We start from the raw sequence: 54045 nt of genomic DNA, 5'->3' as shown, positions 1-54045 counted from the left end.
TGAGGGTACCGCGCAGCGGCTATTCTGCCGCCAGAGCCTGGGGGTGCAGGGGGCGGCGGCGATTGGCCACCCCCTGCGTGCTCCTTGCGCCGCTCAGATTATATGGCAGGTGGTAAACAAGGAGCGCAATCAGCTGGGAAGCTGATCGTAATACCGCATATCTGGCCAATATCACGCCAGATATAGGCGGCTTTTTGCTTATTTCGCTAAGCAGCACTGCTTATATTTTTTTCCGCTGCCGCACGGGCACGGATCGTTCCGGCCGACTTTCGGTGCGTTAACAATCGGCTGCTGCACCGGTGCTTCTTTTGGGTTATCCATCCAGTAGTCATACAGCGCCAGCGCCGAAGGGCGGATTTGATCGATGCTGTCAACGTACTCTTCGGCGGTGAATTTACCCAGTTCGGTGGTTTTCTCTTCATCGCCATGCAGGGCAATATTATCCAGCGCCGCCTGCAGTTCTTCCGGCAGACCGGTCCAATCGCTCATACCCACGCCGCGCAGATAGCCGTAGCACCACTCTTCAACGATGGTCAGCTCCTGATCTTCTTCTTCGCGAGTGCCAAACAGCGGTTCGAACTGATCGGGATAATCATTCAGACGATCGGCAATATCGCTCATATGCTGCAGCGTCAGATTGACAAAGCGATCGCGCTCGCGGTCGGTCGCCCAGTGCGGCACGTGCTCGGCCCCACCCCATACGGCGAACATCCACTCGGCTGGTTCAATCTCCAGCGGTGACGAAAGCACTGCGGTCAGCATACCGTCGAGTTCTGAGACGTCGATAATTGACGCATCGGTGGCATACTTAGCAATCGTTTCGTCCAGCCATTCCAGTTCGCTTTCGGTTAATGGTCCCGTTTTCATACTTATCTCTATCGTTGTTGATGACGTGTATCTTAGATTCAGGCGGCAATGATGCAGGAGTTTACCGCTGAACTCCAGCATCATTACCCCATCTCGCTATACGCCGCCCAGATAGGCCTTACGTACATCCTCATTACCTAATAGTTCTTCGCCACTGCCGCTAAGACGAATTTGCCCATTGACCATCACGTAACCGCGATCCGAGAGTTTGAGCGCATGGTGGGCGTTTTGCTCAACCAGAAAGATGGTCATGCCGTTTCGCGCCAGCTCGCGTAATGTCTGGAAGATCTGTTTCACCACAATCGGCGCCAGACCCAGACTCGGTTCATCCAGCAACAGCAGCTTGGGACGGCTCATCAGCGCACGGGCAATCGCCAACATCTGCTGTTCGCCACCGGACATGGTCATCGCCCGCTGTTTACGCCGTTCCTTCAGACGCGGGAAGAGATCGAACATGCTTTGCAGATCTTCGGCAGCATATTTGTTGCCGATTGGAATGGTCCCCATCAGCAGGTTTTCTTCGACGGTCATATCAGGAAAGATGCGTCGCCCCTCGGGGGCCTGCGCAATGCCCGCCGAGGCGACGAAATAGGTCGATTTATGGCTGATGTCCTCACCGCCAAACAAGATCTGACCACTGCGCACCCGCGGCTGGCCGAATATTGACATCAGCAGCGTCGACTTTCCCGCACCGTTGGCGCCAATCAGCGACACGGTTTCGCCCTTATTGACCTGCAATGACACCTGTTTAAGCGCCTGAATCACGCCGTAGAACACATCCACTTCACGAAACTCCAGCATCGGCTCGCTCATAGATGAACCTCATCTTCGCTGGCGCCCAGATAGGCGGCAATCACCTTCTCGTCATGTTGAATCTGCTCCGCTTTGCCCTGCGCAATCACATCGCCATGATCGAGCACGATAATATCGTCCGAAATCTCCATCACCATTCCCATATCATGTTCGATCAGTAAGACGGTTATCGCGTGATGTTCCCGCAGAAAACGGATGATTTTGCTCAACGCCAGCGTCTCCACCGGGTTCAGCCCGGCGGCAGGTTCATCGAGGCAGAGAATCTCCGGCCCGGTACACATCGCTCGCGCAATCTCCAGCCGTCGCTGCTGGCCGTATGACATCTCTCCTGCCAGCCGGTTAGCGCAATCAACAAGATCCACCACCTCCAGCCAGTAAAAAGCGCGATCCAATGCGTCACTTTCCGCCCGGCGGTAGGCTGGCGTATTCAATACCCCGGCAAGCAGATTGCGGTTGACCTGCATATGCTGGGCGACCAGCAGGTTTTCCACCACCGACATCTCCCGGAATAAGCGGATATTCTGAAACGTGCGCGCCAGCCCCGCCCGATTCACCAGATGCGTGCCGCCAAACATTTTGTAGAAGACTCGCGATCCAAGCTGCGCCGGGTTCAGCCAATCGCCCGGTTGGAATTTCTGCCCAAGGATCTGAATAACGTTGGTGGTTTTGCCCCGCGCATTAAACAGAATATGGCCCCCGGAGGCTTTGTAGAAACCGGTCAAACAGTTAAATACCGTGGTTTTTCCCGCACCGTTTGGTCCGATAAGCGCGGTTATCGACCCGCGCTCCACTTCGAGGTTAACGTCGTTTAGCGCTTTAATACCGCCGAAATGCATCATCAGATGCTCCACGCGTAAAATCACATCGCGGTTCATGGTGCGACTCCTTTACGCACGGCATAGCCGCTGCGATTAATACGGATCAGGCCGCGCGGCCGCCAGATCATCATCACCACCATCAGCACGCCGAACAGCAGCACGCGGTATTCCGCAAAACTGCGCAGCAGTTCCGGGGTGACTGTGAGGACAAAGGCTGCCAGCACCACGCCGACGGTCGAGCCCATACCGCCCAGCACCACGATGGCGAGGATCAGCGCCGATTCAAAGAAGGTAAATGAAGTCGGGTTCACAAAGCCTTGATAGGTGGCGAAGAACACCCCGGCGATCCCCGCCGTTGACGCCCCAAGAGTAAAGGCCGAGAGCTTCACCAGCACATGGTTAAGGCCCATCGAACGGCAGGCAATTTCATCTTCACGCAGCGCTTCCCACGCGCGGCCAATCGGCATTCGCGTCAGGCGATGTTTGATGTACAGCACCAGCAACACCACCAGCACTAACACCGCGTAGATAAAAATAAACTTCATGTTGGGGTTGTAGCTCAAATGGAAAAACTCATGGAACGGCACGCCTCCCTCTTTAGCCCGGCGGCCAAACTCAAGCCCGAAGAAAGTTGGCGGCGGTGCGGAGATCCCGTTCGGGCCGCCGGTAAAGCTCAGCCAGTTATTGAGGATCAGACGGATAATCTCGCCGAAACCGAGAGTGACAATCGCCAGATAATCGCCGTGCATGCGTAATACCGGGAAGCCGAGCAGCGCCCCGGCGGCAGCGGCCATCAGCGCGGCAATAGGCAACATGGACCAGAAACCCAGCCCCAGATACTGATACCCCAGCGCCAGGCCGTACGCGCCGATGGCGTAGAAGGCCACGTAGCCCAGATCCAGCAGACCGGCCAAACCGACCACGATGTTGAGTCCGAGCCCCAGCAGGACATAAATCAAACCCAGGATCGCGACGGTCAGCACATATTTGGTAGCCACGAATGGGAAGCAGATAGCCAGTGCCAGCATCAACGGGATAACCCAGCGCATCCGGCTTTTGTAGCCCGCCGGACGGACGTACACCCCGGCGCTATCGCCTTCAAAGCGTGTGGCAAATCGGCGTCCGGTCTGGGTCATCAGAAACGCGCTAAGCAGAAATCGCCCCGCCATCACTGCCGCGATGATCCACACCAGCCGTTGCCCTTCGAAGTTAAAGCTATAGCCGTCCAGCACCACGCCGACGATGGGGCCAAAGAGAATTAATGCCACCAGCCCGGAAAAAATGGTGTCCAGAACGCAGCGTTTAAGCGAAAAACCATCGTGTGAAGCGGTTAAAGTTGTCATGTTCAGCTCCTACACTTTGGCCACAATCGGGCGACCGAGCAGGCCCTGCGGACGGAAGATGAGGATCACCACCAGCAGGCCGAAGGAAAACACGTCTTTGTAGTCCGAGTTCACCATGCCGGAGAACTGCGCTTCGGCAATCCCCAGCAGCAGCCCGCCAAGCATCGCCCCCGGCAGTGAGCCAATTCCGCCGAGTACCGCAGCGGTGAACGCTTTGATGCCGATAATAAATCCGGCGTAGAAATCAAAAGTGCCGTAGTTCATGGTAATCAGCACCCCGGCAAGGCCCGCCATCGCCGCACCAATCATAAATACCAGCGAAATAACCCGGTCGGTGTTGATCCCCAGAATGGAGGCCATTTTGCGATCCTGCTGCACCGCGCGGCACATCCGCCCTAAGCGGGTGTGGCCGATAATCCAGGTCAGCAGCAGCATCCCGGCAAACGAGGCTACCAGGATAAAGATTTTGGTATAGGTGATTTGCACAAATCCTTCGCCAAGATGCAGACGAAGCACGCCGTCAAGCATCGTTGGTACGCCCTGCTGGCGCGGCCCCTGGCTGATTTGCGCATAGTTTTGCAGAATTAACGACATGCCGATGGCGGAGATCAGCGGCGCCAGGCGCGTCGAGTTGCGCAGTGGTTTGTATGCAATGCGCTCAATCGTCCAGCCATAGACACCGGTCACCACGATGGTAAACACCAGCGTGCCGAGGATCAGAAGCGGGAATGAGTGCAAACCGAAGAAGGACAGCAGCGCCAGACCGATAGCGCAAAGGTAAGCCGAGATCATATACACTTCGCCGTGAGCGAAGTTAATCATGCCAATAATGCCGTACACCATGGTGTAACCAATGGCTATCAATCCGTAAACTGAACCGAGCGTCAAGCCATTGACTAACTGCTGCAGAAAGAATGTCTCCATCATCGTGCGCTCTTGTTATAGGCCTATTATTGAGCGCCGATATGTCACCATACCGGCGCTGAGCGTTACTCGACTTCTTTATATTTGCCTTTGTCATCCCACTGATAAACGACGTAGTCCGAAACCTTCAGGTCGCCTTTGCTGTCCCAGGCTTTTTTGCCCATCACGGTTTCCACCGGGTTAGCTTTCAACCAGGCGCTGGCTTTGGTTGAATCGGTGCCGCCGGTAGCTTTAAACGCCGCAGCGATGGCCTGAATAGAGGCATAGGAGTAAAGGGTGTAGCCTTCCGGCTCAAACTTGTTGGCACGGAATTTTTCGATAACTGCTTTGCCCTCAGGCAGCAGTCGCGGATCTTTGCCGAAGGTCATATAGATGCCCTTGGTATACTGTGGGCCACCCGCCGCAGTCACCATCTCTTCATTGACGATACAGTCGCCGGAGAAGAATGCCGCCTGTACCCCCTGCTCACGCATCTGGCGCACCAGCGGGCCCGCTTCTGGGTGACAGCCACCGAAGAACACGACGTCCGGTTTCTGGGCACCAATTTTGGTCACTAATGCGTTAAAGTCTTTTTCACCGCGCGACAGGCCTTCATACATCACGTCCTTCACGCCGCGTTTGGCCAGCGCCGCACGGGTGGCATCGGCCAGACCCTGTCCGTAAGTGTCTTTGTCGTGAATGATCACCACGCGTTTGGCTTTGAGCTTGTCGATGATGAAATCGCTGGCCACCCCGCCCTGCTGGTCATCACGACCACACATGCGGAACATGTCGTTCATCCCGCGTTCGGTAATCAACGGGTTGGTGGAGCCTGGGGTGATAGCGATAATTCCAGCGTCGCTGTAAACCTCTGACGCAGGCATAGTAGAAGAAGAGCAGAAATGACCGACAACGGCCTGGACTTTATCCTGATCGACCAAACGGTTAGCCACCGACACGGCCTGTTTTGGTTCGCAGGCATCATCACCCTGTACCAGTTTAATTTTTTCGCCGTTGATCCCCCCAGCGGCGTTAATGTCCTCTGCGGCCTGAGTCGCACCGTGCCAGTACTGATCGCCGTAAGTGGCGTTTGGCCCAGTAAATGGCCCAGCAACGCCAATCACAATATCAGCCTGGGCGGAAAACGCCGTCACCAGACAACCTGCCAACACAAGAGAAAGCGGACTTCTAATCAATTTCAGCGACATTATTATCTACCTTAGCAAAGAGGTTTATGCATAGCGGTGTGAAGCCGAACGACTGGCACGTTCACCAAACAAACGACATCCTGACAATATCCTGCTGATAACGGCGAGGTTTCCTTACGCTTTTCAGGCCAAATCATTAAGCAAAATGGTTGCCAACTTTGCGCACCACTGCCCGGAATTCGACAATTTTGAGTATAGAGCGCCGTTTTGGGGCTTCCGGTGCGATGAAGTGAAATTACGGTGGTGATCACATCTGGTTAACAATAAAGTACATAAATAATGCAATAGTCACGCTTTGCGCATTTTTGCTGCAAAATGCACGGGTTATGTTAGCTGATGGTGCAAACGCGGGATGTTTAGGGTGCAGATGGGGCTAAGGACAAAAACAAGACAACCACCCGGAGGTTCTGGGTAACAGTTCTGAAAAACAACGAAAACAACCTACCCGGCGGCCAAAATATAGCAAACAGTACGTTTGAAGCGCGCCAGGTGTGGTACATTTCCCGCGCACCGATGACAACCACACACAACAACAGGTATGCAGAACATTACTACCCGATTTCAATGGATGCTGTTTGTTATCCCGCTACTCAGCGGCTGCGGCACGCTCTCCCAAATGTCCTCCCCGGCAGGTACTCAGGAACTCCTCACTCATCAATCGCTGGATGGCGACGTTGATAGCCTGGTACGTCACTATATGACGCAAAAAAGCGTCTCAGGGATGACCGTCGCTGTGATCCACAATCACGGTGAGCCGCAGTTTTACAGCTGGGGGGTAACCGATGCAGTCCATCGCTACCCTGTCAAGCCAGATACCCTATTTGCCCTCGGCTCTCTCAGCAAGGGGGTAACGGCAGAAGTGGTGGCGTGCCTGGTGAATGAAGGACAACTCAGTTGGGATGACAAACTGGCGACCCTGTTACCGCCAGGCACGCCGCTCAGTATGGATGCACAAAATATTACTTTGCTGGAGCTGGTCACTCACACCTCCGGTCTGCCGCGTCAGAATATGGATATTCAGATGCTGGAAAAATTCATCGGCTATTTAGGGAGTGGTGAAAATTTTTATGGCGAACTGGATAGCAATAACGTGTTGCGTTATTTAGCCGACTGGCGAGCGCCAAAAAGTAAAACACCGGAATACTCCAATCTCGGCTATGCACTTATCGGTTACATTCTAAAATATAAAACTGGCGAAGATATACAGACTTTAGCGTCGCACTTTATTTTTCGACCACTAAAAATGGCTAACAGCAGCTTTATTCCCCAGGAATTGCAAGGTTTCCCGCAGCGAGCGCTTGGTCACGCAGGCGACCAGCCCAAATTCATCCCGCGCGGGCAGTTAACTCCCGATTGGCATTTCACCAATAACATGGTGGCGGCGGCGAGTTTGTACAGTAACGCCGAAGATTTAATCGCCTACGCCCGTTATCACGTGTCAAAAACCGACGACAGCGTACTGGATGTGGTGTTTTCCGAAGTCAGCAATATCTATTTTCAACGCCCCGAAGGTTCACAGGATCTTGCCTGGGTAACCGATTTTATCGGTCGGGAAAAAATCACTTATCAAGTAGGCTATATTGGCGGCTACTCCAGCTTTATCGGTTTTGATAAACAAAAAGGCAATGCGGTCGTGGTGCTGCAAAATGCTTTTAACTGGAGCAATTATATTGGCATGATGCTATTGATGGATATGGCAAAAAACGATCGCCATATCTCTGGCAACCGTTTCGCAAAAAATTAGACTTTTTTACCGCCTAACTCGTGCTGTGGTTGTCAGAAGATGGATGGCATGATCATTTCATGAACCGGAGCGGGGTTAGCCCAGCTAAACAAGAGTTAATTTATACTCTCGTTGATGGTCTTACAGAAAATGCTTGCGCTGAGTCTCTGCCCTGATGGCGAAAGCGAATGGTGGAGTAAAGGTACAAAAACAAAAAAACCACCCGTAGGTGGTTTCACGACACTGCTTATTGCTTTGATTATTCTTTACTTTCCCATGGTACCCGGAGTGGGACTTGAACCCACACAGCGCGAACGCCGAGGGATTTTAAATTCTACGCAGGATCAATGAGTTACATAGCAGTGCATTGCGAAACTTTGCTGTAATTGTTTACTCATTTTACTGTAATTGGCAGTAAATAAATAGACTTGGATAACGTTGAGCACAGAAGAAGCACAGGAGAAGAGTTTTCTGCCTGAGAATATTTTAAAGAATGATGATGTGAAGCGCCATGGGGCTACCGGCGTTGTAAGATGATGTGTAATCTAAGTCTTCAACTAAGAAAAAGTTCGGTTTATTCAACAAAGCCCCGCTACGAGCAACCCATAACACACACGCGGGGCTTCGATCATGAACTCAGTGGACAATTTAACTACTCATGTGGTCTTCCATTTTTCCATGTGCGGAGAAATAGATTTTGCTGCGCACATACTCCCAGCATTCAGGCTTCTTCGCCCACTCTGAAATCATCCTGCCATTCGCGGATTCGTTCAGAAGACTATTCACCCGATGGGCTAAGCTGACAAGGCGGTTGCCCATCGTTTCCTCAATGCCCTGTTGATTCCAGATCTCTGCCAGATCCGTTTGGTTGCCATAAAGATGTGAATAGGCGGCCACGGTATAGGCGGCAATATTCGCCTTAAATGCGGGGAAAAGTGAATTAATCAACTTATAGGCTTTCTTATAAATAATGGCCTGCGCGATGTAATTTTTAAAACTCTCAATGTTCAGCTCATCCCCATAACGCTCAGTATCCTTGTCGATCATCGACATTAATGCGGCAAAGTTCTTCTGTCCGCCGAGGCTGACTAAATCCGGACGCTGGAGCCAGGCACAATGATATTTTGCGAAATCTGTTTTCGTTATCCGGCGAGAGGCAGGAATCGCGTCTTTTAACCGTTTGATTCCAGCGGGTGTTTTACCTTCCCGTTCCAGCATAACCTTATAACTGCCGTTCGCTCGCTCGTAAAACCAACGGCTGTATCCGTCCGGGCAATACACCGTGTTTGCCATTTTTTCCAGCTGTACATGTACCGGTCGATTGGCTGACAGATCGGAAATATTGACTTTATTCTGGCTATTCGAGAAGCGCGAAATATCCGCAATTAGCATCTCTTCTTGTGCATTATTCGTCTGTTTCAGCACAATGACTTTTGCGGGTACACGCACGTTACGCAGATTGGTTGCCGGGAATTTCTTTTTGGTGAAAAACATAGAAGCCGTCGTCTGCCCACCGTTGACAATCTGCATCCCCTGCATCCACGCAATACCAGGACCACCTCCCGGCGCTTCGCCAAGCCTGACCTGATCGGCAACAATCACAATGCCGTTGTTATAAGCCATAAAACGCTCAGGCTGCTCGCGTAAAGTGTCACGAATCCCTTTGTTGACTTTCCCCGTCTGGCTCAGAAATGAGCGAACGTTCGCTTCCAGAATCCGGTTGCCATATTTTTCATAGATAAATCGCAGCGTCTCGCCCGGAACCACCGTCAGTGCATAATCATATTCACCCATTTCATCCGGGATCCAGACACAGGGGAGTGCGCCCCCCCCCACCTCATCAAAATTAACCTGCAGTTCGTCGCGTGGCTTACCTTCCTGCCAGTGATTAAACAGGCGGACAATGTCCATAACCTCTAATTTAATGGTTTTACCGGCCACATCGCGGGACTGATACCAGCGGGTTTTCACCTGACCATCGGTCAGAACATAAATTCTGATTTGCTCCAGTTCCGTGTATGACTGTTCGATGGTCGTCACCAGTTGCCAGGCATCATTGGACTGATCGAGCGTGGATGATAATTTACCGTCAACGCACTTCTGCAAAAATTGAATGCAGTGACCGGCAATCGCTTTTGTCTCAGCATCCGGGACGTGACAAAGCTCGTCGCTACCGTGATAAATGCTGACAAAAAGGTCAAGTTGATCGCCATCTTCTGAGAAGGCATAACCGCTGAGACGCACATTGTGTCCACTGACTTTCGCCATAAAGTGACACGTCTCGGCATCATCGAATGTCATGCCGATATCGGCCATATGACGCATAACAATATCGGTAAAAATCAGTTCCGGAAAAGGCGACTCAACCCCAGGCTGAGCCATTTGATCCTGATATTCCTTGCGAATCTCATTCTGCGTTTGACGTAAAAAATCAATAAGTTCCATGCGGTAATCCTGCAAAGTCTGATAAGCAATGGTTAAAATTTTGAGCCTGAGGAATAAGTGTCTGGAGTTCGAGTTGATAGCACGCACTCACCACCGGCAACGGGACATTGGCATGCGTCAAAGAGGGAAAATCCGCTTCAATCGGAAGTGCAAACGCCTCTGTCAGCAAGAAATGACGTGTATAGAATTCAGCATGTTCAGTGAAATATCCGACGTGACAAAGCGATCCCTCAAAAAGACAGGCCGCCAGAGCGTTTCCCTCAAACCGCTGACGAAAACGGAAAATGAGGTCATTCAGGGTCGCGCCGGTGGGATGCTCGCTGAAGCGCAAACCGCACAACATGAGCGAGCCAAGCCGCTGCCAGTCCAGTTGTTCAAGCGCGTGGATGGTTACGCAAAAGCCCTGCTCTGCTGTGGTGCTTTTTACCTCAATGGCGCGTTCATCGAGTTCAAAATCCTGTAGGCCATGCTGCGGTCCTACCCATGCTTCGACTGCCGTTGACGGCGCAAGACCGCTCTCGATTAACCGCTCCAGACACGTCAATTCCCCGATTAACCCCACTTCTTCTTCATGACTGAGTGGACGGGTATCGCGCTCCATAAACGCCTGCCATAAACGAATCCGACGGAGCAGGGTTTCAAACAGACGCGGTTCAGAAACGTTCAGGAGCGAATGGAGAATATCCAGAATCATCGTCGTAAAGACATCCGCATTCCCCGTTTGCTGACGACGGATCATCAAACCGTTCTGCCGCCCCTCCTCTGTTCCGGTCATCTCAACGCGAAATCCTTTACAGGACGGCAGCGCCGTCGACCCCGGCGAAAGAGGATGAGGAAACACGGCAATCAGCATTTCTTCATTATCAGGCTGACGACGCCCGGCATGAAAGCTACAACCCTGGTGCTTAAAAAGCCGAATCCCGCGCCAGCCCTGAGCGCCGGGCTGTTCGTCTATCTGAGATCGATCTAAGGCTTTCCAGGCCGCCAGCAGATCATCTTTACTCAGCCGCACCATACTCTTGCTCCCACAGTACGTTGTTCACTTTGTACTCCACCGTTACCCCACTGCGGCTTCCCGGAAAACTGATGCCAAAAGCCACCACCGGCAAGGCATCGTCCTGATATTCCGCTGCCGACAACGCCTGTTGCGGGTCCAGTAAGTAAATGAGCAGTAGCCCTTTTTGACGCTGTGCCGGGATGTCGTTTATGCCAAATCCTTTGATCCGACGCAGTACTACGCCACCAGGAATGACGGGCTCCTCTCGCCCTTCATTGCGTCCGGGATCGGCATGAAAAATACGCTGCGTTTCGGCCAACGCGGCAAGCCAGGTCGATTCATCGCAGTCAATCCCTTCATCGCGTGGGGAAAGTAAACGGCCAATAGAATAGCGGTCAGTGACCCCCTCAGACGCTTTACGCATCATAAGCGGGACGGGGAAGCCACAGACAGCATGATGACGCTCGACGCCCCCCCCTATCACCGCCACCGTCCATTGGGTGAGTTCATCAACACGATTCATCCGCGTAATGAAATCCGCCAGCAGTTTGCTGTTGGCTTTCCTGGCCTGAGCGTGGGTTTCATATTCCGTTAAGAAATCAATGATCGGCTCGGGAGAGACGTTTTGCCAAATGACCCCTTTCCATTTTTCAATCTTCTCTGCGCGCCGTCTCTCAGGGATCGGCGCGCCAGAACCGACACGCCCGGTCAGATGCTGGAAGGCCGAGTAGTTACGCTTGTGGTACTCCGGTTCTTTAAACAACGAAATCGTTTCGACCACCGTGCCACTGAAAGAGAGCCATAGTGAGCGCGCGCTACGCATTTTTAAGGGGGATGTCACCATTAACACGGGGTGTGATTTCACTTTTAGCCCGAAATCACGCGGGGTTCCGCCGCTGGCGACCATATTGTCAAACTCTTCCCGCAGCTCTTCTGAGGCATCCGCAATGTGCTCAAACCATTCAATCAGCTCATCGGTGGTATACAGCCGACATACATCCAGATATCCCTGTCGATAGCCAAACCAGCGCCCCATCTGCATTAACGTGTCATACATGCGGGAGGCGCGTAAGAAATAACTGGTGCATAATCCCTCAAGCGTTAGCCCTCGAGCCAGTTTGTCTCCGCCAATCGCAATGACTTTTAAGCCTGCCGCACTGTCCGAATAATCAAGCGCATCCTTCGCCGTTCCGTTTATCATTCGTACCGACACGTTTTCGATCACGGTATACAGCTTGTCGACGATCTCCCGCCACGCAAAGGCGTCGTCCGGAATCTGCTGCGGCATGACGTCGCGAATCGTCTCACCAGTCGGCAAAAAGTCGGCCTGCCAGAGTGATTCAAGCTGATGTAAAAAAGGCTCGTGTCCAATCCTTCGCATCAGTCGCTGTCTCACGTCCTGAATGTAGGCGTCAATATGCTCATAAACGACCGATTGCACTTTATTGAAGCGGGTCACATGGACCAGCATCGAACTGTGTTTATCTCCCTGACCGCGTAATTCTCTGACACAGCACGCCAGCAAAAAGCTATCGATGGCGTGTTTTAACGAGTCCGGGAAATGGGTTAGCGTATCGAGCGTGGGATAGTGCGAGCTCTTATGAGAAACCGGCATCCACCCTCTTTTTCCGTCATCGCTGCAATGATCGCTCACCCGCCTGATCAAAGGCAGTTCACCGTTCCGCCCTTCCGAGGCGGCCCGACCAAATACCCTCGCCGGGCCAATGTAATTAGAAGGTGCGCCGAGGTTAATGATAAAGGCGGAAGGGAATAAATCCGGGCCTTCATCACGCGTTTCATTGCTCTCGTGAATAAAAATATTGGCAAAGGGAGTGGCAGTATAGCCGACATACGCCTTACGGCTGAACTGCATCAAAAGCTTACGAATCAGGCTATTGATTGCCGTTGGCTGATGTTCAGCATCCGGTTTTCCATCGTCATCGTAGACGATTTCCCCCGTATCAACTGAGGCATTATCCGCTTCATCATCAATCATTAGCAGCGGTAATTCCGAAACAAAACGCTTTCCGGTGACGGGGTCAACACTGGTGGCAACATGGTTCTCAATCCAGGTATGCAGGCGTTTCAGAATAGATTTATTTTTCTTTACCACGAACAGCCAGGGCCGTTGCTCGGGGCTGATTCCCAGATTCTTAGCCACTCCGGCACTGAAGTCGCCCTTTTCAGATCGGTTGGTGACGTAATTGGGACGAATTACGGGATCGCTATCAATATCGCCCACCCCAATGATGGTCACTTTTTCTCTGAGTGGACTCGTCTCGTAGCCAAGAAATCCTTCATCCAGACGCATTTGGGTCTGCGAGCGGAGGTTATTATGCAAACCCGCAAGCACAATGATTATCTTATATCCCGCATCCGCGGCTTTACAGATTAGACCGGTATAGTGACTGGTTTTCCCCGACTGAACATGGCCGACCACCAGACCACGCCGGTCCCAGCGCCCTTCCCGCCCTGGCTGCTCAAGTAATCCCAGAACACGATCCGTTGAACGGTCAAGGGTATCCAGGACTCCCCAGGGCATCGTTTTACCAAGCCATTGGCGATATCGATGCCAGTAGCGCCACTCGCGTTTCGCATCTGCGGTCAGCCAAGGTTGATGTCCTTCATCATTACTCAGAGAAGTATCTTCGCCCATCCAGATGCTATAACGGCGGATCAACTCTTCGACCAGAATATCCCGGTTATCAAGGCGGCTCCACTCCGGTTTCATCTGACAAACCATGTCAATATGTTGGCGCAGAATGCCAGGGGTGATCGTGCTTTTATCCTGGCCTTGCAGGAGCGTTTGTACAATCTGCAATACACTCAGTTGCGTGTCATCCAAGGGATTCAGACTCATAGCGATTTCTCTTGTTGATCGTCGGGGAGTTGTGCAATTAATTCGGGATAATTATCGAAAGGTTCCAAATTTTGCAGATGCTGTTTCGCCAGCGCCGGTGACATCGCCTGCTGACCAACCAGGGTCTGGTACATGACCTGCAATACGGATAACACCTCTGCGGGCGGCGCGGTTTCAAAGCCTGTCCGCGGCGTCTCTTTTGTCTCAGCCGTATCAAGCCAGATTTGCTGAACCGGAACGGTTTCCTCAATCAGTCTTAGCATGGCCTGAATTTGTGGGGATAACTCACCAGCCTGCGAAAGGACATTGCTGATGACAGGATGTTGTAACGAAATCTGGTAACGAACACCTGATGACGTCTTCTGCGCCTGCCAGAGATGAACGAGTTTCTCGCCGGGCTTGCGCTTATTCATTTTACCGCGTTTGGCAAATGTCCTTACCGCACGATCGCGTGTTGATTGCGCCAGTTGAGTTAACCAGGGACGCAGCGAAACCGGAGGGCGCGCCATCGATTTACGAATATCAATCTTCCAGTCTATGTCGGCATCATTAGGGATATCCAGACGGATCCGCGCAAGGCGGTGGGTTTCATCTTTCGTCCAGGCCCGGGGATTTCCAAGTCCAAGCCAGTTGCCCGCCACCAGCAATCGCTCATTCCGGTATACATAAAATCCTTGCTGAGCCGTCCAGCCTGCCGGTCCTTGAGCCTGTTGATACTCCTGCGTCGTCAGGTGATCCTGATGCGGCAGAACATGACACTCCACCTTCACGGCAGGAGCGCCTGGCGCCATTGCCGAAGGCGAATGCCAGGGCTTGGAAGGATGCCCGCTGAGAAAGGGATCCCAGGCTTTAATTTTGCGACCATTGAGAGTGAGAGTGAGTCGGGTAGCGTTCCCCTCAAGGAATCGGTGAAATACCATCGCCAGATGTTGTTCAACGCCATCCATCAGATTGAGGAAATCTTTCTCACCGTAGCCGGGGGTGACAATTCGGTCTAAAACGTCCCACAGCACCACCGTACCGTGGGAGTCAGGTTCCGCATTTGCTAACGCCTCCTGACTCCCTGGGTCAGCACCTTCAAGCAAATACCAACCGTCGTCCGTACTGGCGGCGAGAATGTCCAGATCCCACCGCAGGATGGTCGTTATCCCCTCTTTTTTAGAGGAGACCGTCAGGCGACGACATTGCGAAAAGGAGGCGGTTTTGAGTCCAAGACCGAAGCGGCCCAGATCGTGTCCTGGACGCTTTGTCAGCGGGTTTTTGACCCCCAGCCGCATCGCAACATCCAGTTCAGCGGCCGACATGCCGCAACCATTATCCCGAACCACAATATAGCTATCCGACTCACGCCAGTGAAAAGCCAGATCGACCTTACGAGCACCAGCACTGATGCTGTTGTCGATGATATCAGCCAGTGCGGTGGCGGTGTTGTAGCCGAGCCCTCGCAGAGCTTCGATCATAATGGCTGCATTCGGTGGCGCATGGCGCATGGTCGTCATTCTTCTTCTTCCTGCATCTCGCTCAACGTGGTTTCCCACTGTTCGACGAAGCCGCCTAATTTCGACGCCCGGCTGTGATGACGGAGCTTACGGAGCGCTTTGGCTTCTATCTGACGTATCCTTTCTCGCGTGACATCAAACTGTTTACCCACCTCTTCCAGCGTGAAATCTTGCGTCATACCGATGCCAAAACGCATTTTTATGATCTGTGTTTCGCGTGGCAACAGCGTATTCAGGACCGATGAAATATGTTCTCTTAGCTCCAGAGACTGAACGGGAGCACTGGTGAAATCCCTTCTGGTCAGCAGCGCGTCTCCCGACAATGCTGCTTCGCGGTCCTGAGCGTCTTCATGAAAATCACCAATCAGCACCGTCTGTTCTTCATATTTAGCCATCTGAAGAAGTTGACGCTCTGGCAGGTCGGTCATTTCCTGCAACCGTCTGAGGGTGGGCGTTATCCCCTGGCGATGCAGCAACTGATCCAGACTGCTCCGCCAGCGCCTGAATTGCTCATAGAAGTGAACGGGTAAACGAATGAGCTGAACCTGATCGGCAATTGCGCGGCTGATCTTCTGGCGGATCCACCAGGAGGCATAGGTAGAGAATTTGAATCCACGCCGATAGTCGAATTTTTCAACGGCTTTGATCAAGCCCAGATTACCTTCCTGGATCAGATCCTCGATATCTAATCCTCGCCCGCAGTGTTTTTTCGCAATCGCGACCACAAGACGTAAATTGGCGTGGATTAACCCCTCCCATGCGTCTCTGTAACTACTGACATACAGACTGACATTATGGCATTCATCAGGGATGAGCGTTTGGGCGCGCTCGACTATCTGCTGCAGGTCACGGTACTCCGGGCGAGGGATATGATTATCCTGGTACTCTTCAGCTTTCCCACTTCTCAGCAGAATGAGCAGATCGTTAAAGGTGATGGCGTCATCGTCATCGTCATCGGCTGCGGAAGAGATTTCCTCATCCGCTTCTTCCGCGTCGTCATCCTCTTCAGTAATCTCAGGCGATGTCGCGGGAAGGCAATTCGGATGCAGCAACTGTAGATATTCTGCTTCGGGTAATCTCGCCAGGATCGTCATCAAGTTGATAAGCGCCGTATCCATGCGCTGCCCGAGTCGCTCTTCCTTTGTTTTATCGACGACATCCCATTGGCGAATGTCCACGAGATAACGTTCAAAGACGCCGGACTGCCGCAATGCACCGAAAGCGTCAAACCAGGGCTCGAGATCATCACTCGCCGCTAATTCCCCACAGGCATCACTTTCCGGGAAAGCATCATCACCATCCACAATCAAAGGTAGGTCCTTGATCAATGCCTCTACGCTGAGCCGGAATTCAGGCCACGGCATGCCGAAATCATCTTCCCCGGCAGACCGGATGTCACGAACAGAGACACGACCGGCATCCAGTGCGCTAGTGAGCAACGTTGAGAAATGGGGATAATTTTGCGGAGAGTGAGAAACTGGCGTCGGCGGGTCAGGAAGGGAGAGTTCGATATCGATCCACTCAGCAGCGTTATCTATCGGGCGATAGCGGGATAATAATTGCTGAGCCTCAGCGGAAGCGTGTCGTAATGTCAGATTATCTTCGGCGGGTTCCGATTCGATTTCAGCATCCCACTGCATAAAATCCATTGCGTCTTCGGTTTCGGGAGGTTCTGTTTCGACATCGGCTTCAATTACAAGCTCAACGTTTGCCTCATCATCTAGCTCCCCTGCTAGTTGCTGCCCGTCAGGCGGAGGAGATTGCCGATAACGAGCTAACAGATCACGCAGCGTTTGCTCCTGCGCGAGGTCACTGGCGCGAAACCCGAGGTTGTTTTGATGTTCAACATCGACACCCGCACACAACAACATTTCGCAAATAGCGAAATGCCCATTCTGGGCCGCAATCATCAATGTGCTATTTCCCAGAGAATCTCGTGAATCTTTCGGCAATCCCCTGCTGAGATGAAACTCCACCACGGAGGCGACCCCGCTTTTTAGCGCCCGAATAAGTAAAGGGGGGATGCGATAAAACTTAGAAACAGAGCGATGCATGCTGACAGCTTTTCCTTGTAAACCACACTCGCGGAAATGCGATCTATCTTATAGGGAGAAAATCGAATTTGGTACTGTATATATAAGCAACATATCATTTTTGGTGATCTTCATCGCCAATTGGGCTTTGATGAAAAAATCGAGCTTTTGCTGAGCTGAAGGACCTGTTAAAGCATTTGCTGACAACACATGCAGTCCAAACCTTAGGTTTGCTAACTGCATACCTAAGGTTTGTTCTTTTGTGGGAAATGAAGAATGAGAGTCACAACCAGGCCGAGACAAAATTTTATCGGGCTTTACGAGTCAGAGCTGATTACTCGCGTAGTCGCGATAAAAACCCAGGATGCTCAATGGAAGCTATTCGGTTTGCACCGAGACGGCGAGACGGCAATTTATGTGGAGAAGGTTCGCGGAGGGATCCGGGAATGGTCAGGGCTGAATTTTCTGGCTGATTTTTGCTATGCCGCAGGCATTTCACGATGGGAAGTACACAACCAAAAACAGGCTTAAACGCCGATCATGTTAGGAATGATGTTAGGAAAGGAGCCATAAAAACAAAAAAACCACCCGTAGGTGGTTTCACGACACTGCTTATTGCTTTGATTATTCTTGGCTTTCCCATGGTACCCGGAGTGGGACTTGAACCCACACAGCGCGAACGCCGAGGGATTTTAAATCCCTTGTGTCTACCGATTCCACCATCCGGGCTCGGGAAGAAAGTGGAGGCGCGTTCCGGAGTCGAACCGGACTAGACGGATTTGCAATCCGCTACATAACCGCTTTGCTAACGCGCCTTTGAAGCTTTAATAACATCCGCAACTGCCGATGCTTTTAATTTGGAGCGGGAAACGAGACTCGAACTCGCGACCCCGACCTTGGCAAGGTCGTGCTCTACCAACTGAGCTATTCCCGCATTATCAAGTTGATTTGCTAACCACTTGATTTTGCTATCGTCTGGCAATCAGTGCTGCCGTTCGATGCGTTGCATTCTACTTATCTGGCGCGGTGAGTCAACGGTATTTTTCGCAACTTGGTGTCGTTTGCTGAAAATAACGGCGAAACGATCACTCTTGAAGCAAATCGCCGCGTGCAGCGTTCAAATATTGCAGCATTGACCATAGTGTCAGTACCGCTGCGACCAGGAATAACGCAATTCCTGCCCACTCAACCCACATATTTGGCCGCCACAGCATCCAGACCAGTGCAGTCATCTGCGCGGTGGTTTTTACCTTACCCACCCACGATACGGCAACGCTGCTGCGTTTACCCAGCTCCGCCATCCACTCGCGCAGCGCAGAGATAATAATTTCGCGAGCAATCATGGTGGCAGCAGGCAATGTTACCCACCAGGTGTGGTAGTGCTCAGCCACCAGCACCATCGCGATGGCCACCATCACTTTATCCGCAACCGGATCGAGGAATGCGCCAAACCGGGTGCTTTGGTTCCAGCGACGGGCCAGATAACCATCAAACCAGTCGGTTATCGCGGCAATAAAGAAGATCAGCGCGCAGGCAAACGGTGACCAGACAACGGGAAGGTAGAACGCCAGCACGAAAAACGGTATCAGGATGACGCGGAACAACGTAAGCAATGTAGGGATATTATATTGCATGGCGTGGTAACTATCTGTTGTTAGTAAATATTAGCCCTATGTTGCTACAGAGCCCCTAATGTTTCAACGAGTAGAAGATCTTTTCTGCTAACCCAAGCGATATTCCGGGCACTTTCGCGATGTCATCGATGGTTGCCTGCTGCAAACCCTGCAAACCGCCCATATATTTGAGCAACATCTGACGCCGTTTCGGCCCCACCCCTTCAATCGTCTCCAGCGTACTGGTGCTCTTCACCTTCGCCCGTTTCTTACGATGGCCAGAAATGGCATGATCGTGCGATTCATCGCGAATGTGCTGAATCACATGCAGCGCGGGTGAGTCCGGTGGCAAACTAAACCCCTCACCTTCCGGCTCAAAGAATAGTGTCTCCAGCCCGGCTTTACGATCGCTGCCTTTAGCGACGCCAAGGAGCAGAGGATGGTGTTTATCCCACGGCACGTCCAGCTCGGCAAATACTGTCTTAGCCTGCCCCAGTTGCCCTTTCCCGCCGTCAATCAAAATGACATCGGGGATTTTGCTTTCATCAATGGCTTTACCGTAGCGGCGGCGCAAAACCTGATTCATCGCAGCATAGTCATCGCCTGGCGTAATGCCGGTAATATTATAGCGGCGATACTCCGCCCGCAGCGGACCATTGGCATCAAATACCACGCAGGAGGCGACGGTCTGCTCGCCCATCGTATGGCTGATATCGAAGCACTCCATGCGTTTAATGGCCGGCAGCTTCAGCTCTGCGGCCAGCGCCTGAAGACGCTGATGCACGGTGGACTGCTGTGACAGTTTAGTCGACAGCGCCGTGACCGCATTGGTGCGCGCTAGCTTCAGATAACGCGCACGGTCGCCGCGCGGTTTTGTCTGTACCTGAATGCGCCGCCCGGCCAGCTCGGATAAGGAGTCCGCGAGCAGCGTTTTATCTTTTAGCGCGAAGTCGAGCAAGATTTCACCCGGCAGCGTACGCATTTGGCTGCCCTGGAAATAGAACTGGCCGACAAACGTCTCCACCACTTCGCCCAATTCGGTATCGTTTGGAACTTTTGGGAAATAACTGCGGCTACCCAGCACTTTGCCCTGACGAATAAACAGCACATGTACGCAGGCCATGCCCGCTTCAAACGCAACGCCGATAACATCAAGATCGTCGCCGTTATTCGACACAAACTGTTTCTCAGTCACCCGGCGTACGGCCTGGATCTGGTCGCGAATGCGCGCCGCCTCTTCAAAAGCCAACGCCTGGCTGGCTTTTTCCATCCGCGCAATAAGCTGCGTGAGGACCTGATCGTCTTTGCCAGAAAGGAATAAGCGTACGTACTCAACCTGCTGCGCGTACTCTTCTTCGCTCACCAACCCCGTCACGCAGGGGCCCAGACAGCGGCCAATTTGATACTGCAGGCAGGGGCGCGAGCGATTGCGGTAAACGCTGTTCTCGCACTGACGAATCGGGAAGATTTTTTGCAGCAGCGCCAACGTTTCGCGAACAGCATAGCCATTGGGGAACGGCCCGAAGTATTCACCTTTCGCATGCTTTGCGCCGCGATGGGTCGCCAGGCGTGGGTGAGTATCGGCGCTCAGAAAGATGAAAGGATAAGATTTGTCATCCCGCAGCAGTACGTTATAGCGCGGTTGATACAACTTGATGTAGTTGTGCTCAAGCAGCAGCGCTTCCGTCTCAGTATGGGTAACGGTGACATCAATCTGGGCAATTTGGGCGACGAGCGCTTCCGTTTTACGGGAGGCTACGTTGGTACGAAAATAGCTGGAAAGACGCTTTTTAAGGTCTTTGGCTTTACCAACATAAATAACCGTACCGCCGGCGTCATACATACGATAAACGCCGGGCTGGCTGGTTACAGTTTTCAGAAAGGCTTTTGAATCAAAAACATCACTCACTGACTTGCTAACGACTCCGCATTGCACAGGCCATGGCGAATTGCCAGGTGGGTCAGTTCAACGTCGCCATGGATATTCAGCTTACTGAACATCCGGTAGCGGTAACTGTTTACCGTTTTAGGGCTCAGACTTAACTGCTCTGAGATCTCATTCACCTTCTGACCTTTGGTGATCATCAGCATAATCTGCAATTCACGTTCAGACAAACTGGCAAACGGCGATTCCGTTTTTTCCGGTTCAATCTGACTCAATGCCATTTGCTGAGCGATATCCGAGGCAATATAACGCTGACCGGAGAACACCGAGCGAATAGCATTAACCATCTCTTGCGGCGCAGCACCTTTGCTTAGATAGCCAGCTGCGCCCGCCTGCATGACTTTCGCAGGCAGTGGGTTCTCCGTATGTACGGTTAACATAATGACTTTGGTATCGACCGCAGAACGCGCAATTTTACGCGTAGCTTCAAGGCCACCGATCCCCGGCATGTTCATATCCATAAGCACAACATCAACCGGATTAGCACGGCACCACTTCACCGCATCTTCTCCACAGTTGGCTTCGCCGGTGACTCTAATACCTTTTATATCTTCAAGAATGCGTCGTATCCCTGCGCGCACCAGTTCATGGTCATCAACAAGAAAAACGTTGATCAAAGGAATAATCTCCAGAATAGGGATAACGCTACTACTGCTTAATTCCCCCATACTACCGGGTTTTATATCAACTGTGAAAGTCTAAAAATGCCAAGGCTTCGATTTCGATCTCGTTTTTGGAAATAATCATGTACATCTTCTGGAAAGTGCTAAAAAACAATAAGATGCAAGATGGATAACTCAGCACTCTGGCGGACTTAAGCGGCGTAAACAGGTGTTTTATCGTATATTTGATAAATAAGACTCATAATATGTAACAACAATTAACGGCACATGAACCAGAATTAAACAATTCAACGCTAACTTGCTGTGTATACACTGTTAAATAATAATTAATATCAGATCTGAGCAGCGCGCAAAAAACAGCCACTCCTGTTTTTCTTCAGGCTTGTGGTATACTGCGCCGCTTTCACAATCCGCACCGCGCATATTGCGCAGAAATCGTACGAGGCAATAAATGAGCACACCTGATTTTTCCACCGCTGAAAATAATCAAAATCTGGCGCAGGAAGTTTCCTGCCTGAAGTCTTTGCTGACCCTGATGCTGCAGGCAATGGGCCAGGCAGATGCAGGCCGCGTGATTATTAAGATGGAAAAGCAAATTGCGCAGTTAGAAGATGACGCTCAGGCTGCCGTATTTTCCAGCACCGTTAAGCAAATTAAACAAGCTTACCGCCAGTAATAATAAACCGGCTGTTAGCATCATTGCTCACAGCCGGTTTGCGGTCTGGCACGCAGAACGTCAAAACAGGTCAGATCACGCCAATCGCCGCGGCATAGCAGGCAATCTGCGTTTTATTCGGCGCATTGAATTTCTTCTGCATGTTCTTCTGGTGAAAATTCACCGTATTTTCCGAAATAGCCAGAATCATCGAGATCTCGGCTGACGTTTTTCCTTCCGCCGTCCATTTCAGAATTTCTAATTCACGCTTACTGAATTTCATTTCCCGCGGCATGACCATTTCATCTTCCAGGCGTAATAACGCCAGCAGACTCATTTCCAACAGGATCTGTAAACGCAGCGCAATCTCATCGTCAGCACGCGCAGTGCGTGATGTCCGGGTTCTCGACACCGACAAGAAGCCGTGAGCGTGATTTGGCAGCATCAGGCACTGGGTGGCACCGGTTTGCAAACCGTGCTCGCGCGCGGCATCCCACAGTTCCTGTGCGTCACAGAACAACTCGTCATTCCAGCGCAGATGGCCCAACGAAAAATTACCGGGTTTTAGCACCGGGTCAATAGCCATATAGTTTGCCGACTTGTACTGCGACATCCAGGCGTCTGGATAGGTGCTATACGCCGAAATTTTAGGCCGCGTGAAAGGCACGGGATGACGAACGCACAGGGCGAAGAAATCGTACTCCAGAAGTTCCGTTTGCTGCTGAAGCACTCGGTAGATCTGGTCACTTACTGAAGCTGCCTGGAAAAGATGCAGCATTTCCCGCCGCCAACTGAAAAAATCATCGTCTCTCATCACAAACGAGAAATCCCCTGATTAACAATTATTTTTATGAATACAGAAAACTAACACATAAATCTTATTTATATGTATAAAGTATCATGCATCAACAAAATAATCCCAATTCACCCTATTTTCGTAACTCATGCCGCGATATTCCCGCTGCCAGGCACTTTTGCCAATCATCAGGCAACATAATATCTACCTATTGATTAGGCACCCTTAAGTAAAATTTTTCATAAAAAGAGGGATGATATAGACAGTCCATCATTTGCGATGGAAAAAAAGTCATTAACTCGCGCCCCACGCAATCGCGCGGGGCGCGAATCAAGGCTACTGCATGAGGAATTTTTCCAGGAATTGTCGGGTGCGCGCCTGCTGCGGATTCGCAAACAGCGCTTTGGCTTCGCCCTCTTCCACGATGCGCCCCTGATCCATAAAGATAGCTCTGTCGGCGACGTCGCGGGCAAAACTCATCTCATGGGTCACAATCACCATCGTGCGCTTCTCCTGCGCCAGTGCGCGGATGGCGTTGAGCACCTCGCCCACCAGTTCGGGATCCAGCGCCGAGGTCGGTTCATCGAATAGAATAACGTCCGGACGCATCGCCAGCGCGCGCGCTATCGCTACACGCTGCTGCTGCCCGCCGGAAAGACGACGCGGATAGCTTCCTTCTTTTCCCACCAGTCCGACTTTGGCAAGCAGCTCGCGAGCACGAGCAATCGCCCCCGGCTTGTCTTCACCTTTGACGATAACCGGACCTTCGATAATATTCTCCAGCACCGTTCGATGCGGGAACAAATTGAAGCTCTGGAAGACAAAGCCGACATGCTGGCGTAACCGGCGGATCAGCCCTTTTTGCTGGCCGATAGGTTTCGCCGTATCGATGGTTATCTCTCCCACGCGGATGGTGCCGCTCTCCGGCTGTTCGAGCAGGTTGATACTGCGCAGCAGCGTGGTTTTACCAGAACCGCTAGGCCCAATAATGGCCACCACCTCACCTTCAGCCACTTCAAGGTTGATCCCATGCAGCACCGTCTGCCCGTGGAATTTTTTCACCAGGTTTTTGACTTCAATTGCGCTCATTTCGGATCTCGCTCCTGGCGGTTCAGCTGGTTTTCAAAATAGTTCTGCAGCGCCGACAGCACCGTAGCCATCACCCAGTAAATCAGCGAGGCGGCCAGATACATAGTGAACACTTCCAGCGTGCGCGAAGTAATCAACTGCGCCTGGCGGAACAGCTCCGGCACCTGAATGGTGGCGGCCAGCGAGGTATCCTTCACCAGGCTAATAAAGCTGTTCGACAGCGGCGGCAGCGCCACGCGCGCGGCCTGCGGTAAAATGGCCCGGCGCAGCGTTTGCCACGGCGTCATGCCAATACTGGCGGCGGCTTCCCACTGCCCTTTATCGATAGACGAAATGGCCGCGCGCAGCGTTTCCGCCGCGTAGGCCGCGGTATTTAACGACAGGCCAATCATCGCTGACGGGATAGGATCCAGTTCAATGCCAAACTGTGGCAGGCCGTAGTAGATCATAAACAGCTGCGCAATCAGCGGGGTGCCGCGGAAAATCGAAATATAGCAGCGCGCCAGCCAGCGTATCGGGGCGATTGCCGACATGCGCATCAGCGCGAGAATAAACCCTAGCACCAGACCGAAGAACATCCCGCCAATACTGAGCTGGAGCGTAAAGACCGCGCCTTTAAGCAGGTACGGCGCGGAATCGATAATTAATTGAATACTTTCTTGCATGGGCGCGTTCTATTTAAATGTGAGGATGGTAAGCGAACAGCGCAGGCGCGCCGCCGGTATGAACAAACAGAATTGGCCCTTCATCTTTGAAGCGTTTCTGGCTGATACCGTCGATAAGCCCCGCCATCGCTTTGCCGGTGTAAACCGGATCGAGCAGGATACCTTCCAGACGCGCCAGCAGTTTCACCGCTTCCATGCCATCGTCGTTAGGGATGCCATAGCCCGGTGCGAAATAATCATCCCACAGAGTAATACCGGCTTTTGCCGTTAGCTCCAGGCTACGGGCAACTTCCTGTTGTAGCGTCACCACTTTCGGCAACTGGTCGGCAACTTTACGCGACACCGTCACGCCAATCAGCTCGGTCTCAGGCATCAGCTGTTCCAGCCCTACCGCAAGACCCGCGTGAGTACCCGCGCTGCCGGATGCGACAACCACCGACGAAAGCGCCACCGCTCCTTCGCACTGCTGGGCAATTTCCAGCGCGCTTTCCACATAGCCCAGCGCTCCCAGCGCGTTTGAGCCACCAACCGGGATCACGTACGGGCGAAAACCCTGCGCTTCAATACGCGTCGCCAGTTCGGCCAGCTGCGCGTTCGGATCGGTCAACGCATCGCACATTTCCACCTGGACGTTAAACAAATCAAGCAGCAGGCGGTTGCCGTTGCTGAGGTAGTTTTCCGCTTTGGTACCCATCGGGTTTTCCAGCAGCGCCACGCAGTTCAGCCCCAGTTTTGCCGCCACCGCCGCCGTCTGGCGCACGTGGTTAGACTGAATCGCCCCGGCGGTGACCAGCGTGTCGGCCCCTTCGCGCAGCGCATCAGCGGCTAAAAATTCCAGCTTACGCAGCTTATTGCCGCCCATTGCCAATGGCGTGACATCATCGCGTTTGATGAAAATATCGCGGCCGATATAGTCGGAAAAACGCGGCAGGTATTCTAGCGGCGTTGGCGCGCCAATAAATTCCAGACGGGGAAAACGGGTTAAATTTTGCAGTGACATAGAATCTCCTTAGTCTCGTTTTTATTATGCGCCCAAAATAAAAAAAGGCGCTCCATCAGCGCCTTTTTTAAATCAGTGCGGTTATTGCGTAACGTCAGCACCGAACCATTTTTCAGACAGCGCTTTAAGGCTACCGTCTTTATGCATGGCGTCAATGGCGCTATCCACCGCTTTCAGCAGGTCTTCGTTGCCTTTACGCAGCGCAACGCCGGATTCCTGGCGGGAGAACGCGTCACCGGCAACCGCCAGCGTATTGTTGGTTTTCTTCACCAGATCCAATGCCGCCAGACGATCGACCAGAATGGCCTTAATACGGCCTACGCGCAGATCCTGGTATTTGGTTGGGTCATCATCGTAGGTGCGGATATCCACGCCCTGCACGTTTTGACGCAGCCACTCTTCATAGTTAGTGCCCAGACCCACGCCGACTTTCTTCCCTTTCAGGTCAGCCGCGGTCTTGATGGTGTCTTCACTGCCTTTTTTCACCAGCGCCTGAATACCGGAGATGGTATACGGGGTGGAGAAGTCATATTTCTTCTGGCGTTCCGGCGAAATCGTCACCTGGTTTATCACCACGTCGATACGCTTAGAATCGAGAGAGGCGAGCATACCGTCCCATTTGGTCGGTTTCAGATCGGCTTTTACGCCAAGGTGTTCTGCCAGTTCATTGGCAAACTCCACTTCGAAACCGGTCAGCTTGCCATCTTCGCCCTGGAAACTGAACGGAGGATAGGTGCCTTCCAGCCCGACGCGCAGCGTACCGCGCTCTTTCACCTGGTTTAACAAATTCTCAGCAGCAAACGTTTGAACGCTCGCCCCTGCTACCAGCGCAACGGCCATTACGCCCATCAGCGCCTGACGACCCAGAAACTTCAGCTTCATTATACCCCCGAAAAGCTTCACTTTTTTTGCCAGTGTAAACCGTTCGCCATTAAAGACAAACACCCATGAGATACATCTTATTCCAATTTAATATATATCAGAGGTTTCACAGTCCGCGAAGTTTTGCTCGTCGCTGGGCGCTATCTGGCGATGAAAGCGGAGGTATTTACGCAGTGCAATACGATAATTGTTGGTGCTCACGCTCGGCAACCATTGCTCCAGCTGATCTTCGGCGTGGCGTTCGCGCAACAGCTGGCGCGAAACCTGATGTTCATTGAGGTGGTTTCCCAGCCGTCGCAGACGCACCACATATTCGCGCACCGTTCCGGCGCTCATATCCGTTTGTTCGAGGAGGTATTGTTTAAAACCGATAATGTTGAAGAATGCGCTCTGTTCTTTGCAGTGCAGGTCCCCGCAGAAACGGCACAGGGCTGACCATGCGCCCCGTTCCTGCTGCCACGCGGTGTCATCCATGAGGGTATCCAGACGAGAGATAGCAATTTTATTGACTATCTCCCCCTCACGGACCAGCGTGATGCGATCCAGCAGTTTATGACAATGAGCGCAATGCGTTTGGCTGTGTTTGAAGTCTTTCAGATAGCGGCTTAGTGGCCGTCTTTTTACCTGCATCATCATGATAACTCCGGGTTTTCATTTCATAATGCGGCATTTTGGTCCAACGTGACGTTATTCCAACCTACAACTTACCCAGCTTGATGCGCAGACGCTTAATTGCCTGGCTGTGCAGCTGACTGACGCGCGACTCTCCCACTTCCAGTACGGCGCCAATCTCTTTGAGATTCAGCTCTTCCTGGTAATAGAGGGTGAGCACCAACTTTTCGCGTTCCGGTAAGGCTTCAATGGCCTCCATCACGCGCTGGCGTAAGGAACCTTCCAGCAGTTGATGCAATGGGTTTTCGTGTTGATTCTCTTCCGTCACCAGCTCGATACTGTCGCCGTACTCTTCTCGCCACTCATCGTAGGAGAACAGTTGGCTGTTGTTGGTATCCAGCAGCACCTGACGGTACTCCTCAATCGCGATCCCCAATCGCTGCGCGACTTCGGTTTCCGTCGCATTTCGTCCCAGCTCTTGCTCAAGTTGACCCAGCGCTTGCGCAACTTCACGAGCGTTCCGCCGGACGCTACGCGGCACCCAATCGCGGCTGCGTAGTTCGTCCAGCATCGCCCCACGGATGCGTTGCACTGCGTAAGTGGTAAATGCCGTTCCTTGCAGAGCGTCATAGCGTTCAACAGCATTCAATAAGCCGATACCGCCCGCCTGGAGCAGATCGTCCAGTTCCACGCTCGCTGGCAAACGCACCTGAAGGCGCAGCGCTTCGTGACGCACTAGCGGCACATAGCGTTGCCATAGCGAGTGTTTATCCATTACACCTTCAGCGGTATACATTGAATTCACGATAAACAGCCCTGCATTAATATGAGTTATCGGCACAATTATCCGTTTCTACAGGCGTTTTAATCGATGGAACAGTGGGGAAAAGAGGGGTTTATTTGCGGAGTAAGTGAAATTCGGTTAACAAAAAAACCCCGCCGAAGCGGGGTTGGTCAGGTTGCGGGGGATTAGCCCTGCAGCAGAGACAGAACCTGCTGTGGAACCTGGTTAGCTTTTGCCAGCACGGAGTTACCGGCCTGCTGAATGATCTGCGCTTTAGACATGTTCGACACTTCGGTCGCATAGTCGGCGTCCTGAATACGGGACTGCGCTTCAGACAGGTTGGTAGTGGTGTTGTTCAGGTTGGTGACCGCAGAATCCAGACGGTTCTGGATAGCACCCAAGGAAGAACGGAATTTATCGATGGAGCTGATAGCTGCGTCCAGTGCTTTCAGTGGGTCTTTAGTTACGGTACCTTCACTTGTAGACTCAGTAGTCAGTGTACCATTAGAGCTTACATAAACCTCAGCACCAATTTTTGGTGCATATTTACCAGTGCCAGTTCCTGAGTCAACAGTAACCTTACCATTGTTAGCATCAATAGAGTATTTAGTAGTATATGAATCAACTGTGGTCATTTCGCCATCAGAATCAGTATAGGTTGCTGTTGCTCCTGCAATCGCTGTATTATCTACAGTTTTTGCACTCGCAGTACCATTACCGGCCGCAAACACTGCCTGATATGACTGAACGCCTGATTTATAAGTGATGGTAGCTGAGGTATCACCAGCAGCAGCAGTACCAGTAGCTTGCTTAGCGGTAGCTACTTTGTTCAGAACACTTTCTTTGCTAGCTGTATCAGTGAAAGATACACCGGCGTTGGCAGCAACAACTGGAGCAGTCGTATCAGCACCCGTTTTAAAGTTATAGGTGGTCCCACCCATAGTGATTGATGCAGTCTTATTGATACCAATTGACTGACCATCACCAACTTTTGTGAACAAGGCATCAAGTTTTGCAGCAGTAGCACCACCAGCATTGTTTGTTGTCAGGTTACCATCAGCAGTCAGATAAGCATCCTGGCCGCCGATCGTGATTTTGCCATTTGCATCTACATCAAAGTTAACTTCGCCACTTTCTGCTTTATAAACACCGCTAGACGTTTGCCCAGCAGGTGGCAGCAGGCCAGCAGCAACGCCACCAGCCAATGCTGAGGTGTTATTCGAAGTATTTTCAAACGAGAAGTTACCTGAAGCAGCGTTATAGGTATAAGTTGTTGCAGTCTGTGCAACACCCGCTTTAATAGTAACCGTGTCACCATCTTTCAGCTGGTTCAGAGCTTGAGCTGCAGTTAATGCATTGTTTGTAGTAGTGATGGTGTTGGTTCCCGGGTTCATTTTTGCAGCGGTTAAATCACTGATAGTCGCTGCTTTGTTCGCAATAGTACCGGAACCATTTACGTTAAAGCCATTCAGACCCAAGGTATCAGAGTCAATTTTTTTCAGGTCGATGGAGATAGTCTGACCATCGTTAGCACCAACCTGAATTTTCATGGTGCCGTCTTTCGCCAGAACGTTCACGCCGTTGAACTGGGTCTGACCAGATACGCGGTCAATTTCAGACAGCCGGGATTTGATTTCGTCCTGGATAGAAGAGAGATCAGACTCAGAGTTAGTCCCGGTAGTAGCCTGTACGGTCAGTTCACGTACACGCTGCAAGTTGTTGTTGATTTCTGACAGCGCGCCTTCGGTGGTCTGCGCCAGGGAGATACCGTCGTTGGCGTTACGAGCTGCCTGAGTCAGGCCTTTAATGTTGGAAGTGAAACGGTTAGCAATCGCCTGACCCGCTGCGTCATCCTTCGCGCTGTTGATACGCAAGCCAGAAGACAGACGCTCGATAGAACTGGACAGAGCAGACTGGTTCTTGTTGATGTTGTTCTGAGTGATCAGCGAGAGGCTGTTGGTATTAATGACTTGTGCCATGATTCGTTATCCTATATTTCAAGTCGTTGATTACGTATTGGGTTTTCACCCGTCGGCTCAATCGCCGTCAAACTTGTTATCGTCTGCCGCAAAACAACCTTTAGAATTTTTTTTAGTATTCACGAATTTTTTTAGCCGCCGAATTACTCTTTCCTGTGCCCCTTATTCCGGCCATTAAAAAAAACCGATTAAGCGTAAACTTTGTCGTATTCAGGCCGATAACCCAAATATTCGTTTTACGTGTCGACATATTAAGGAATAAAAATGGCAAGCATTTCTTCATTGGGAATCGGTTCGGGCCTGAAGCTTGGCGACATTCTGGATAGCCTTACCGCAGCAGAAAAAGCCACACTGACACCTATTACAAAACAACAGTCATCTTATACGTCCAAGCTCAGCGCCTATGGCACCATGAAAAGCGCCCTTGAGGCTTTCCAGACCGCCAATACCGCTCTGGGGAAAGCCGATCTCTTTACCGCCACGACCACCGCCAGCAGCAGTACCGCATTCAGCGCCACCACCACCGGGAACGCGATTGCCGGGAAATATACGATTAAAATTACTCAGTTGGCGCAGGCGCAAACCCTGACGTCGACATCAACGCAAAAAGACAGTAAAGCCGCCATCGCCACCAGCGACAGCGTACTGACCATTCAACAAGGTGGTGGCAAGAAGCCGGTCACCATTGATATCAGCGCCGCGAACTCTTCGTTAACCGGTGTTCGTGATGCAATCAACAACGCCAAAGCGGGCGTCAGCGCCAGCGTGATTAACGTTGGCAACGGTGAGTATCGTCTGTCTATTACCTCAAATGACACCGGTAAAGACAACGGTATGACCCTGAGCGTCAGCGGCGACAGCGCTCTGCAAAGCTTTATGGGTTATGACGGCACCGGCGGCGGCATGAAAGAGAGCGTCACCGCGCAAAACGCCGAACTCACCGTCAACAACGTGGCGATTGAAAACAGCAGCAACACCATCAGCGATGCGCTGGAAGATATCACCCTGAACCTGAATGATGTCACCACCGGCAACCAAACGCTGACCATCACCCAGGACAACACCAAAGCGCAGGCCGCCATCAAAGACTGGGTGACCGCCTATAACGCGCTGCAGGATACCTTCAGCAGCCTGACCAAATACACCGCCGTTGACCCAGGTGCAGATGCGCAGAGTACGAGCAATGGCGCGCTGATCGGCGACTCTACCCTGCGCACAATCCAGACCCAGCTGAAGAGCGCCTTGAGCAACACCGCGAGTTCTTCCGCCTTTAAAACGCTGGCGCAGATTGGTATCACCTCCGATCCAAGTACCGGCCAGCTTAAAATCGATGACACCAAACTGACCGCGGCGCTGAAAAAAGATTCCGCCGACGTCGGCCAGCTTATCGTCGGTGACGGTAAAAAGACCGGTATTACCACCAATATTGGCAGCAACCTGACCAGTTGGCTTTCCAGCACCGGGATCATTCAAGCCGCCAAAGATGGCGTCAGCAAAACGCTGAATAAATTGACCAAAGACTACAACGCAGCCAGCGACATCATCGATCAGAAGGTCGCCCGCTACAAAGCGCAGTTTACCCAGTTGGATGTGTTAATGAGCTCGCTGAATAACACCAGCAGCTACTTAACCCAGCAGTTTGAGTCCACCAACAACTCTAAATAATCATCACTATCAGGAGAGACGTCATGTACGGGGCAAAAGGTACGCAGGCCTACGCACAGATTGGAGTAGAAAGCGCGGTCATGAGCGCCAGCCAGCAACAGCTTGTCACTATGCTGTTCGATGGCGCGCTCAGCGCGCTGATTCGCGCCCGCCTGTTTATGCAGGACGGCAATCTACAGGGGAAAGGTCTTTCCCTGTCGAAAGCTATCAATATCATCGAAAATGGTCTGAAGGTTGGCCTTGAAGAAGAGAGCAAAGACGAGCTGACGCAGAATATGATAGCGCTCTACGCCTATATGGTCAGACGTCTTCTGCAGGCCAATTTGCGCAATGATTGCAGCGCGGTTGAAGAGGTCGAAGGCCTTATGCGCAATATCGCCGATGCCTGGAAGGAATCCTTACTTTCGCCCAATTTGATTCAGGACGCCGTCTAATGAGCTACGCACCGCATCTTTATCTCTCGTACCAACAACTGGTTGAAAAAAGCAATATGATGCTGCGGCTTGCCACGGAGGGATTGTGGGACGAACTGATTGCCAGTGAAATGGACTACGTTAATGCGGTGCAGAAAATTGCTCAGTTAACCCAGGACAGTCAGCCCAACGATCCGGTCCAGGAACAGCTCCGTCCGCTGCTGCGTACCGTGCTGGATAATGAAAATACCGTAAAACGTCTGCTGCAGGCACGCATGGACGAGCTGGCTAAACTGGTCGGTCAATCCTCAATCCAGAAAACGGTGATGAACACCTATGGAAATCAGGGTGGCTTCGTACTGGTCCCGCAGGATAATGTTGATCAAAACCACTGAACGGGGATGCTCCGGCCATCCGCGCGCCGGAGCGACATCCGAATTATGGCAGTACCGAGGCCAACGGCGTTTTCGCTAACGCAGCCGCACACTCTACCGTTGGGCGCTCAACACGATGCAGCGTCATGCCATCATACTCCAGCGAATCGCCTTTACGTTCAACCGCATACACGTCCAGCTTGTTAGTGACGTTATACACTTCGTTATCGCGCAGGGTCAGTTTACCCGGGAGCGCAATCACACGCTGCCACTGGCGACAATCCAGCGTATCACCCGCCCGCGTCACCACCAGACTACCCATCGCTTCAGGGCTGACCAGCGCGCGCTGCGGTCCCGTGGTCTGCCAGTAACCGGCCAACCCTTCTGGCGCCGGCGCTTTGACGACGGTTGAGTAATCGGTAATTTGCGCACAGCCCGCCAGCGTCAACAGCGCCGCTACAATGGCTAATTTTTTCATTATCCGTCCTGTTCCGGGAGAAAAATACAGCAACATTATAGCGTTAAACCCCCTACCGTTTCACGGTAATTGACGATATCGACGAGGATTGTGGGGCTGAAGGATGTCTGGAAAATACACAGGAGAATAATGGGGTTGTGCAAAATGAAAGCCGCCCGGATAGACGGACGAGCAAATAGACGTGAGAACTTACGTCTGAACATAGCGGTGGCGACAATCTCGCCACCCGCACAGATTTAGACCTGCATACCCATGACTTCCTGGTACGCGCTAACCAGTTTATTGCGCACCTGAATGCCCATCTGCAGTGAAACTGACGCCTTTTGCAGGTCGGTCATCACATCGTTCAACGCGATACCCGGTTCGCCCAGCGAGAATTTCTCCGCCTGCGTTCTGGCGCTGGTTTGTACCTCGCTCACCCGATCCAATGCCGCGTGCAGCTGGCCGGCAAAACTTATCGTCGGCTGTGTATCCACGCTTTGATTGCGCGCCATCGACGCCGTCGCCTGCAGCTGTGACAGGACGCCCTCAATACCCTGAATCGCCATCTTGACTCCCAGATTGATTTTAACCTGTGAACGAGCTTAGCAGTTTGTCAATAAGATAAAGGCGCTAAATAGCGCTATAAAAATGGGTTATTTGGGCCATCAAAAATCGCAAAGCGTCAAATAATGGCATGGCTGTCTTTATGTGTTCTGACCTGGGAGTCTGCTTTGTTTTCGTTCACGTTTAACGCCATTGATCAGGATCGACGAGGTGCGCAATGAGCGCGAGTGCTACGGCCACACAAAATAAAACCCTTGAATGGGTGAATCGCCTGCGCGCCAATCCAAAAATTCCACTGATGGTGGCAAGCGCCGCTGCGGTGGCCGTTCTCGTGGCCATGGTTCTGTGGGCCAAAGCCCCGGACTACCGCACGCTGTTTAGCAATCTGTCCGACCAGGACGGCGGCGCGATTGTGACTCAACTGACCCAGATGAACGTCCCCTATCGCTTTGCCGATAACGGTGGCGCACTGGAAGTGCCTGCGGATAAAGTTCACGAACTGCGTTTACGTCTGGCTCAGCTCGGTCTGCCGAAAGGCGGCACCGTGGGCTTTGAGCTGTTGGACCAGGAAAAATTCGGCATCAGCCAGTTTAGCGAGCAGGTGAACTACCAGCGCGCGCTGGAAGGTGAACTGTCGCGAACCATCGAAACGCTTGGCCCGGTCAAAAGCGCGCGGGTGCATTTAGCGATGCCAAAACCGTCGCTGTTCGTGCGCGAGCAAAAATCACCGTCAGCGTCGATTACCGTCAACCTCGAACCGGGCCGCGCGCTCGATGAAGGGCAAATTTCCGCCGTGGTGCACCTGGTCTCCAGCGCCGTTGCCGGCCTGCCGCCGGGTAACGTGACACTGGTTGATCAGGGTGGGCATCTGTTGACCCAATCCAATACCAGCGCCCGTGACCTTAATGATGCTCAGCTGAAATATACCGCTGACGTTGAAGGCCGCGTGCAGCGCCGCATCGAAGCCATCCTTGGGCCTATTGTCGGTAACGGCAACGTTCACGCGCAGGTCACTGCGCAGGTTAACTTTGATAATAAAGAACAGACCGATGAGCAGTACCGTCCAAACGGTGACGCCACTCAGGCGGCCATTCGTTCCCGTCAGGTGAGCGAAAGCGATCAGAGCGGTAGCCCGTATCCGGGCGGCGTGCCGGGTGCGCTGTCAAATACTCCAGCGCCCGCGCCGTCAGCGCCGATTGCCAACCCACCGACTAACCAAACGGCGAATCAGGCCGCCAACGGCCAGAATGGCGCCGCACGCACCACCACTACTACCGGCCCGCATAACAGCCAGCGCAGCGAAACCAGCAACTTCGAAGTGGACCGCACTATCATGCATACCAAAAAGAACGTCGGCGATGTCCAGCGTCTTTCGGTGGCCGTGGTAGTCAATTATCGCAATCTGCCGGACGGTAAACCGCTGCCGCTGACCAGCGACCAGATGAAGCAGATTGAAGATTTGACCCGCGAAGCGATGGGCTTCTCCACGACGCGTGGCGATACCCTCAACGTGGTCAACTCACCGTTCACCGATACCGATGAGTCCGGTGGCGAACTGCCGTTCTGGAAACAACAGTCGTTTATCGATCAGCTGATGTCCGCAGGCCGCTGGTTACTGGTCCTGATCGTGGCGTGGCTGCTGTGGCGTAAAGCGATTAAACCGCAGCTGGCGCGCCGTGAGCAGGTTGCTCAAGCCGCCGTTGAACAGAGCAAAGCGCAGCAGGAAATTCAGGAAGCCGTTGAGGTACGCCTGAGTAAAGATGAACAGACACAGCAGCGCCGTGCCAACCAGCGTCTGGGCGCTGAAGTCATGAGCCAGCGTATCCGTGAGATGTCTGATAACGATCCGCGCGTCGTGGCGCTGGTCATTCGCCAATGGATGAATAACGATCATGAGTAATCTTTCCGGAATCGACAAAAGCGTCATTTTGCTGATGACGATTGGCGAAGATCGCGCGGCTGAGGTGTTCAAGCACCTCAGCACCCGCGAAGTGCAGCAGCTCAGTACGGCGATGGCCAACGTCAAGCAGATCTCCAACAAGCAGTTGACCGACGTGCTGGCAGAGTTCGAGCAAGAAGCTGAACAGTTTGCCGCACTGAGCGTCAATGCCAATGAATACCTGCGTTCGGTGCTGGTCAAAGCGCTGGGCGAAGAGCGTGCCTCCAGCCTGCTGGAAGATATTCTCGAAACCCGCGAAACCACCAGCGGCATCGAAACGCTCAACTTTATGGAGCCGCAGAGCGCGGCCGATATTATCCGCGACGAGCATCCGCAGATTATCGCCACCATTCTTGTGCATCTTAAACGCGGCCAGGCGGCCGATATTCTGGCGCTGTTCGATGAACGTCTGCGCCACGACGTGATGCTGCGTATTGCCACTTTCGGCGGCGTACAGCCAGCCGCGCTGGCAGAGCTGACCGAAGTGCTGAACAACCTGCTCGACGGCCAGAACCTCAAGCGCAGCAAAATGGGCGGCGTGAGAACGGCGGCAGAAATTATCAACCTGATGAAAACGCAGCAGGAAGAAGCAGTTATCTCCGCGGTGCGCGAGTTCGACGGCGATCTGGCGCAGAAAATCATCGACGAAATGTTCCTGTTCGAAAACCTGGTCGAAGTCGACGACCGCAGCATCCAACGCCTGCTGCAGGAAGTGGATTCCGAATCGCTGCTTATTGCCCTCAAAGGCTCCGAGCCGCCGCTACGCGAGAAGTTCCTGCGCAATATGTCCCAGCGTGCGGCCGATATTCTGCGCGACGACCTGGCCAACCGTGGGCCGGTGCGTCTGTCTCAGGTGGAGAACGAACAGAAAGCGATTCTGCTTATCGTCCGTCGACTGGCCGAGACCGGCGAGATGGTGATTGGCAGCGGAGACGACACCTATGTCTGATACCACACCGTGGAAAGTCTGGCAGCCTGACGACCTCGCGCCACCGACGGTGGCCGAGTTTACCCCGCTCTCCGTCGATGAACCCGACGGCGAGCCGCAGGAGGAAATTTCTGCCGAACAGCTGCAACAGCAGCAGTTGGCCCAGCTACAGATTCAAGCCCATGAACAGGGCTATCAGGCCGGGCTGCGTGAAGGCCAAGCCGCCGGACAACAGCAAGGTTATCAGGAAGGTCTGGCGCAGGGGCTGGAACAAGGTCTGGTGCAGGCAAAGCAGGAACAGGCGCCGATTCATGCCCGCATGCAACAGCTGGCGAGCGAGTTCCAGCACACCCTGGATACGCTGGACAGCGTTATCGCTTCACGCCTGATGCAGATGGCGCTGGAAGCGGCGCGGCAAATCGTCGGCCAGGTGCCGGTGGTGGATAACACCGCGCTGATTAAACAGATTCAATCGTTGCTGCAACAAGAGCCGCTGTTTACCGGCAAACCGCAGCTGCGGGTGAGCCCGGAAGATTTACCGCGCGTCGAAGAGATGCTTGGTGCAACGCTCAACCTGCACGGTTGGCGGCTGCGCGGCGACCCAACCCTGCATCCCGGCGGCTGTAAAGTCTCCGCCGATGAAGGCGATCTTGACGCCAGCGTGGCTACCCGCTGGCAGGAACTGTGCCGCCTGGCGGCACCGGGAGCCTGCTGATGACCGTCCGTCTGACCCGCTGGCTCAACACGTTAGACAACTTTGAAGCACGCATCGCACAGCTTCCCGCCGTACGCCGCTACGGCCGGTTGGTCCGCGCCACCGGGCTGCTTCTGGAGGCCACCGGCCTACAGCTGCCGCTGGGGGCAACCTGCATTATCGAACGTCAGCAGGGCACAGAGACTCAGGAAGTTGAGAGCGAAGTGGTGGGTTTTAACGGCCAGCGCCTGTTTTTAATGCCGCTGGAAGAGGTCGAAGGGATCCTGCCCGGCGCGCGCGTTTATGCACGCAATATCGCCGGTGAAGGTTTGCAAAGCGGCAAACAGCTGCCGCTCGGCCCGGCGCTGCTTGGGCGCGTCCTGGACGGCAGCGGTAAACCGCTGGACGGCCTCCCTGCTCCCGACACCACCGAAACCGGCGCGCTGATCACCCAGCCGTTTAACCCGCTACAACGAACGCCTATCGAGCACGTGCTGGATACCGGCGTACGGCCGATCAACGCCCTGCTCACCGTGGGTCGCGGCCAGCGTATGGGGCTGTTCGCCGGTTCCGGCGTCGGTAAGAGCGTGCTGCTCGGCATGATGGCGCGCTATACCCGCGCCGACGTAATTGTCGTCGGGCTTATCGGTGAACGTGGCCGCGAAGTCAAAGATTTTATCGAGAACATTCTCGGCACCGAAGGGCGCGCCCGTTCGGTGGTGATCGCCGCACCGGCTGATGTTTCGCCGCTGCTGCGCATGCAGGGTGCCGCCTACGCCACCCGCGTGGCGGAAGATTTCCGCGACCGAGGTCAACACGTGCTGTTGATTATGGACTCCCTCACCCGCTATGCGATGGCGCAGCGTGAAATCGCCCTGGCTATCGGTGAGCCTCCGGCAACCAAAGGTTATCCGCCGTCGGTCTTCGCCAAGCTGCCTGCTCTGGTAGAACGCGCCGGTAACGGCATCAGCGGTGGTGGCTCCATCACCGCGTTTTATACGGTGCTGACCGAAGGCGATGACCAGCAGGACCCGATTGCCGACTCCGCGCGCGCCATTCTCGACGGCCACATCGTACTGTCGCGACGGCTGGCGGAAGCCGGTCACTATCCGGCCATTGATATCGAAGCGTCGATAAGCCGTGCAATGACCGCGCTCATAAGCGAAGAGCACTACGCGAAGGTCCGGCACTTTAAACAACTGCTCTCCAGCTTCCAGCGTAACCGTGACCTGATAAGCGTCGGCGCCTATGCCAAAGGCAGCGATCCGATGCTCGACAAGGCCATTACGCTGTGGCCGCAGCTGGAGGCGTTTTTGCAGCAAGGCATTCTTGAAAAAGCAGACTGGGAATCGTCAATCCTGAATCTGGAAATGATTTTCCCAACGTCGTTACCCTAAATAATTCGAGTGACATGAAGGCGGCAAGAGAGTGAATCCCCTAGAGCTGACTGAAGTCAGTGACTGGGGTGTACGAACGCAGCCAACACACATGCCACTCGAAGTATGACGGGTAGAGTGAAGCAAGAGGATCACAAACATGGCGCAGCATGGTGCATTAGCAACGCTAAAAGAACTGGCAGAAACCGATGTCGACAACGCCGCCCTGGTACTGGGCGAGATGCGGCGCGGCTGCCAGCAGGCGGAAGAACAGCTGAAAATGTTGATGGACTACCAGCTTGAATACCAGAACAACCTGAACAACGACATGAGTCAGGGGATAGCCAGCCTACGCTGGCAAAACTACCAGCAGTTTATCCAGACGCTTGAGAAAGCCATTGACCAACACCGCCAGCAGTTAATCCAGTGGAATAACAAGGTGGAACAGGCGCTGACTTTCTGGCGAGAGAAAAAACAGCGTTTGCAGGCATGGCAAACGCTACAGGACAGGCAGGCCTCCGCAGAGCTGTTGGCGGAAAACCGCCTTGACCAGAAGAAGATGGATGAGTTTGCCCAACGCGCTACCTTGAGGAAACCCGAATGATCACTCTGCCTAATCTTGTTGTCAGCGATGCAACCCTTCCCGGCGCGGATGCTGCGGCGAAAACCGCGGGCAGCCCTGAGGATTTTCTGGCACTCCTGACGGGGGCGTTAAGCCAACTTCCTGGCGTCAGCGCGGAAAAAGCCACCTTACCGGCAAGCGATGAGGTCGACTCGACGCGTTCGCTGAAAACCCAGGGCCAATCTCTCACCCAATGGTTAATGCAGCAAGACGCTGCCAGCGCGACGGCCGATATTGATGTCGCGACGCCGGTGGATGCGCAGACGCTGCTGAGCTCATTAGCCGCCCACCTTAAAAGTGAGCTGACGGCGGGCAAAGAGAGCGTTTCAACGTCGGACAGCGATGATAAAGCGGCGGACAGTAAACTCAGCGACGAGGAATTGAAAAGCCTCAGCGCGTTAATGGCCATGCTGCCAGCCACGCCGCAAATTCAGCAGGTTGCCAGCACAACCACGCCAACGGCGGCAAGCGAGACGCTCAACACCCTGAGCTCGTCGCTAAACCGCGGCGGCGGTAAAGCGGAAGGCTTTGTCGATGTGAAAGGCACGCCTGCGTCACAACCACAGACCGAAGCTCGCGCCCTGCCCGCAGATTCCGCCTTTGTGATCCCTGCACAAAAGGCAGAAGCAGAAAGCGCCCCAAGCCCGGCGGCACCAACCTCCACGCTGACCCCGGTCGCCGCGCAAACCGTCACGCCAGCGGCCGCGTCTGCCGCAGCCGCCACCGCGAACATCCATGCACAGCTTGGTACGCCGGACTGGCAGCAAAACGTCAGCCAGCACATCACGCTGTTCACTCGTCAGGGTCAGCAGACCGCCGAACTGCGTCTGCACCCCGAGGCCTTAGGTCAGGTGCACATCACGCTGAAAGTGGAAGATAACCTTGCGCAGATCCAGATGATGTCACCGCACAGCCACGTACGCGCCGCGCTGGAGGCTGCACTCCCGATGCTGCGCAGCCAGCTTGAGGATAACGGTATTCAACTGGGGCAGAGCAATATCAGCAGCGACGGTTTTGCCGGTCAGCAGCAACAGTCCTCATCCCAGCAGTCTTTCGCCTCGCGCGGCAACACGAGTGCCGCTGACGGCCAGGAAGATGGCGATGTGCTGGCCGTCCCTGCCGCGCTGCAATCCGCCGCCCGCGGCGACAACGCAGTAGACATCTTTGCTTAAACGCCCGAGGTAACATGATTATTCCCGTCTTTTCCACGCTTTGACCCGCGCGGGAGGCGGGATAATCATCTGATAAGCAGTACTAAAAGGAAGACCGTTTCAGATGACTGACACCGCAATCACTAAAAAGAGCAAACGCTCTATCTGGATCCCGCTACTGGTGCTGGTAACGCTTGCCGCCTGCGCCACCGCGGGCTACAGCTACTGGCGTTTTGAAAATAAGACCGCTGAAGCCGCGCCAAAAGAAGCCCCACCGCCGGCCGCACCGGTCTTTTTCCCGCTGGATACCTTTACGGTTAACCTGGGCGATGCCGATCGCGTGCTCTACGTGGGTGTGACCCTGCGGATGAAGGGCGAAGCCGACCGTGCGCGTTTGAACGACTATCTGCCGGAAGTGCGTAGCCGGATGCTTCTGCTGCTGTCGCGCCAGGATGCAACCAAGCTCGCCACCGACGAGGGTAAAAAACAGCTCGCCGCCGATATCAAAGCGACATTGAGCGCACCGCTGATTGCCAATCAGCCTAAACAGGACATTACCGACGTTCTGTACACCGCCTTTATTCTGCGATAGCGCTATGGGCGACAGTATTCTTTCTCAGGCCGAAATTGATGCGCTGCTCAACGGTGACAGCGATAACGCCAGCGAGCCTCTGGCGCGTGCAGTGGGCGAAGATGATATTCGCCCCTATGATCCCAATACTCAGCGACGTGTGGTTCGTGAACGTCTGCAGGCACTGGAGATCATTAACGAGCGTTTTGCGCGCCACTTCCGTATGGGGCTGTTCAACCTGCTGCGTCGTAGCCCGGACATTACCGTCGGTGCGATCCGCATTCAGCCGTATCACGAGTTTGCGCGTAACCTGCCGGTGCCGACCAACCTCAACCTGATTCATCTGAAACCGCTGCGTGGCACCGGTCTGGTGGTGTTTTCACCAAGCCTGGTGTTTATCGCCGTTGACAACCTGTTCGGAGGCGATGGCCGTTTTCCGACCAAGGTCGAGGGGCGCGAATTCACCCATACCGAACAGCGCGTGATCAACCGCATGTTGAAGCTGGCGCTGGAAGGCTATAGCGACGCGTGGAAAGCGATTAACCCGCTGGAAGTGGAGTACGTGCGTTCGGAGATGCAGGTGAAATTCACCAACATCACCACCTCGCCAAACGACATCGTGGTTAACACGCCGTTCCATGTGGAAATCGGCAACCTGACCGGCGAGTTCAATATTTGCCTGCCATTCAGCATGATTGAACCGCTGCGCGAGCTGCTGGTTAATCCACCGCTGGAGAACTCGCGCAATGAAGATCAGAACTGGCGGGAAAACCTGGTGCGCCAGGTACAACACTCAGAGCTGGAACTGGTGGCGAACTTCGCCGATATATCGCTGCGTTTATCACAAATACTCAAATTAAAACCCGGTGATGTCCTGCCGATTGACAAGCCCGATCGCATTATTGCCCACGTCGATGGCGTACCGGTACTTACCAGCCAGTACGGCACCGTCAACGGCCAGTATGCGCTGCGCGTAGAACATTTGATCAACCCGATTTTGAATTCGCTGAACGAGGAACAGCCCAAATGAGTGATATGAATACTCCACCCGATGACAACAGCGGATCCGTGGACGATCTGTGGGCTGAAGCGCTGAACGAGCAACAATCAACCACCAGCAAAAGCGCCGCTGACGCGGTGTTCCAGCAACTTGGCGGCGGCGATGTCAGCGGCACATTGCAGGATATCGATCTGATTATGGATATCCCGGTCAAACTGACCGTCGAACTGGGCCGTACCCGGATGACCATTAAAGAGCTGCTGCGTCTGACCCAAGGTTCGGTCGTCGCGCTGGACGGTCTGGCTGGCGAACCGCTGGATATTCTGATTAACGGTTATCTGATTGCCCAGGGTGAAGTGGTGGTGGTGGCCGATAAATACGGCGTACGCATCACCGATATCATTACGCCATCAGAACGTATGCGTCGCCTGAGTCGTTAATATGAAAGCCCAGCCCAGCACAACGCACCCGACATCGACCGCAACGACCGCGCACACCACTGAGTCGGTCACCGTGGCGCATGCCAATGAACCCATGACTTCGCCGTTGATTCAGGTTAGCGGCGCGCTGCTGGGCATTATTGTGTTAATTCTCGCTGCCGCGTGGGTCGTGAAACGGGTGATGCCCGGCGCACTAAAAGGCCGCACGGTCAACGGTCTGTCGGTGAGCGCTAGCGCTTCGCTGGGCAATCGTGAACGGGTGGTGATTGTTAACGTCGAAGATGCGCGACTGGTGCTTGGCGTAACCGCCCAGCAGGTCACTTTACTGCATACCTTACCGCCGGCCCCTGTCGATGCTCAGCCGTCACCGGCGGCGGCGCCAGAATTTGCTTCACTGATGAAAACTATGCTTAAGCGTCCCGGGAGATCCTGATGCGTCGTTTATTTTCCCTTACGCTGGGCGGGCTGTTGCTTCTCTCCCCTTCGGCCTTTGCCGAGCTGCCGGGCTTAATCAGCCAGCCGCTAGCCAACGGTGGCCAGAGCTGGTCGCTACCAGTGCAGACGCTGGTGTTTATCACCTCGCTAACCTTTATTCCGGCCATTTTGCTGATGATGACCAGCTTTACCCGCATCATCATCGTTTTTGGCCTGTTACGCAGCGCGTTAGGTACGCCGTCCGCTCCGCCAAACCAGGTTCTGCTGGGGCTGGCGCTGTTTTTAACCTTTTTTATCATGTCGCCGGTTATCGATAAAATTTACACCGACGCCTATCAACCGTTTAGCGAAGACAAAATCACCATGCAGGAAGCGCTGGATAAAGGCGCGCAGCCGCTGCGTGAGTTTATGCTGCGCCAGACGCGCGAAGCTGACCTGGCGCTGTTTGCACGGCTTGCCAACAGCGCGCCGATTCAGGGGCCAGAAGCCGTACCGATGCGCATTCTGCTACCGGCCTATGTGACCAGTGAGCTGAAAACGGCCTTCCAGATTGGTTTCACCATCTTCATTCCGTTCCTGATTATCGATTTGGTGATTGCCAGCGTACTGATGGCGCTGGGGATGATGATGGTTCCCCCTGCCACTATCGCGCTGCCGTTCAAGTTGATGCTGTTTGTGTTGGTTGATGGTTGGCAGCTGCTGGTTGGGTCGCTGGCGCAAAGTTTTTACAGTTAAGGAGTAACCATGACCCCTGAATCCGTCATGATGATGGGCACTGAAGCGATGAAGGTGGCGCTAGCGCTGGCCGCCCCGCTGCTGTTGGTGTCGCTAGTGACCGGCCTGATTATCAGTATTCTGCAAGCAGCCACGCAGATTAACGAAATGACCCTGTCATTTATTCCTAAAATCATTGCCGTTTTTATTGCCATCATTGTCGCCGGGCCGTGGATGCTCAACCTGCTGCTCGACTATGTGCGCACGTTATTCAATAACCTTCCCTACATCATCGGTTAAGCCCCATGATGCACGTCACCAGCGACCAGTGGATCTCCTGGATAAGCCTGTATTTCTGGCCGCTTCTGCGCGTACTGGCGCTGATCACCACCGCGCCGATCCTGAGCGAAAAGTCGGTACCTAAGCGGGTTAAGCTGGGCCTTGGCGTGCTGATAACCATTGTGATAGCCCCGTCGCTGCCGGTGGTGGAAGTTCCGTTATTCTCGGCGCATGCGCTGTGGCTCGCGCTACAGCAAATTCTTATCGGTATTGCGCTGGGCTTTACTATGCAGTTTGCGTTTGCTGCGATAAGGACCAGCGGCGAGATTATTGGCTTACAGATGGGCCTGTCGTTCGCCACATTTGTCGATCCCGGCAGCAATCTCAACATGCCGGTGCTGGCGCGTATTATGGATATGCTGGCGCTGCTGCTATTTCTGGTATTTAACGGCCATTTGTGGCTCATTTCACTGCTAGTCGATACTTTTCACACTCTGCCTATTGGCGGCGAACCGATCAATAGCAACGCATTTTTGGCGCTCACTCGAGCCGGTGGCATGATCTTCCTTAACGGTTTGATGCTGGCTTTGCCGATTATCACCCTGCTTCTGACGGTGAACCTGGCGCTGGGCATGCTCAACCGAATGACGCCACAGCTGTCCATCTTCGTGATTGGCTTCCCTATTACGTTGACCGTGGGTATTTTGCTGATGGCTGCATTAATGCCATTGATTGCCCCCTTCTGTGAACATTTATTTGGTGAAATATTCGATCTATTAGCAGATATTATCACCGAGTTACCACGCATAAATTCTCCATAATGCCACCGCGGCTATTATAAGGAAATTCCTAAAATAAAAACGATAAAACATCTACCAGCATATCGCTGGTGCGGGTTATTTGTTTTTAGATTATTCACAAATCATAACATTTACTTTACTTTGAGAAGATTCCTGGCAAATTATACGTAACTTTACGGGATAGTTGATGCCGCCTGATCGTCTTCATTCTCATTTTTATTTTCACCAGGTTCGTTAGGACGATGAAGTTCGAGGGTAATGGGTTAATTATCGTTACGCATTGAGTGAGGGTATGCCATGTCAACGATTATTATGGATATATGCAGTTACACGCGGCTAGGGTTAACCGGATACCTGGCCAGTCGTGGAGTGAAGAAGCGAGATATTGACAATGTAGACAGCGTAGACGGGCTTGCGGAAATCTGTAGCGCCCGACAACCCTCTGTCGTGTTCATTAATGAGGACTGCTTCATTCACGATGTGCAGAGTAGCCTGCATATCAAGCAGATCATTAATCAACATCCCAGAACTTTATTCATCGTTTTTATGGCTATTGCCAATATACATTTTGATGAATATTTGATGGTACGGAGTAATCTGCTAATTAGCTCCAAATCGATAAAACCGGAAACGCTTGATATTATTCTAGGGAATTATCTGAAAAAAGAAACTGCAGATGCAAAGCAAACTAGCGTCTCCACATTGTCATTAAGCCGGACAGAATCAAGCATGCTGAAAATGTGGATGTCAGGCCAGGGAACGATTCAAATTTCCGATCAGATGAATATTAAAGCCAAAACGGTATCATCACATAAGGGTAATATTAAAAGGAAGATAAAAACGCATAACAAACAGGTTATCTACCACGTTGTTCGCCTGGCAGAGAACGTCACTTCGGGCATCTTTGTGAATATGCGCTAGGACTCGCGGGACAGGGAAACTGGCGGTATGTCTACCGCCAGACGTCTAATACTATTCGTTTACTTCGACAAAGATCCCATCAGGGTGCCCCAGCTCATTGAAGAACCAGATCCCCAGCGGGTAATCTTCCAGCGCCACCAGATACATCGTTCCTTCATTGAACTGCTCAATGGCCAGAACAACACCGGAGCGACGTGGCCCCCCATCGGTCTTGACCGTCACACGATCGTTAACTTGCATAAACGTCATCTCCTGATTGGTTTAGCCCAGTGTAGAACAAAATCGTCGGGCTGACAGCGCATTGCTGCATAACTGCCTATTAATCCGTCGCTTACTGTTAATTGCTCAAAAAATGAGCAGAACCATTCAACAGATGTATACTTATACAGGGAGCGGAAAAAAGGTACTGATGATGAAAACGACCATTAACCCTCGGGGGGTAAATGTTGATGCGCTGCTGGCGGCCATCAACGAGATCAGCGAAAGCGAGATTCATCGTGCGGCGAGTGACCCGCATCATGTTAGCGTGGACGGTCGAGAATACCATACCTGGCATGAGCTGGCGGAAGCCTTCGAGCTGGATATTCATGATTTCAGCATCACGGAAGTGACGCGCTAGGCGGGTAAAAAAATCCCGACACCTACGCGTCGGGATCAACCTTGCCGAAGCAAGAAGCATTGAAATATTCGTTACATCAGGAAATCTGACGTGGATGAAACATTATCTTCGTTTATTTCGAATGACAAGAATTATTCACCTAATAAATAAGTATGACCGGACATCCATCGTTCATACCCTCTCCTGGAACAGCGTTAAAAATCAGATAGTTGATGATTATTCATTCAAAAAATCCTCATCCAACGTTTGAGATTTTTCTTAGGGTTTATTTTATCCATAAGTAAAATTTATGTGCTATGGCCTCTGTCGCCGACTTTGCTCTTAATCTTCCGTACTGACACGGTTGCGCCCGCCTTTCTTCGCTTGATACAAACGGCTATCGGCAATGGATTGCAAATGCTCAAAGTCGTATTGGTAAAGCTCTTCGCTACAGCACACCCCGAGCGAGGCGCTGACCCGAATCGTCTGTTTCTTACCAACCAGAATTTCACGGGCATTGATGCTTTCGCGAATACGCTCGGCTATGACGCGGGCCTGTTCCAGAGACGTTTCCGGCAGCACAATACAGAACTCTTCCCCACCGACACGCCCGGCAATATCGTGTTTGCGGATTTTGTTCATAATCACCCGCCCGATATACACCAGCACCCGATCGCCGGCCTGATGGCCATACTTATCATTGATGCTTTTGAAATGGTCGAGATCGAGCTGAATCACCGCCATCGGCTGATTGTTCTGTTGGCAAAGCGCCAGCGCTTTGCCCGCACGCTCAAACAGCGCGGCACGGTTATACAAACGCGTCAGCATGTCATGCCACGCACGCCATTCCAGCGAATCCTGCAGCGACGACATATTGCGCACCATACGGCGAATCACCGCCCACGAGATCAACAGCATCGAGGTAAACAGCAGCCACAGGAGCGTCAAGGCGATACTGATACTGCCGAAATCTCCGCGTATGCCATCGTCGAGACTGTGAATACGCAGCAGTACACCATCAAAGTTACGCAGCTTTTCCCAGCTGATAAAACGCGAAAGCTGACGCACGCTGCCTTCATTGTCACTCTCATAAGCGTGAGAAAGCTGAGCCTGCACTTCCTGTGAGAGCTGAACGCGCCGTGAGGGAAGCTGTTCGGAAGAAGCAATGAGATTCATGCGGCGGTCGTAGAGCTGATATTCACCGTCGTCCTCACCTTCTATCGACTGTATGAGAAACTGGGCCATCTCGTTGACCGACAGCTGGATGGCCAGCACGCCGTACCAATACTGTTGATAATCCAGCGGCGCAGAGGCAATGACCATCTCTGCACTCGGGGGTTTGTCCTGATTAAAGGTGGTGAGCCATTTGACGCCGCGATCCGAGTTATTACGCTGGGATTGGATGGTAAACCACGGGCTAGTGACCAACTTGTAATAGTATTCCGTAATGCTACCGCGCTGCTCGTCCTCAGTGCTGAGATAGAACCCCGCGCGGGAAACGTAAATCATATGCGTCTCGAAACGAGAAACATGCTGACGAGTTAGCGATGAGAGCCGCAGCAGATAGCCAAGCTCAATGCTCGCCATAAACTCATTCCCCAGCAGCGCGTTATCGCGCGACAGCAGATGCGTATTTTCGACGAACGCATCCGACACGCCGGTGAGCGGCAGAGTACGGTTGTTATTGAGGGAAATTCGCCAATCCGGTAAGGCGCGCTGACGTTCAAATTGCTGTTCCGCTGTACGCAGAATTTCAAAAGCCAGAGGGATCTGAAGCGCCGACTGCATACCGTTACGGAAAAACAGCAGCCTGTCGGTGTTGAACTGTAGCTGCGCATCCATGTCGTTAGCGACGTTTTTGAGGTTATTACGCTGGCTGGAGATATAGGCATCTTCCAGCACGATGATTTCACGCCAGGTCAAAAGTGTCGAAAAAAACATCACTACCAGAAAGCAGATGTTCACGACCCGTTCAGGTCGTATGCGCCGGGTCAGCCTCGCCCACAGTCCAGGAGGTGAGGCAGTGGTCTTTACCGTTAAGGGATGCACTTTTGCCCCCTGTGCTTACTGCTTATCACCACAACGCTTTCTCTTTTGACGTTTGTCTGCTGCTGATAATTCATGATGCTCCACAACTTCATGCTACGACAAAGATTCTGAAATATGCAGTTCGATACTCGCAATCATTCACATTGAAGGAAGACGAGTATAAATCGCCCGGCAAACGCCGGGCGTAGACGCGGTCATTACGTCTTTTCTTGTTTATGAATATCGCCGGGGATCAGCTCATCTTCGCGGAAAGCTTCCCGCTTGACGCCGAATCCATCATACCAACGGCATTCAACCATCCCGCTGGCATATCCCGTTACGACCATCCTCGGCCCGCCGCTTTTGGGCCTGACTTCATCACTGACCAAAAAGACCATTATTGCCTCCGGTATCAGGGTGAAACTGTTTCACCTTAGCCGATTCCTGACCGGTTTGCGTAGCGGGGTAGCATTTTTTATACATTGCTCTGACGCAGACGTGAAATCCCATTTACCACCGTCAGCACGACGGCGCCGAGGATAAAGCCCAGCACCAGGTTTATCAGCGTTGGCAGCAGCATCGCCACCCAGGAGGTTTGCTGTGCAGAGAATGCCTCAATCGCGTGATGCAGTGGACCAACGCCGTGAACCACAATCCCGCCACCGACCAGGAACATCGCCAGCGTACCGACCACCGAGAGTATCTTCATCAGCCACGGCGCAACCACCAGCAGCCCTTTTCCCAGCCCCTGCGCCAGTGCATTACGTTTTTCTACTAGCCAGTAGCCCATATCATCAAGCTTCACGATAACGCCAACGAGGCCATAAACCCCCACCGTCACCAGTATCGCGATGCCGGATAAAATCAGCACCTGATTGAGCAGCGGCGCTTCGGCAACGATGCCCAGAGTGATAGCCACGATCTCCGCCGACAGAATGAAATCCGTACGGATAGCGCCCTTCACCTTATCGCGCTCGTAGCTACCGGGGTCTTGTTGAGCAATCGCTTCCAGACGCTGTTGGCGCGCATCATCATCATCTTTATGCTTACGCTCATGCAGCGTATGCATCACTTTTTCAACGCCTTCAAAACAGAGGTAGGCGCCACCAATCATCAACAACGGCGTTACCGCCCAGGGAATAAAGGCGCTAATCAGCAGCGCCAATGGCACCAGAATGACTTTGTTGAGCATCGATCCCTTGGCGACACTCCACACCACCGGCAGCTCGCGGTTCGCGCGCACGCCCGAGACCTGCTGCGCGTTGAGCGATAAATCATCGCCCAATACGCCAGCGGTTTTCTTCGCCGCCAGCTTGCCCATCATGGAGATATCGTCCAGTAAGGTGGCGATATCATCTAATAACGTTAATAAGCTACTTCCTGCCACAAGTGACATCCTTCATTTTTGTATTGATAACAAAGTATGAAGCAAAAAAGCGCTGGGAGTAAGTGATACATATTCATAACATAAAGGCAACATCAATCCCTGAATTAAAGCACTCGCCAGCGAGGTAGTTTTGGCGTTTACTATCTGCCTGCTTGCTATTTTGCCGTGAGGAAGTATGCGTTTTAAACATCTGTTGCCGCTGGTTGGCGCGCTATTCGCGTTATACATCATTTGGGGATCGACCTACTTTGCCATCAGCATTGGCGTGGCCAGTTGGCCGCCGCTGATGATGGCGGGCGTACGCTTTCTCTCAGCGGGCATCGTACTGTTCATTTTTCTGCTGGCGACCGGTCACCGTCTGCCGGCACCTAAACCGCTGTTGAATGCAGCGCTGATTGGCGTGCTGCTTTTGGCTATCGGTAACGGCATGGTAACAGTCGCCGAACATCAGCATGTGCCTTCCGGTATCGCGGCGGTAATGGTGGCCACCGTACCATTATTTACCCTGTGCTTTAGCCGCTTTTTTGGTATCGCTACGCGTAAACTGGAGTGGATGGGGATTGCCATTGGTCTTGCCGGAATTGTTCTGCTCAATAGCGGCGGCAACCTCAGCGGCAATCCTTGGGGGGCATTGATGATTTTAATCGGTTCCCTGAGCTGGGCGTTTGGCTCGGTGTACGGCTCGCGGATTACGCTGCCGAGCGGAATGATGGCCGGGGCCATTGAAATGCTGGCCGCCGGAATTGTCCTGATGGCAGCTTCGCTCTTGAGCGGGGAACGTCTGACCACCATGCCCGATTTACGCGGTTTTCTCGCAGTGGGTTATCTGTCGGTATTTGGCTCGATTATCGCCATTAATGCCTACATGTATCTTATCCGCAACGTCACTCCGGCGGTGGCAACCAGCTATGCGTACGTTAACCCTGTGGTCGCCGTGCTGTTAGGCACCAGCTTTAACGGCGAAAATTTGTCCGCCATAGAGTGGCTGGCGCTGGCGATTATCATTGCGGCGGTCGTGCTGGTCACGCTTGGCAAGTATCTGTTCCCGGCGAAAAGTGTGGCTATTGCGTGTCCGACGCAGAAATAAAAGTCAGACGCGAAATCCCTTGAGTGCCGATCTGCGCGCTGCCGTCGCCGCCGCAGATCCACTCCTCCAGACGCTCACACAGCGCAGCGTTACTCAGCTTCATTCGTCCCCGTAACGCGCATTCCCACACGACCAGTACGCGCCAGCCCTGCTCACTGAGCAGCCTCATATCGCGCGCATCGCGCAAAACATTGCCGTTAATTTTGTGCAGCCAGAATTCAGTTCGGGTGGCAGGGACTTTAAACAGATAACAGTCGTGATGATGCCAGAAACAGCCGTGGGTAAAGACCACGCAGCGGTAGTCACTGAGGGTAAAATCGGGGCGGCCCGGCAGACTGCTGTCCTGCGCTAACCAGCGCAGATCAAGCGAATCCAGCAAAGCCGCCATCCGTTTTTCAATAGCCGTGTTCTGCGCGCCAATCGCGCGCATATTCTTACTGCGGGTGGCCTTATCGTGAACGTCTGCCATCGTTCTTGTCCGCATCACGTAGCGCTACGGCCTGCAAAATGCGCGATTCCAGCAGGCGAGCAACGGCGGCAAACACCGGCACGATAACGGAATTGCCAAACTGGCGATAGGCTTGCGTATCGGACACCGGGATGCGGAAACGGTATCCCTGCGGTGATTCAAAACCCATCAGACGCGCGCATTCACGCGGCGTCAGACGACGCGGGCGATGCAGTTGGTTTTGTGGATCGTCAAAGTCTTTCTCGCCCAACGAACGATCCCAGCCTCTGTCGACGAGGATCTCGGCACCATCCTTGTAATAACGCGCTGAGAGCGTACGCGCGACGCTGTTTGCCCGCGTAGGATCGACCAGACCATAGCCAAAACCGTTGCCCTTCTGCTGATGCTTTTGGGCATAGCGATAGAGATATTTCCATAGCACCGGCGTCAGGATAAATTTCGGATTGACCGTTGGTTCCAGTAATTCCGCAAAACCAGGACGATGTTCCGGGTATAGCGCGGGAATATCGCGCAGAGTAAACCCTTCTTGCAGCCCTAAATCCCGGCGAAAACCCACCAGTACAATACGTTCGCGGTGCTGGGGCAGGAAATGCTGACCATCAATAATTTTCGGATCGTCAGCCCCCATTGCCGCCGCATCAGCCACCTCATAACCCAGCTCATCCAGAGTCTGCATGATGACACGGAAGGTTTTCCCGTTATCGTGGCTCTTCAGGTTTTTGACGTTTTCCAGCACAAAGATAGGCGGCCTGCGAGCGTCAATAATACGCACCACGTCAAAGAACAACGTTCCCTGGGTATCACAGGCAAACCCGTGCGCCCGTCCCATGGCGTTCTTTTTCGATACCCCCGCCAGCGAGAATGGCTGACAGGGAAAACCCGCCAGCAGGACATCATGCTGGGGGATAGACTGCAGAATATGCGCCCTGGCCTCACTGTCGCTGGTTTCGGGATGGTGGCTGAGCGTGACGTCGCGAATGTCGGCATTAAATTGATGTTCCTGCGGACAGCAGTACCAGTTGGCTTTATAGGTCCGCACCGCATGTTTGTTCCACTCGCTGGTAAAAACACACTGTCCACCAATGGCTTCAAAACCGCTGCGGATCCCACCGATTCCAGCGAAGAGATCGACAAAACGAAACGCATAATGCGGATGATGCGCCGGTGGTTTCGGCAGCATCGCCGCCAGATGCGCACACTCATTTTCACTCAACCGAGTGTTGGCGCGCGATAACGCGACGACGCGTTTGATGATGGCCGGGCTCCAGTGCTGTTCCCCCACAGCAATCAGCTCGGCGACAACGGTCTTAAGATCGTAAATTTCCAGAATATGCTGGAGCAGCGCCTGAGCATCCGGTTCAGGGCTCGCCACCACCTCGTTTATTAAGACTCGCTGTTGCATAAAATTGACCAGATACAGAAAAAGGAAAATAAGCCTGAGATTATCATAAGTTGGGCAGATCTTGCGCCGCGAATCGTCTGAGCACATTGGCATTCAGCGAGTCAGGGTCTCCGCTCAATTCGGCACCCAGTTTGGCCATAAAGTGCACCAGAAAATCCGCGTTACGCTGTGCTATTTCACGACCCTTTGCCGTTTGCATGGTTTCCGGCAGCCGCAGTAACTTAGTCTGGAAATGATCAAGGGCGTAAGCTTTATCATCCAGCGCGCGACTCTCGGCAAAAGGGTCATCGGCATTGAATAGCGCGGTATTCATGGCACCAGAGACCGCAAAGACGCGCGCCAGACCTATCGCCCCCAGCGCCTCCAGGCGATCGGCATCTTGCACAATTTTGGCTTCTAGCGTTTGCGGCGCAATTTGCGCGCTAAAGCTATGCGCTTCGATAGCATGGGCAATGGCGGCATGATGTTCGGCAGGAAGCTGCGGGAAATCGCGCGATAAAATCTGTAACGTCCGCTCGGCGGATAGGAGAGAAGAACGGGCGCGGTCAGGATGATTTTTCGGCAAACTGACCAAATCGTGAAAATAGCTGGCGAAGAGAACGACGGTCAGACAAACCGACTGTCCATCGGCAATCTGCTGCGCGGACCGCCATACCCGGCGGAAATGGGCAATATCATGCGAAGCATCGCCGCCGTCATAATGTTGTTCAAACCACAACTCAATGTGTTGCTGCCATGTCGTGAGATCCATTCCATCGCTACCTAAGGATGTAAACCGATCCCCAGCATAGCAATATTACAAGCGCTCTTCCTGTTCAGCCGTGCGAGGACGCGTATACCAGGCGATGCCCCCCAATAGTAAACCCACGATACTCAGTAACAGAAAACCCAGTAGCGCTCCCAGCCATTTGCCGCTGGTAGAACCAATCTCACCGTCAAGGGTTGCCCCAGGGATGCTTTGTACTGCGCTGATGACCCAAATGTAACGCACCATCGCCCAGACAAAGTAACCGCAAAACGCGTAGAAAACCCAGAGCGCCAGTCTACCGCCAGGGCTGCGATTCATCCTTTCTTCCATAAACCACTCTCATCACACGAATAATACTAACGGCAATAACGTCATCAGACAAAACGTGACAACAGTCACATTATAACGATTTAAGTCGCACGCGATAGTCTCTGATTCGACCTTAACGCGATGAAATGGCGCTCAGTTGATCCTCGGCAATTTTGTCGTCCAGCACGATAATCATTGCTATCACATACCAAGAGGCCACATCTTATGTATCTCTCCAGGTATTTTTCTTCACGCCATTATTTTTACTCTTGCAATTTATCGCAAATACATACTTCATATTTTTATATATTACACTTACCATTCACATTGCTAATAAAACAAACCATCTAACTACATCAATGTTTCTCACTTGAAACATGCCATGATTCACTTTGTTATTAGTCTTTTGTTATGCATGAAATTGTTTATTTACTTCATCTCCCCGACGATATCCGTGCATCGCGGTTTTTTATCTCTTTCATTATCAATACATTCACTAAGAGCATAAACCTGAGCATT

The 54045-nt window shown here is 52.9% G+C and carries 53 protein-coding genes and 3 tRNA genes; 21 read left to right on the top strand and 35 right to left on the bottom strand.

The window, feature by feature from the left end; translation table 11 throughout:
* Positions 1 to 198: 198 nt before the first annotated feature.
* From LZ634_RS17575 to LZ634_RS17550, 6 genes are all read right to left on the bottom strand, one after another.
* Positions 199 to 867, bottom strand: a complete 669-nt coding sequence (locus tag LZ634_RS17575) for a YecA family protein (RefSeq protein WP_234507535.1) — start codon at positions 865 to 867, stop codon at positions 199 to 201.
* Between the two features lie 96 nt (positions 868 to 963).
* Entirely contained in the window at positions 964 to 1680 is a 717-nt protein-coding gene (locus LZ634_RS17570; RefSeq protein ID WP_234507533.1) for an ABC transporter ATP-binding protein, read from the bottom strand.
* On the bottom strand, positions 1677 to 2555 hold the full coding sequence (locus LZ634_RS17565; protein WP_234507532.1) for an ABC transporter ATP-binding protein: 879 nt from the start codon (positions 2553 to 2555) through the stop codon (positions 1677 to 1679). The genes LZ634_RS17570 and LZ634_RS17565 overlap by 4 nt, the downstream gene beginning before the upstream one ends.
* A complete protein-coding gene (gene livM, locus LZ634_RS17560; RefSeq protein WP_234507530.1) occupies positions 2552 to 3841 on the bottom strand; it encodes a high-affinity branched-chain amino acid ABC transporter permease LivM in 1290 nt (429 codons plus the stop codon). The genes LZ634_RS17565 and livM overlap by 4 nt, the downstream gene beginning before the upstream one ends.
* A 9-nt stretch (positions 3842 to 3850) precedes the next feature.
* Positions 3851 to 4765 (bottom strand): ABC transporter permease subunit, encoded by a 915-nt coding sequence (locus tag LZ634_RS17555; RefSeq protein WP_234507550.1) that lies wholly within the window; start codon positions 4763 to 4765, stop codon positions 3851 to 3853.
* Between the two features lie 65 nt (positions 4766 to 4830).
* Positions 4831 to 5952, bottom strand: coding sequence for a branched-chain amino acid ABC transporter substrate-binding protein (locus LZ634_RS17550; RefSeq protein WP_234507528.1), 1122 nt, complete (start codon positions 5950 to 5952; stop codon positions 4831 to 4833).
* Between the two features lie 538 nt (positions 5953 to 6490).
* Between LZ634_RS17550 and LZ634_RS17545 the strand changes: the two genes are divergently transcribed.
* Entirely contained in the window at positions 6491 to 7696 is a 1206-nt protein-coding gene (locus LZ634_RS17545; RefSeq protein WP_234507526.1) for a serine hydrolase domain-containing protein, read from the top strand.
* 627 nt (positions 7697 to 8323) lie between these two features.
* Here LZ634_RS17545 and mzaE read toward each other — a convergent pair.
* The 11 genes from mzaE to uvrY all read right to left on the bottom strand — a co-directional run bounded on the left by mzaE (position 8324) and on the right by uvrY (position 21684).
* On the bottom strand, positions 8324 to 10120 hold the full coding sequence (gene mzaE / locus LZ634_RS17540) for an MZA anti-phage system associated AIPR family protein MzaE (RefSeq protein ID WP_234507524.1): 1797 nt from the start codon (positions 10118 to 10120) through the stop codon (positions 8324 to 8326).
* Positions 10107 to 11135, bottom strand: coding sequence for an MZA anti-phage system associated PD-(D/E)XK motif protein MzaD (gene mzaD, locus LZ634_RS17535; protein WP_234507522.1), 1029 nt, complete (start codon positions 11133 to 11135; stop codon positions 10107 to 10109). Before mzaD ends, mzaE begins: the two co-directional genes overlap by 14 nt.
* Positions 11119 to 13977, bottom strand: coding sequence for an MZA anti-phage system associated Z1 domain-containing protein MzaC (gene mzaC, locus LZ634_RS17530; RefSeq protein WP_234507520.1), 2859 nt, complete (start codon positions 13975 to 13977; stop codon positions 11119 to 11121). Before mzaC ends, mzaD begins: the two co-directional genes overlap by 17 nt.
* Entirely contained in the window at positions 13974 to 15476 is a 1503-nt protein-coding gene (mzaB, locus tag LZ634_RS17525) for an MZA anti-phage system associated ATPase MzaB (RefSeq protein ID WP_234507518.1), read from the bottom strand. Before mzaB ends, mzaC begins: the two co-directional genes overlap by 4 nt.
* Positions 15473 to 17530: an MZA anti-phage system associated sigma-70 family RNA polymerase sigma factor MzaA gene (gene mzaA / locus LZ634_RS17520; RefSeq protein WP_234507516.1), complete on the bottom strand. Its 2058-nt coding sequence runs from the start codon at positions 17528 to 17530 to the stop codon at positions 15473 to 15475. The genes mzaB and mzaA overlap by 4 nt, the downstream gene beginning before the upstream one ends.
* 621 nt (positions 17531 to 18151) lie before the next feature.
* Positions 18152 to 18238: transfer RNA gene (locus LZ634_RS17515), tRNA-Leu, on the bottom strand.
* Between the two features lie 12 nt (positions 18239 to 18250).
* Positions 18251 to 18324, bottom strand: a tRNA-Cys gene (locus LZ634_RS17510).
* A gap of 43 nt (positions 18325 to 18367) precedes the next feature.
* Positions 18368 to 18443, bottom strand: a tRNA-Gly gene (locus LZ634_RS17505).
* A 151-nt stretch (positions 18444 to 18594) separates the two neighbouring features.
* Entirely contained in the window at positions 18595 to 19143 is a 549-nt protein-coding gene (pgsA, locus tag LZ634_RS17500) for a CDP-diacylglycerol--glycerol-3-phosphate 3-phosphatidyltransferase (RefSeq protein ID WP_234507513.1), read from the bottom strand.
* A gap of 55 nt (positions 19144 to 19198) precedes the next feature.
* The gene (gene uvrC, locus LZ634_RS17495; protein WP_234507511.1) at positions 19199 to 21031 is read right to left on the bottom strand and encodes an excinuclease ABC subunit UvrC; all 1833 of its coding nucleotides are present in this window, start codon (positions 21029 to 21031) and stop codon (positions 19199 to 19201) included.
* Complete coding sequence (uvrY, locus tag LZ634_RS17490) at positions 21028 to 21684, bottom strand: UvrY/SirA/GacA family response regulator transcription factor (RefSeq protein WP_234507508.1); 657 nt, start codon at positions 21682 to 21684, stop codon at positions 21028 to 21030. The genes uvrC and uvrY overlap by 4 nt, the downstream gene beginning before the upstream one ends.
* A gap of 457 nt (positions 21685 to 22141) precedes the next feature.
* Here uvrY and LZ634_RS17485 point away from each other — a divergent pair, with 457 nt between their 5' ends.
* The gene (locus tag LZ634_RS17485; protein WP_052283513.1) at positions 22142 to 22366 is read left to right on the top strand and encodes a DUF2594 family protein; all 225 of its coding nucleotides are present in this window, start codon (positions 22142 to 22144) and stop codon (positions 22364 to 22366) included.
* A gap of 70 nt (positions 22367 to 22436) precedes the next feature.
* Here LZ634_RS17485 and sdiA read toward each other — a convergent pair whose 3' ends face one another.
* From sdiA to LZ634_RS17445, 8 genes are all read right to left on the bottom strand, one after another.
* Entirely contained in the window at positions 22437 to 23159 is a 723-nt protein-coding gene (sdiA, locus tag LZ634_RS17480) for a transcriptional regulator SdiA (protein ID WP_234507549.1), read from the bottom strand.
* A 318-nt stretch (positions 23160 to 23477) separates the two neighbouring features.
* The gene (gene tcyN, locus LZ634_RS17475) at positions 23478 to 24230 is read right to left on the bottom strand and encodes an L-cystine ABC transporter ATP-binding protein TcyN (protein WP_234507506.1); all 753 of its coding nucleotides are present in this window, start codon (positions 24228 to 24230) and stop codon (positions 23478 to 23480) included.
* Positions 24227 to 24895: a cystine ABC transporter permease gene (gene tcyL / locus LZ634_RS17470; protein WP_234507504.1), complete on the bottom strand. Its 669-nt coding sequence runs from the start codon at positions 24893 to 24895 to the stop codon at positions 24227 to 24229. The genes tcyN and tcyL overlap by 4 nt, the downstream gene beginning before the upstream one ends.
* A 13-nt stretch (positions 24896 to 24908) precedes the next feature.
* Positions 24909 to 25895: a D-cysteine desulfhydrase gene (gene dcyD / locus LZ634_RS17465; protein WP_234507503.1), complete on the bottom strand. Its 987-nt coding sequence runs from the start codon at positions 25893 to 25895 to the stop codon at positions 24909 to 24911.
* Positions 25896 to 25976: 81 nt separating this feature from the next.
* Positions 25977 to 26777, bottom strand: a complete 801-nt coding sequence (gene tcyJ / locus LZ634_RS17460; RefSeq protein ID WP_234507500.1) for a cystine ABC transporter substrate-binding protein — start codon at positions 26775 to 26777, stop codon at positions 25977 to 25979.
* 87 nt (positions 26778 to 26864) lie between these two features.
* Positions 26865 to 27416: a flagella biosynthesis regulatory protein FliZ gene (fliZ, locus tag LZ634_RS17455; protein WP_234507548.1), complete on the bottom strand. Its 552-nt coding sequence runs from the start codon at positions 27414 to 27416 to the stop codon at positions 26865 to 26867.
* A 58-nt stretch (positions 27417 to 27474) separates the two neighbouring features.
* Positions 27475 to 28194, bottom strand: coding sequence for an RNA polymerase sigma factor FliA (locus LZ634_RS17450; RefSeq protein ID WP_052283601.1), 720 nt, complete (start codon positions 28192 to 28194; stop codon positions 27475 to 27477).
* Between the two features lie 164 nt (positions 28195 to 28358).
* Entirely contained in the window at positions 28359 to 30152 is a 1794-nt protein-coding gene (locus LZ634_RS17445) for a FliC/FljB family flagellin (protein ID WP_234507498.1), read from the bottom strand.
* Positions 30153 to 30416: 264 nt separating this feature from the next.
* Here LZ634_RS17445 and fliD point away from each other — a divergent pair, with 264 nt between their 5' ends.
* Genes fliD through fliT form a run of 3 tightly spaced genes read left to right on the top strand, consistent with a single transcriptional unit; the run spans position 30417 to position 32625 of the window.
* Positions 30417 to 31817 carry a flagellar filament capping protein FliD gene (fliD, locus tag LZ634_RS17440; RefSeq protein WP_234507495.1) on the top strand — a complete coding sequence of 467 codons (1401 nt, stop codon included), beginning with the start codon at positions 30417 to 30419 and terminating at the stop codon, positions 31815 to 31817.
* A 23-nt stretch (positions 31818 to 31840) separates the two neighbouring features.
* Positions 31841 to 32251 carry a flagellar export chaperone FliS gene (gene fliS, locus LZ634_RS17435; RefSeq protein WP_234507493.1) on the top strand — a complete coding sequence of 137 codons (411 nt, stop codon included), beginning with the start codon at positions 31841 to 31843 and terminating at the stop codon, positions 32249 to 32251.
* On the top strand, positions 32251 to 32625 hold the full coding sequence (gene fliT, locus LZ634_RS17430) for a flagella biosynthesis regulatory protein FliT (RefSeq protein WP_234507491.1): 375 nt from the start codon (positions 32251 to 32253) through the stop codon (positions 32623 to 32625). Before fliS ends, fliT begins: the two co-directional genes overlap by 1 nt.
* Before the next feature lie 43 nt (positions 32626 to 32668).
* Here the strand turns inward: fliT and yedD are convergent, their stop codons facing one another.
* Together yedD and fliE are read right to left on the bottom strand one after the other, a co-directional pair.
* Positions 32669 to 33082: a lipoprotein YedD gene (yedD, locus tag LZ634_RS17425; protein WP_234507490.1), complete on the bottom strand. Its 414-nt coding sequence runs from the start codon at positions 33080 to 33082 to the stop codon at positions 32669 to 32671.
* A gap of 236 nt (positions 33083 to 33318) precedes the next feature.
* Positions 33319 to 33630 (bottom strand): flagellar hook-basal body complex protein FliE, encoded by a 312-nt coding sequence (gene fliE / locus LZ634_RS17420; RefSeq protein WP_234507487.1) that lies wholly within the window; start codon positions 33628 to 33630, stop codon positions 33319 to 33321.
* 215 nt (positions 33631 to 33845) lie between these two features.
* Here fliE and fliF point away from each other — a divergent pair, with 215 nt between their 5' ends.
* The 14 genes from fliF to rcsA all read left to right on the top strand — a co-directional run bounded on the left by fliF (position 33846) and on the right by rcsA (position 45498).
* Complete coding sequence (gene fliF, locus LZ634_RS17415; RefSeq protein ID WP_234507485.1) at positions 33846 to 35528, top strand: flagellar basal-body MS-ring/collar protein FliF; 1683 nt, start codon at positions 33846 to 33848, stop codon at positions 35526 to 35528.
* A complete protein-coding gene (fliG, locus tag LZ634_RS17410) occupies positions 35521 to 36516 on the top strand; it encodes a flagellar motor switch protein FliG (protein WP_061279218.1) in 996 nt (331 codons plus the stop codon). The genes fliF and fliG overlap by 8 nt, the downstream gene beginning before the upstream one ends.
* Entirely contained in the window at positions 36509 to 37210 is a 702-nt protein-coding gene (gene fliH / locus LZ634_RS17405) for a flagellar assembly protein FliH (RefSeq protein WP_234507483.1), read from the top strand. Before fliG ends, fliH begins: the two co-directional genes overlap by 8 nt.
* Positions 37210 to 38586: a flagellar protein export ATPase FliI gene (fliI, locus tag LZ634_RS17400; RefSeq protein WP_234507481.1), complete on the top strand. Its 1377-nt coding sequence runs from the start codon at positions 37210 to 37212 to the stop codon at positions 38584 to 38586. Before fliH ends, fliI begins: the two co-directional genes overlap by 1 nt.
* 139 nt (positions 38587 to 38725) lie before the next feature.
* The gene (gene fliJ / locus LZ634_RS17395; protein WP_052283531.1) at positions 38726 to 39169 is read left to right on the top strand and encodes a flagellar export protein FliJ; all 444 of its coding nucleotides are present in this window, start codon (positions 38726 to 38728) and stop codon (positions 39167 to 39169) included.
* A complete protein-coding gene (locus LZ634_RS17390) occupies positions 39166 to 40359 on the top strand; it encodes a flagellar hook-length control protein FliK (RefSeq protein WP_234507479.1) in 1194 nt (397 codons plus the stop codon). Before fliJ ends, LZ634_RS17390 begins: the two co-directional genes overlap by 4 nt.
* Before the next feature lie 103 nt (positions 40360 to 40462).
* On the top strand, positions 40463 to 40930 hold the full coding sequence (gene fliL / locus LZ634_RS17385; RefSeq protein WP_234507477.1) for a flagellar basal body-associated protein FliL: 468 nt from the start codon (positions 40463 to 40465) through the stop codon (positions 40928 to 40930).
* 4 nt (positions 40931 to 40934) lie between these two features.
* Positions 40935 to 41939: a flagellar motor switch protein FliM gene (gene fliM, locus LZ634_RS17380; protein ID WP_234507474.1), complete on the top strand. Its 1005-nt coding sequence runs from the start codon at positions 40935 to 40937 to the stop codon at positions 41937 to 41939.
* Positions 41936 to 42349, top strand: coding sequence for a flagellar motor switch protein FliN (gene fliN, locus LZ634_RS17375; protein ID WP_234507471.1), 414 nt, complete (start codon positions 41936 to 41938; stop codon positions 42347 to 42349). The genes fliM and fliN overlap by 4 nt, the downstream gene beginning before the upstream one ends.
* Positions 42350 to 42443: 94 nt before the next feature.
* Positions 42444 to 42782 carry a flagellar biosynthetic protein FliO gene (fliO, locus tag LZ634_RS17370; protein WP_234507547.1) on the top strand — a complete coding sequence of 113 codons (339 nt, stop codon included), beginning with the start codon at positions 42444 to 42446 and terminating at the stop codon, positions 42780 to 42782.
* Positions 42782 to 43519, top strand: a complete 738-nt coding sequence (gene fliP, locus LZ634_RS17365; protein WP_234507469.1) for a flagellar type III secretion system pore protein FliP — start codon at positions 42782 to 42784, stop codon at positions 43517 to 43519. The genes fliO and fliP overlap by 1 nt, the downstream gene beginning before the upstream one ends.
* Positions 43520 to 43528: 9 nt before the next feature.
* Positions 43529 to 43798 carry a flagellar biosynthesis protein FliQ gene (gene fliQ / locus LZ634_RS17360; RefSeq protein WP_035896987.1) on the top strand — a complete coding sequence of 90 codons (270 nt, stop codon included), beginning with the start codon at positions 43529 to 43531 and terminating at the stop codon, positions 43796 to 43798.
* A gap of 5 nt (positions 43799 to 43803) precedes the next feature.
* Entirely contained in the window at positions 43804 to 44598 is a 795-nt protein-coding gene (fliR, locus tag LZ634_RS17355) for a flagellar biosynthetic protein FliR (protein WP_234507468.1), read from the top strand.
* Positions 44599 to 44874: 276 nt separating this feature from the next.
* On the top strand, positions 44875 to 45498 hold the full coding sequence (rcsA, locus tag LZ634_RS17350; RefSeq protein ID WP_234507466.1) for a transcriptional regulator RcsA: 624 nt from the start codon (positions 44875 to 44877) through the stop codon (positions 45496 to 45498).
* Between the two features lie 51 nt (positions 45499 to 45549).
* Here rcsA and dsrB read toward each other — a convergent pair whose 3' ends face one another.
* On the bottom strand, positions 45550 to 45738 hold the full coding sequence (dsrB, locus tag LZ634_RS17345) for a protein DsrB (protein ID WP_234507464.1): 189 nt from the start codon (positions 45736 to 45738) through the stop codon (positions 45550 to 45552).
* A 172-nt stretch (positions 45739 to 45910) separates the two neighbouring features.
* Here dsrB and LZ634_RS17340 point away from each other — a divergent pair, with 172 nt between their 5' ends.
* Positions 45911 to 46117 carry a YodD family protein gene (locus tag LZ634_RS17340; RefSeq protein WP_234507463.1) on the top strand — a complete coding sequence of 69 codons (207 nt, stop codon included), beginning with the start codon at positions 45911 to 45913 and terminating at the stop codon, positions 46115 to 46117.
* Positions 46118 to 46438: 321 nt separating this feature from the next.
* Here LZ634_RS17340 and dgcQ read toward each other — a convergent pair whose 3' ends face one another.
* From dgcQ to LZ634_RS17325, 3 genes are all read right to left on the bottom strand, one after another.
* Positions 46439 to 48145, bottom strand: a complete 1707-nt coding sequence (gene dgcQ / locus LZ634_RS17335; protein ID WP_320673466.1) for a cellulose biosynthesis regulator diguanylate cyclase DgcQ — start codon at positions 48143 to 48145, stop codon at positions 46439 to 46441.
* Positions 48146 to 48342: 197 nt separating this feature from the next.
* Complete coding sequence (locus LZ634_RS17330) at positions 48343 to 48522, bottom strand: YodC family protein (RefSeq protein ID WP_234507459.1); 180 nt, start codon at positions 48520 to 48522, stop codon at positions 48343 to 48345.
* Between the two features lie 77 nt (positions 48523 to 48599).
* Positions 48600 to 49511, bottom strand: coding sequence for a DUF808 family protein (locus LZ634_RS17325; protein WP_234507457.1), 912 nt, complete (start codon positions 49509 to 49511; stop codon positions 48600 to 48602).
* Between the two features lie 175 nt (positions 49512 to 49686).
* Between LZ634_RS17325 and yedA the strand changes: the two genes are divergently transcribed.
* Positions 49687 to 50598 (top strand): drug/metabolite exporter YedA, encoded by a 912-nt coding sequence (gene yedA, locus LZ634_RS17320; RefSeq protein WP_234507455.1) that lies wholly within the window; start codon positions 49687 to 49689, stop codon positions 50596 to 50598.
* On the opposite strand, the gene LZ634_RS17315 is transcribed toward yedA, so the two are convergent.
* Genes LZ634_RS17315 through drpB form a run of 4 tightly spaced genes read right to left on the bottom strand, consistent with a single transcriptional unit; the run spans position 50573 to position 53547 of the window.
* Positions 50573 to 51067 (bottom strand): very short patch repair endonuclease, encoded by a 495-nt coding sequence (locus tag LZ634_RS17315; RefSeq protein ID WP_234507453.1) that lies wholly within the window; start codon positions 51065 to 51067, stop codon positions 50573 to 50575. The two genes, yedA and LZ634_RS17315, sit on opposite strands and share 26 nt — an antisense overlap.
* Positions 51048 to 52469 carry a DNA cytosine methyltransferase gene (locus LZ634_RS17310; RefSeq protein ID WP_234507450.1) on the bottom strand — a complete coding sequence of 474 codons (1422 nt, stop codon included), beginning with the start codon at positions 52467 to 52469 and terminating at the stop codon, positions 51048 to 51050. Before LZ634_RS17310 ends, LZ634_RS17315 begins: the two co-directional genes overlap by 20 nt.
* Before the next feature lie 43 nt (positions 52470 to 52512).
* On the bottom strand, positions 52513 to 53220 hold the full coding sequence (locus LZ634_RS17305; RefSeq protein WP_234507449.1) for a phosphohydrolase: 708 nt from the start codon (positions 53218 to 53220) through the stop codon (positions 52513 to 52515).
* A gap of 45 nt (positions 53221 to 53265) precedes the next feature.
* Entirely contained in the window at positions 53266 to 53547 is a 282-nt protein-coding gene (drpB, locus tag LZ634_RS17300) for a cell division protein DrpB (RefSeq protein ID WP_234507447.1), read from the bottom strand.
* Positions 53548 to 54045 lie beyond the last annotated feature (498 nt).

This window comes from Kluyvera intermedia, assembly GCF_021440345.1.
Classification (GTDB): domain Bacteria; phylum Pseudomonadota; class Gammaproteobacteria; order Enterobacterales; family Enterobacteriaceae; genus Kluyvera; species Kluyvera intermedia_A.
This window is presented reverse-complemented; position numbering and strand designations above follow the sequence as displayed.

Coding starts and splice junctions, on each gene's coding strand:
- tcyN (WP_234507506.1), bottom strand. CDS start 24,230: ATGAGCGCAATTGAAGTCAAAAACCTGGTGAAAAAATTCCACGGGCAG.
- drpB (WP_234507447.1), bottom strand. CDS start 53,547: ATGGAAGAAAGGATGAATCGCAGCCCTGGCGGTAGACTGGCGCTCTGG.
- LZ634_RS17545 (WP_234507526.1), top strand. CDS start 6,491: ATGCAGAACATTACTACCCGATTTCAATGGATGCTGTTTGTTATCCCG.
- LZ634_RS17340 (WP_234507463.1), top strand. CDS start 45,911: ATGAAAACGACCATTAACCCTCGGGGGGTAAATGTTGATGCGCTGCTG.
- tcyJ (WP_234507500.1), bottom strand. CDS start 26,777: ATGAAGCTGAAGTTTCTGGGTCGTCAGGCGCTGATGGGCGTAATGGCC.
- yedD (WP_234507490.1), bottom strand. CDS start 33,082: ATGAAAAAATTAGCCATTGTAGCGGCGCTGTTGACGCTGGCGGGCTGT.
- rcsA (WP_234507466.1), top strand. CDS start 44,875: ATGTCAACGATTATTATGGATATATGCAGTTACACGCGGCTAGGGTTA.
- tcyL (WP_234507504.1), bottom strand. CDS start 24,895: ATGCAAGAAAGTATTCAATTAATTATCGATTCCGCGCCGTACCTGCTT.
- fliP (WP_234507469.1), top strand. CDS start 42,782: ATGCGTCGTTTATTTTCCCTTACGCTGGGCGGGCTGTTGCTTCTCTCC.
- LZ634_RS17550 (WP_234507528.1), bottom strand. CDS start 5,952: ATGTCGCTGAAATTGATTAGAAGTCCGCTTTCTCTTGTGTTGGCAGGT.
- fliE (WP_234507487.1), bottom strand. CDS start 33,630: ATGGCGATTCAGGGTATTGAGGGCGTCCTGTCACAGCTGCAGGCGACG.
- mzaE (WP_234507524.1), bottom strand. CDS start 10,120: ATGGAACTTATTGATTTTTTACGTCAAACGCAGAATGAGATTCGCAAG.
- mzaD (WP_234507522.1), bottom strand. CDS start 11,135: ATGGTGCGGCTGAGTAAAGATGATCTGCTGGCGGCCTGGAAAGCCTTA.
- fliO (WP_234507547.1), top strand. CDS start 42,444: ATGACTTCGCCGTTGATTCAGGTTAGCGGCGCGCTGCTGGGCATTATT.
- LZ634_RS17565 (WP_234507532.1), bottom strand. CDS start 2,555: ATGAACCGCGATGTGATTTTACGCGTGGAGCATCTGATGATGCATTTC.
- mzaA (WP_234507516.1), bottom strand. CDS start 17,530: ATGCATCGCTCTGTTTCTAAGTTTTATCGCATCCCCCCTTTACTTATT.
- livM (WP_234507530.1), bottom strand. CDS start 3,841: ATGACAACTTTAACCGCTTCACACGATGGTTTTTCGCTTAAACGCTGC.
- fliJ (WP_052283531.1), top strand. CDS start 38,726: ATGGCGCAGCATGGTGCATTAGCAACGCTAAAAGAACTGGCAGAAACC.
- LZ634_RS17445 (WP_234507498.1), bottom strand. CDS start 30,152: ATGGCACAAGTCATTAATACCAACAGCCTCTCGCTGATCACTCAGAAC.
- LZ634_RS17310 (WP_234507450.1), bottom strand. CDS start 52,469: ATGCAACAGCGAGTCTTAATAAACGAGGTGGTGGCGAGCCCTGAACCG.
- fliM (WP_234507474.1), top strand. CDS start 40,935: ATGGGCGACAGTATTCTTTCTCAGGCCGAAATTGATGCGCTGCTCAAC.
- mzaB (WP_234507518.1), bottom strand. CDS start 15,476: ATGACGACCATGCGCCATGCGCCACCGAATGCAGCCATTATGATCGAA.
- LZ634_RS17315 (WP_234507453.1), bottom strand. CDS start 51,067: ATGGCAGACGTTCACGATAAGGCCACCCGCAGTAAGAATATGCGCGCG.
- fliS (WP_234507493.1), top strand. CDS start 31,841: ATGTACGGGGCAAAAGGTACGCAGGCCTACGCACAGATTGGAGTAGAA.
- LZ634_RS17570 (WP_234507533.1), bottom strand. CDS start 1,680: ATGAGCGAGCCGATGCTGGAGTTTCGTGAAGTGGATGTGTTCTACGGC.
- LZ634_RS17330 (WP_234507459.1), bottom strand. CDS start 48,522: ATGGTCTTTTTGGTCAGTGATGAAGTCAGGCCCAAAAGCGGCGGGCCG.
- fliF (WP_234507485.1), top strand. CDS start 33,846: ATGAGCGCGAGTGCTACGGCCACACAAAATAAAACCCTTGAATGGGTG.
- LZ634_RS17485 (WP_052283513.1), top strand. CDS start 22,142: ATGAGCACACCTGATTTTTCCACCGCTGAAAATAATCAAAATCTGGCG.
- sdiA (WP_234507549.1), bottom strand. CDS start 23,159: ATGAGAGACGATGATTTTTTCAGTTGGCGGCGGGAAATGCTGCATCTT.
- fliD (WP_234507495.1), top strand. CDS start 30,417: ATGGCAAGCATTTCTTCATTGGGAATCGGTTCGGGCCTGAAGCTTGGC.
- LZ634_RS17305 (WP_234507449.1), bottom strand. CDS start 53,220: ATGGATCTCACGACATGGCAGCAACACATTGAGTTGTGGTTTGAACAA.
- fliG (WP_061279218.1), top strand. CDS start 35,521: ATGAGTAATCTTTCCGGAATCGACAAAAGCGTCATTTTGCTGATGACG.
- fliI (WP_234507481.1), top strand. CDS start 37,210: ATGACCGTCCGTCTGACCCGCTGGCTCAACACGTTAGACAACTTTGAA.
- fliR (WP_234507468.1), top strand. CDS start 43,804: ATGATGCACGTCACCAGCGACCAGTGGATCTCCTGGATAAGCCTGTAT.
- mzaC (WP_234507520.1), bottom strand. CDS start 13,977: ATGAGTCTGAATCCCTTGGATGACACGCAACTGAGTGTATTGCAGATT.
- LZ634_RS17390 (WP_234507479.1), top strand. CDS start 39,166: ATGATCACTCTGCCTAATCTTGTTGTCAGCGATGCAACCCTTCCCGGC.
- fliH (WP_234507483.1), top strand. CDS start 36,509: ATGTCTGATACCACACCGTGGAAAGTCTGGCAGCCTGACGACCTCGCG.
- fliQ (WP_035896987.1), top strand. CDS start 43,529: ATGACCCCTGAATCCGTCATGATGATGGGCACTGAAGCGATGAAGGTG.
- fliL (WP_234507477.1), top strand. CDS start 40,463: ATGACTGACACCGCAATCACTAAAAAGAGCAAACGCTCTATCTGGATC.
- yedA (WP_234507455.1), top strand. CDS start 49,687: ATGCGTTTTAAACATCTGTTGCCGCTGGTTGGCGCGCTATTCGCGTTA.
- LZ634_RS17555 (WP_234507550.1), bottom strand. CDS start 4,765: ATGGAGACATTCTTTCTGCAGCAGTTAGTCAATGGCTTGACGCTCGGT.
- LZ634_RS17575 (WP_234507535.1), bottom strand. CDS start 867: ATGAAAACGGGACCATTAACCGAAAGCGAACTGGAATGGCTGGACGAA.
- fliT (WP_234507491.1), top strand. CDS start 32,251: ATGAGCTACGCACCGCATCTTTATCTCTCGTACCAACAACTGGTTGAA.
- fliN (WP_234507471.1), top strand. CDS start 41,936: ATGAGTGATATGAATACTCCACCCGATGACAACAGCGGATCCGTGGAC.
- pgsA (WP_234507513.1), bottom strand. CDS start 19,143: ATGCAATATAATATCCCTACATTGCTTACGTTGTTCCGCGTCATCCTG.
- dcyD (WP_234507503.1), bottom strand. CDS start 25,895: ATGTCACTGCAAAATTTAACCCGTTTTCCCCGTCTGGAATTTATTGGC.
- dsrB (WP_234507464.1), bottom strand. CDS start 45,738: ATGCAAGTTAACGATCGTGTGACGGTCAAGACCGATGGGGGGCCACGT.